The sequence below is a fragment of the Klebsiella sp. I138 genome, from assembly GCF_051131765.1.
Lineage (GTDB): Bacteria > Pseudomonadota > Gammaproteobacteria > Enterobacterales > Enterobacteriaceae > Klebsiella.
The window spans coordinates 4,425,709-4,482,591 of sequence record NZ_CP180447.1; the positions used below are offsets into that span (position 1 = coordinate 4,425,709).

52 protein-coding genes and 1 riboswitch (2 of these 53 cut by a window edge) are annotated in these 56,883 nt (G+C 56.5%); of the genes, 22 read left to right on the forward strand and 30 right to left on the reverse strand.

Annotated features, from left to right (window positions below):
• Positions 1–648, forward strand: the 3' end of a protein-coding gene (locus tag ACMYSK_RS20620) for a M16 family metallopeptidase (protein WP_434638266.1). 849 nt of this gene lie to the left of the window's left edge; 648 of the gene's 1,497 nt are visible here — the last part of the coding sequence; its start codon lies off the left edge, out of view; it ends in the stop codon at positions 646–648.
• Between the two features lie 54 nt (positions 649–702).
• Here ACMYSK_RS20620 and ACMYSK_RS20625 read toward each other — a convergent pair whose 3' ends face one another.
• On the reverse strand, positions 703–1,632 hold the full coding sequence (locus tag ACMYSK_RS20625) for a sugar kinase (RefSeq protein ID WP_434638268.1): 930 nt from the start codon (positions 1,630–1,632) through the stop codon (positions 703–705).
• A 193-nt stretch (positions 1,633–1,825) separates the two neighbouring features.
• On the opposite strand from ACMYSK_RS20625, the gene ACMYSK_RS20630 reads away from it, so the two are divergent.
• On the forward strand, positions 1,826–3,877 hold the full coding sequence (locus ACMYSK_RS20630) for an AsmA family protein (RefSeq protein ID WP_434638270.1): 2,052 nt from the start codon (positions 1,826–1,828) through the stop codon (positions 3,875–3,877).
• 47 nt (positions 3,878–3,924) lie between these two features.
• Here the strand turns inward: ACMYSK_RS20630 and ACMYSK_RS20635 are convergent, their stop codons facing one another.
• The 3 genes from ACMYSK_RS20635 to ACMYSK_RS20645 all read right to left on the reverse strand — a co-directional run bounded on the left by ACMYSK_RS20635 (position 3,925) and on the right by ACMYSK_RS20645 (position 7,569).
• Entirely contained in the window at positions 3,925–5,247 is a 1,323-nt protein-coding gene (locus tag ACMYSK_RS20635) for an MFS transporter (protein ID WP_434638272.1), read from the reverse strand.
• 270 nt (positions 5,248–5,517) lie between these two features.
• Positions 5,518–6,549, reverse strand: coding sequence for an inner membrane protein YhjD (yhjD, locus tag ACMYSK_RS20640; protein WP_434638274.1), 1,032 nt, complete (start codon positions 6,547–6,549; stop codon positions 5,518–5,520).
• 120 nt (positions 6,550–6,669) lie between these two features.
• Positions 6,670–7,569: a LysR family transcriptional regulator gene (locus tag ACMYSK_RS20645; RefSeq protein WP_434638276.1), complete on the reverse strand. Its 900-nt coding sequence runs from the start codon at positions 7,567–7,569 to the stop codon at positions 6,670–6,672.
• A gap of 119 nt (positions 7,570–7,688) precedes the next feature.
• On the opposite strand from ACMYSK_RS20645, the gene ACMYSK_RS20650 reads away from it, so the two are divergent.
• The gene (locus tag ACMYSK_RS20650) at positions 7,689–8,447 is read left to right on the forward strand and encodes an SDR family NAD(P)-dependent oxidoreductase (protein ID WP_434638278.1); all 759 of its coding nucleotides are present in this window, start codon (positions 7,689–7,691) and stop codon (positions 8,445–8,447) included.
• Between the two features lie 42 nt (positions 8,448–8,489).
• On the opposite strand, the gene ACMYSK_RS20655 is transcribed toward ACMYSK_RS20650, so the two are convergent.
• A complete protein-coding gene (locus ACMYSK_RS20655) occupies positions 8,490–9,029 on the reverse strand; it encodes a GNAT family N-acetyltransferase (protein ID WP_434638279.1) in 540 nt (179 codons plus the stop codon).
• A 68-nt stretch (positions 9,030–9,097) separates the two neighbouring features.
• Positions 9,098–10,750 carry an alpha,alpha-trehalase gene (locus tag ACMYSK_RS20660; RefSeq protein WP_434638281.1) on the reverse strand — a complete coding sequence of 551 codons (1,653 nt, stop codon included), beginning with the start codon at positions 10,748–10,750 and terminating at the stop codon, positions 9,098–9,100.
• Positions 10,751–11,252: 502 nt separating this feature from the next.
• Between ACMYSK_RS20660 and ACMYSK_RS20665 the strand changes: the two genes are divergently transcribed.
• Together ACMYSK_RS20665 and ACMYSK_RS20670 are read left to right on the forward strand one after the other, a co-directional pair.
• Complete coding sequence (locus tag ACMYSK_RS20665) at positions 11,253–12,650, forward strand: NAD(P)/FAD-dependent oxidoreductase (RefSeq protein ID WP_434638283.1); 1,398 nt, start codon at positions 11,253–11,255, stop codon at positions 12,648–12,650.
• A complete protein-coding gene (locus ACMYSK_RS20670; RefSeq protein WP_434638285.1) occupies positions 12,647–13,894 on the forward strand; it encodes an NAD(P)/FAD-dependent oxidoreductase in 1,248 nt (415 codons plus the stop codon). The genes ACMYSK_RS20665 and ACMYSK_RS20670 overlap by 4 nt, the downstream gene beginning before the upstream one ends.
• Positions 13,895–14,191: 297 nt before the next feature.
• Here the strand turns inward: ACMYSK_RS20670 and ACMYSK_RS20675 are convergent, their stop codons facing one another.
• Genes ACMYSK_RS20675 through ACMYSK_RS20685 form a run of 3 tightly spaced genes read right to left on the reverse strand, consistent with a single transcriptional unit; the run spans position 14,192 to position 17,322 of the window.
• Complete coding sequence (locus ACMYSK_RS20675) at positions 14,192–14,572, reverse strand: DUF1937 family protein (RefSeq protein WP_434638287.1); 381 nt, start codon at positions 14,570–14,572, stop codon at positions 14,192–14,194.
• A 45-nt stretch (positions 14,573–14,617) separates the two neighbouring features.
• Positions 14,618–15,868, reverse strand: coding sequence for an ethanolamine utilization protein EutH (eutH, locus tag ACMYSK_RS20680; RefSeq protein ID WP_434638289.1), 1,251 nt, complete (start codon positions 15,866–15,868; stop codon positions 14,618–14,620).
• A gap of 11 nt (positions 15,869–15,879) precedes the next feature.
• On the reverse strand, positions 15,880–17,322 hold the full coding sequence (locus ACMYSK_RS20685) for an FGGY family carbohydrate kinase (RefSeq protein ID WP_434638291.1): 1,443 nt from the start codon (positions 17,320–17,322) through the stop codon (positions 15,880–15,882).
• Between the two features lie 291 nt (positions 17,323–17,613).
• On the opposite strand from ACMYSK_RS20685, the gene ACMYSK_RS20690 reads away from it, so the two are divergent.
• A complete protein-coding gene (locus ACMYSK_RS20690) occupies positions 17,614–18,381 on the forward strand; it encodes a DeoR/GlpR family DNA-binding transcription regulator (RefSeq protein ID WP_434638293.1) in 768 nt (255 codons plus the stop codon).
• Positions 18,382–18,424: 43 nt separating this feature from the next.
• On the opposite strand, the gene ACMYSK_RS20695 is transcribed toward ACMYSK_RS20690, so the two are convergent.
• Positions 18,425–19,573 carry an iron-containing alcohol dehydrogenase gene (locus ACMYSK_RS20695; RefSeq protein WP_434638295.1) on the reverse strand — a complete coding sequence of 383 codons (1,149 nt, stop codon included), beginning with the start codon at positions 19,571–19,573 and terminating at the stop codon, positions 18,425–18,427.
• A 120-nt stretch (positions 19,574–19,693) separates the two neighbouring features.
• Between ACMYSK_RS20695 and ACMYSK_RS20700 the strand changes: the two genes are divergently transcribed.
• Entirely contained in the window at positions 19,694–20,317 is a 624-nt protein-coding gene (locus tag ACMYSK_RS20700; protein ID WP_434638297.1) for a glutathione S-transferase family protein, read from the forward strand.
• Between the two features lie 216 nt (positions 20,318–20,533).
• Positions 20,534–21,667 (forward strand): serine hydrolase domain-containing protein, encoded by a 1,134-nt coding sequence (locus tag ACMYSK_RS20705; RefSeq protein WP_434638299.1) that lies wholly within the window; start codon positions 20,534–20,536, stop codon positions 21,665–21,667.
• A gap of 19 nt (positions 21,668–21,686) precedes the next feature.
• On the opposite strand, the gene gorA is transcribed toward ACMYSK_RS20705, so the two are convergent.
• Together gorA and ACMYSK_RS20715 are read right to left on the reverse strand one after the other, a co-directional pair.
• Positions 21,687–23,039: a glutathione-disulfide reductase gene (gorA, locus tag ACMYSK_RS20710; protein ID WP_434638301.1), complete on the reverse strand. Its 1,353-nt coding sequence runs from the start codon at positions 23,037–23,039 to the stop codon at positions 21,687–21,689.
• Between the two features lie 96 nt (positions 23,040–23,135).
• Positions 23,136–23,978 carry a 23S rRNA (adenine(2030)-N(6))-methyltransferase RlmJ gene (locus tag ACMYSK_RS20715; RefSeq protein ID WP_434638302.1) on the reverse strand — a complete coding sequence of 281 codons (843 nt, stop codon included), beginning with the start codon at positions 23,976–23,978 and terminating at the stop codon, positions 23,136–23,138.
• A 193-nt stretch (positions 23,979–24,171) separates the two neighbouring features.
• On the opposite strand from ACMYSK_RS20715, the gene ACMYSK_RS20720 reads away from it, so the two are divergent.
• The 3 genes from ACMYSK_RS20720 to rsmJ all read left to right on the forward strand — a co-directional run bounded on the left by ACMYSK_RS20720 (position 24,172) and on the right by rsmJ (position 28,454).
• On the forward strand, positions 24,172–25,443 hold the full coding sequence (locus tag ACMYSK_RS20720; protein ID WP_434638304.1) for an acid phosphatase: 1,272 nt from the start codon (positions 24,172–24,174) through the stop codon (positions 25,441–25,443).
• Positions 25,444–25,651: 208 nt separating this feature from the next.
• A complete protein-coding gene (gene prlC, locus ACMYSK_RS20725) occupies positions 25,652–27,694 on the forward strand; it encodes an oligopeptidase A (RefSeq protein WP_434638306.1) in 2,043 nt (680 codons plus the stop codon).
• 7 nt (positions 27,695–27,701) lie between these two features.
• Positions 27,702–28,454, forward strand: coding sequence for a 16S rRNA (guanine(1516)-N(2))-methyltransferase RsmJ (rsmJ, locus tag ACMYSK_RS20730; RefSeq protein WP_434638308.1), 753 nt, complete (start codon positions 27,702–27,704; stop codon positions 28,452–28,454).
• Between the two features lie 115 nt (positions 28,455–28,569).
• Here the strand turns inward: rsmJ and ACMYSK_RS20735 are convergent, their stop codons facing one another.
• On the reverse strand, positions 28,570–29,772 hold the full coding sequence (locus ACMYSK_RS20735; RefSeq protein ID WP_434638310.1) for an NAD(P)/FAD-dependent oxidoreductase: 1,203 nt from the start codon (positions 29,770–29,772) through the stop codon (positions 28,570–28,572).
• Between the two features lie 232 nt (positions 29,773–30,004).
• On the opposite strand from ACMYSK_RS20735, the gene ACMYSK_RS20740 reads away from it, so the two are divergent.
• On the forward strand, positions 30,005–30,508 hold the full coding sequence (locus tag ACMYSK_RS20740; protein WP_434638312.1) for an RrF2 family transcriptional regulator: 504 nt from the start codon (positions 30,005–30,007) through the stop codon (positions 30,506–30,508).
• Between the two features lie 37 nt (positions 30,509–30,545).
• Here ACMYSK_RS20740 and dtpB read toward each other — a convergent pair whose 3' ends face one another.
• Positions 30,546–31,994: a dipeptide/tripeptide permease DtpB gene (dtpB, locus tag ACMYSK_RS20745; protein WP_434644261.1), complete on the reverse strand. Its 1,449-nt coding sequence runs from the start codon at positions 31,992–31,994 to the stop codon at positions 30,546–30,548.
• Positions 31,995–32,315: 321 nt separating this feature from the next.
• Positions 32,316–32,753: a universal stress protein UspA gene (gene uspA, locus ACMYSK_RS20750; RefSeq protein ID WP_004126268.1), complete on the reverse strand. Its 438-nt coding sequence runs from the start codon at positions 32,751–32,753 to the stop codon at positions 32,316–32,318.
• A 379-nt stretch (positions 32,754–33,132) separates the two neighbouring features.
• Here uspA and uspB point away from each other — a divergent pair, with 379 nt between their 5' ends.
• Positions 33,133–33,468, forward strand: a complete 336-nt coding sequence (gene uspB / locus ACMYSK_RS20755) for a universal stress protein UspB (protein ID WP_434638314.1) — start codon at positions 33,133–33,135, stop codon at positions 33,466–33,468.
• Between the two features lie 73 nt (positions 33,469–33,541).
• On the opposite strand, the gene pitA is transcribed toward uspB, so the two are convergent.
• Positions 33,542–35,041: an inorganic phosphate transporter PitA gene (gene pitA / locus ACMYSK_RS20760; RefSeq protein ID WP_434638316.1), complete on the reverse strand. Its 1,500-nt coding sequence runs from the start codon at positions 35,039–35,041 to the stop codon at positions 33,542–33,544.
• A gap of 230 nt (positions 35,042–35,271) precedes the next feature.
• Here pitA and ACMYSK_RS20765 point away from each other — a divergent pair, with 230 nt between their 5' ends.
• A complete protein-coding gene (locus ACMYSK_RS20765; RefSeq protein ID WP_434638318.1) occupies positions 35,272–36,465 on the forward strand; it encodes an NAD(P)/FAD-dependent oxidoreductase in 1,194 nt (397 codons plus the stop codon).
• Positions 36,466–36,511: 46 nt separating this feature from the next.
• Here the strand turns inward: ACMYSK_RS20765 and ACMYSK_RS20770 are convergent, their stop codons facing one another.
• From ACMYSK_RS20770 to ACMYSK_RS20805, 8 genes are all read right to left on the reverse strand, one after another.
• Positions 36,512–37,528, reverse strand: coding sequence for a magnesium transporter (locus tag ACMYSK_RS20770; RefSeq protein ID WP_434638320.1), 1,017 nt, complete (start codon positions 37,526–37,528; stop codon positions 36,512–36,514).
• Positions 37,529–37,584: 56 nt separating this feature from the next.
• Positions 37,585–37,766, reverse strand: a riboswitch (M-box (ykoK) riboswitch).
• A gap of 103 nt (positions 37,767–37,869) precedes the next feature.
• Positions 37,870–38,286 (reverse strand): nickel-responsive transcriptional regulator NikR, encoded by a 417-nt coding sequence (nikR, locus tag ACMYSK_RS20775; RefSeq protein ID WP_434638322.1) that lies wholly within the window; start codon positions 38,284–38,286, stop codon positions 37,870–37,872.
• Complete coding sequence (gene nikE, locus ACMYSK_RS20780) at positions 38,274–39,065, reverse strand: nickel import ATP-binding protein NikE (RefSeq protein WP_434638324.1); 792 nt, start codon at positions 39,063–39,065, stop codon at positions 38,274–38,276. The genes nikR and nikE overlap by 13 nt, the downstream gene beginning before the upstream one ends.
• A complete protein-coding gene (nikD, locus tag ACMYSK_RS20785; RefSeq protein WP_434638325.1) occupies positions 39,062–39,826 on the reverse strand; it encodes a nickel import ATP-binding protein NikD in 765 nt (254 codons plus the stop codon). Before nikD ends, nikE begins: the two co-directional genes overlap by 4 nt.
• A complete protein-coding gene (nikC, locus tag ACMYSK_RS20790) occupies positions 39,826–40,659 on the reverse strand; it encodes a nickel ABC transporter permease subunit NikC (protein ID WP_434638327.1) in 834 nt (277 codons plus the stop codon). The genes nikD and nikC overlap by 1 nt, the downstream gene beginning before the upstream one ends.
• A complete protein-coding gene (gene nikB, locus ACMYSK_RS20795) occupies positions 40,656–41,600 on the reverse strand; it encodes a nickel ABC transporter permease subunit NikB (RefSeq protein ID WP_434638329.1) in 945 nt (314 codons plus the stop codon). Before nikB ends, nikC begins: the two co-directional genes overlap by 4 nt.
• Positions 41,600–43,162, reverse strand: a complete 1,563-nt coding sequence (nikA, locus tag ACMYSK_RS20800) for a nickel ABC transporter substrate-binding protein (RefSeq protein ID WP_434638331.1) — start codon at positions 43,160–43,162, stop codon at positions 41,600–41,602. Before nikA ends, nikB begins: the two co-directional genes overlap by 1 nt.
• 207 nt (positions 43,163–43,369) lie before the next feature.
• Entirely contained in the window at positions 43,370–44,230 is an 861-nt protein-coding gene (locus ACMYSK_RS20805) for a LysR family transcriptional regulator (protein WP_434638332.1), read from the reverse strand.
• Between the two features lie 99 nt (positions 44,231–44,329).
• Here ACMYSK_RS20805 and ACMYSK_RS20810 point away from each other — a divergent pair, with 99 nt between their 5' ends.
• The 8 genes from ACMYSK_RS20810 (at position 44,330) to arnF (ending at position 52,603) form a co-directional block, all read left to right on the forward strand.
• Positions 44,330–44,860, forward strand: a complete 531-nt coding sequence (locus tag ACMYSK_RS20810) for a phenolic acid decarboxylase (RefSeq protein WP_434638333.1) — start codon at positions 44,330–44,332, stop codon at positions 44,858–44,860.
• A gap of 367 nt (positions 44,861–45,227) precedes the next feature.
• Positions 45,228–46,367: a UDP-4-amino-4-deoxy-L-arabinose aminotransferase gene (arnB, locus tag ACMYSK_RS20815; RefSeq protein WP_434644264.1), complete on the forward strand. Its 1,140-nt coding sequence runs from the start codon at positions 45,228–45,230 to the stop codon at positions 46,365–46,367.
• Position 46,368: 1 nt separating this feature from the next.
• On the forward strand, positions 46,369–47,352 hold the full coding sequence (gene arnC / locus ACMYSK_RS20820; protein ID WP_434638334.1) for an undecaprenyl-phosphate 4-deoxy-4-formamido-L-arabinose transferase: 984 nt from the start codon (positions 46,369–46,371) through the stop codon (positions 47,350–47,352).
• On the forward strand, positions 47,349–49,334 hold the full coding sequence (gene arnA / locus ACMYSK_RS20825; protein WP_434638335.1) for a bifunctional UDP-4-amino-4-deoxy-L-arabinose formyltransferase/UDP-glucuronic acid oxidase ArnA: 1,986 nt from the start codon (positions 47,349–47,351) through the stop codon (positions 49,332–49,334). The genes arnC and arnA overlap by 4 nt, the downstream gene beginning before the upstream one ends.
• Positions 49,331–50,233: a 4-deoxy-4-formamido-L-arabinose-phosphoundecaprenol deformylase gene (gene arnD / locus ACMYSK_RS20830; RefSeq protein WP_434638336.1), complete on the forward strand. Its 903-nt coding sequence runs from the start codon at positions 49,331–49,333 to the stop codon at positions 50,231–50,233. The genes arnA and arnD overlap by 4 nt, the downstream gene beginning before the upstream one ends.
• Entirely contained in the window at positions 50,230–51,885 is a 1,656-nt protein-coding gene (arnT, locus tag ACMYSK_RS20835) for a lipid IV(A) 4-amino-4-deoxy-L-arabinosyltransferase (protein WP_434638337.1), read from the forward strand. The genes arnD and arnT overlap by 4 nt, the downstream gene beginning before the upstream one ends.
• Complete coding sequence (arnE, locus tag ACMYSK_RS20840) at positions 51,882–52,220, forward strand: 4-amino-4-deoxy-L-arabinose-phosphoundecaprenol flippase subunit ArnE (RefSeq protein WP_434638338.1); 339 nt, start codon at positions 51,882–51,884, stop codon at positions 52,218–52,220. Before arnT ends, arnE begins: the two co-directional genes overlap by 4 nt.
• Complete coding sequence (gene arnF, locus ACMYSK_RS20845; RefSeq protein WP_434638339.1) at positions 52,220–52,603, forward strand: 4-amino-4-deoxy-L-arabinose-phosphoundecaprenol flippase subunit ArnF; 384 nt, start codon at positions 52,220–52,222, stop codon at positions 52,601–52,603. Before arnE ends, arnF begins: the two co-directional genes overlap by 1 nt.
• 1 nt (position 52,604) lies before the next feature.
• Here the strand turns inward: arnF and acpT are convergent, their stop codons facing one another.
• The 6 genes in view from acpT to ACMYSK_RS20875 are tightly spaced (at most 1 nt apart) and all read right to left on the reverse strand, a layout consistent with a single transcriptional unit that may run on beyond the window.
• Complete coding sequence (gene acpT / locus ACMYSK_RS20850; RefSeq protein ID WP_434638340.1) at positions 52,605–53,174, reverse strand: 4'-phosphopantetheinyl transferase AcpT; 570 nt, start codon at positions 53,172–53,174, stop codon at positions 52,605–52,607.
• Position 53,175: 1 nt separating this feature from the next.
• Positions 53,176–54,405, reverse strand: a complete 1,230-nt coding sequence (locus ACMYSK_RS20855; RefSeq protein WP_434638341.1) for a beta-ketoacyl-ACP synthase — start codon at positions 54,403–54,405, stop codon at positions 53,176–53,178.
• Entirely contained in the window at positions 54,402–55,133 is a 732-nt protein-coding gene (locus tag ACMYSK_RS20860) for a 3-ketoacyl-ACP reductase FabG2 (protein WP_434638342.1), read from the reverse strand. The genes ACMYSK_RS20855 and ACMYSK_RS20860 overlap by 4 nt, the downstream gene beginning before the upstream one ends.
• The gene (locus ACMYSK_RS20865) at positions 55,130–55,606 is read right to left on the reverse strand and encodes an ApeP family dehydratase (protein ID WP_434638343.1); all 477 of its coding nucleotides are present in this window, start codon (positions 55,604–55,606) and stop codon (positions 55,130–55,132) included. Before ACMYSK_RS20865 ends, ACMYSK_RS20860 begins: the two co-directional genes overlap by 4 nt.
• Positions 55,603–56,772: a beta-ketoacyl-[acyl-carrier-protein] synthase family protein gene (locus ACMYSK_RS20870; RefSeq protein ID WP_434638344.1), complete on the reverse strand. Its 1,170-nt coding sequence runs from the start codon at positions 56,770–56,772 to the stop codon at positions 55,603–55,605. Before ACMYSK_RS20870 ends, ACMYSK_RS20865 begins: the two co-directional genes overlap by 4 nt.
• Before the next feature lies 1 nt (position 56,773).
• Positions 56,774–56,883: the 3' end of a DUF3261 domain-containing protein gene (locus ACMYSK_RS20875; protein WP_434638345.1), read on the reverse strand. It continues 475 nt past the right edge of the window; the window shows 110 of its 585 coding nt (coding positions 476–585); its start codon lies beyond the right edge, outside the window; its stop codon occupies positions 56,774–56,776.

Consider the following 56,883-nt stretch of genomic DNA (forward strand, 5'->3'; position numbering starts at 1 on the left):
CAGCCGATTCGTGACTCGGTGGCACTGCAACGTTACTGGCGTGACGATCTGGCGCGCGAAGCGCTGTTCTGGCACGTTCAGCAGAGCCTGAGCAGAAACAATGCCAAAGACGTGAACCTCGGCTTCGATTGCCGGGTACTGTATCAGCGTGCCCAGTGCGCCATTAATATTGAATCACCGGGCAATAAGCTCAATGCAAACCTGACAGCCGTCTCTCGTGAACTGGCGAAGGTGCGCGATAACGGCTTGCCGGAAGAAGAGTTTGATGCCCTGATTGCGCAGAAAAACCTGGAACTGCAAAAGCTGTTTGCGACCTACGCGCGCACCGATACCGACATCCTGATTAGCCAGCGCATTCGTTCGTTGCAAAACCAGGTGGTGGATATCGCGCCGGAGCAGTATCAGAAGCTGCGTCAGGAGTTTCTGGATTCTCTGACCGTAGATATGCTGAACCAGTATCTGCGCCAGCAGCTGTCGCAGGATATGGCGCTGGTGCTGCAACAACCGCAGGGCGAGCCGGAATACAACATGAAGGATCTGAAGGCGACATGGGAAAGGCTGATGATGCCTGCCCCGGCAGCCGCAGCCAGCGGCAGCAGCACTGCGGAAGTGCATGGCGACGCCTCGGATATTCCCCCCGCACAGTAATCCAACCGCGGCCCGGGAGCTTTCCTGGGCTGCGGCGCGAACGTGTTGTCCGGGTTACTGCGGCATCGCTTCGCGCGGGATAATGGCCCCACGATACTGAATGACCGTGCTGGCCGTCAGATGGCCTCGTCTGGCGGCAGACTCAGCATCGCCGCCGGTCAGGCGTACCGCCAGATAACCGGCGCTAAACGAGTCACCTGCCGCAGTGGTATCTACCACGCGCTCTTTTGGCAGCTTCACGGCCGGTACATCCAGCAGCGGTTGGCCGGCGATGGCCACCAGGCATGAATCCGCGCCGCGCTTCACCACCACTTCTTGTACGCCTGCGGCATGAGTGCGGGCGATGACCTCATCGACCGGCTTTTCACCCCACAGCGCATCTTCGTCATCCAGCGTCAGGAAAGCGATATCCGTGCAGGCCAGCATGTGCTGATAGACCTGCCGGGTCTCTTCCTGGCTGGCCCACAGACGTGGCCGATAGTTATTATCAAAAATGACCTTCCCACCGTTCGCACGGCATTCGCACAGCAGCGTCAGCAGTTTTTCGCGGCTGGACGGGCTGAGGATGGCCAGGCTTATCCCGCTGAGATAGAGGTAATCAAAGGTTGCCAGCTCTTCACAGATGGTGGCGGCCTGCTCGCTCTCCAGCCAGAATTTTGCCGCCGCCTCATTGCGCCAGTAGTAAAACGTGCGTTCGCCGGTATCGTCGGTTTCGATGTAGTACAGCCCCGGTAAACGGTCGGCCATACGCTGAATCAGATCCGTGTGGACGTTTTCCTGCTGCCAGGCATCCAGCATCTGCTGGCTGAATGCATCCGTACCTAGCGCGGTAACGTAGTGCACGGCGAGCGCGCTGGCATCGGTCTGACGCGCAATATAGACGGAAGTGTTTAAAGTATCGCCGCCAAATCCGCGGTTTACCGCCGCGTTTTTCTCTGACAGCTCAATCATACATTCGCCAATGACGGCAATTTTTTTAGACATAATCATGACCTGAGATGGAATCGAATGAGCGCTAGTGTGCGCCGCGCTGTTTTTATGGTCAATTATATTAAAACAATGTTCCATTATTTTTTTGACCTGACGCGCGTAATGTGACGAAAAGCGCATTTGTCAGAGCAAGATGTGCTTTTCAACTATATTCAGGACTGACGAGACGCAAAGGAGCGGAGAGGGGATGACCAGAACCCGTAAAACGATTGCCATTATCTCGGGAGCGATACTTGTATCGATCGTTCTGTTTTTCATCGTGCTGGCGACCTTTGACTGGAACCGGCTGAAGCCCACGATTAACCAAAAGGTGTCTGCCGAGCTGAATCGCCCATTTGCGATTCGCGGTGACCTGGGCGTGGTCTGGGAGCGCCAACCTGGCGAGCGCGGCTGGCGGAGCTGGATCCCCTGGCCGCACGTTCATGCCGAAGATATTGTTCTCGGCAACCCGCCGGACATCCCTCAGGTCACCATGGTGCATCTGCCGCGGGTTGAAGCCACTCTGGCACCGCTGGCGCTGCTCACCAGAACCGTTTATCTGCCGTGGATTAAGCTGGAACAGCCCGATGCCCGGCTGATTAGGCTGACGGAAAAAAATAATAACTGGACCTTTACGCTGGCCTCCGGCGCCGCTTCCACCGATCAATCCACCCCTTCCAGCTGGTCTTTCCGGCTGGATAATATTCTGTTCGATCGCGGGCGGATCGTCATTGATGACAAGGTGACGCGCGCGGATATCACGATCCTGGTCGATCCCCTCGGCAAGCCGTTGCCTTTCAGTGAAGTGAGCGGTGAGAAAGACAAGGAGGGGGCAGAAAAAGCCGGAGACTACGTTTTTGGCCTGCAGGCGAAAGGGACCTACCACGGACAGCCGTTGCAGGGTAGCGGAAAAATCGGCGGCATGCTGGCGCTGCGCAGCGAGGGCGCGCCCTTTCCGCTGCAGGGGGACTTTCGCTGCGGCAATACCCGGGTTGCCTTTACCGGTACGGTCAGCGATCCCCTCAATCTCGGGGGCGTGGATCTACGCCTGAAGTTCTCCGGCGATTCGCTGCGGGATCTGTACGACCTGACCGGCGTAGTGCTCCCGGATACGCCCGCTTTCTCAACCGATGGACATCTACGAGCCACCTTTGACCAACGCAAAGGAGCGCAATTCGCCTATCGTGATTTTAACGGGCGTATTGGCGAGAGTGATATCCACGGCTCCTTAACCTATACCACCGGTAAACCGCGGCCGAAGCTGGAAGGCGATGTTGCTTCGCGCCAGCTGCGGCTGGTGGATCTCGGGCCGCTCATTGGTGTGAATGCAGCTACAAAAGCCCGCGGGGGTGAACAACGTAAAGGCGCGGCCTCAGCGCAGCCCGCGGGGAAAGTGCTGCCCTACGATCGTTTTGATACCGATAAATGGCAGCTGATGGATGCCGATGTGCGCTTTAAGGGCGGGCGAATTGAGCACGGAGGTACGCTGCCGGTAAGCGATCTTAGCACTCATGTGCTCCTTGAACAGGGAGACCTGCGCCTGCAGCCGCTGCGCTTTGGTCTGGCGAACGGTACGATAGCCGGCAGCCTTCATCTTCAGGGCAATAAGAAACCGCTGCAGGGAGAAGCTAACCTGCAGGCGCGGCGCCTGAAGCTCAAGGCCCTGATGCCGAAGGTCGAGATGATGCAGAAGACGCTCGGAGAGATGAATGGCGACGTGCAGCTGCGCGGGAGCGGCAATTCGGTGGCGGCGCTGTTAGGCAACAGCAACGGCAATCTGAAGTTGCTGATGAACGATGGCCTGATTAGCCGCAACCTGATGGAAATCCTCGGCCTGAACGTCGGTAACTATGTTATCGGGCAGATTTTTGGCGATGATGAGGTGCGGGTGAACTGTGCGGCGGCAAACATCAATGTGGTAAACGGCGTGGCGCGACCGCAGATTTTTGCCTTTGATACCGAAAATGCGCTGATTAACGTCACCGGTACCGCCAGCTTTGCGTCAGAACAGCTCGACCTGACTATCGACCCGGAAAGTAAGGGGCTGCGTATCATTACCCTGCGTTCCCCGCTGTATGTGCGCGGAACCTTTCAATCGCCGGATGCCGGGGTGAAGGCTGGCCCGTTGATAGCCCGTGGCGCGGTAGCGGCGGCGCTGGCGACATTAGTCACGCCCGCCGCAGCGCTACTGGCGCTGGTGTCGCCTGCGCAAGGGGATGCGAACCAGTGTCGGGTCATTTTATCGCAGATGAAAAAATAAACCGGTGGGAGAAAGAAGCCCGACGCAGAGCGTCGGGCTGGGAGGCATTACAGCGACTGATGGCGCGTTTCGTGGGTCAACAGCAGCGCGATAAGCGTCAGTCCGGCCATCGCCGCCAGGTAGAGCCCGACCGCCGTCAGGCCGTAGTTACCCTGTAGCCAGGCGGCAATATACGGTGCAACAGAGGCGCCGAGGATCGACGACACGTTATATGAGAACGATGCACCGGTATAGCGGACTTCCGTCGGAAACAGCTCCGGCAGCAGCGCGCCCATCGGGCCGAAGGTCAGCCCCATCAGGCTCAGGCCCAGCAGCAGGAAGGTGAACACGAGAACCGGCTGGCCGGAGCCCAGCAGCGGTTTAAAGGCAAACAGGGCGAAGAGAATAATCATCGAGGTAATCACGATCATGCTCTTACGGCGACCAAATGCATCCGCCAGCAGGCCCGCCACCGGCACCATCACGCCGAAGCCAATCACCGCCATCATCAGCATCCACAGCACTTCATTACGCGGCAGGCCAAGGCCAACCGGCGCCGCGCCGGTGCTGAACGTCATGGAATAGACGGTCATGATGTAGAACAGGGTGTAAGTGGCCAGCATGATAAAGGTGCCGAGAACGGTCACGCGCACATGCTTTGTCAGCAGCGTCCCCAGCGGGATTTTTACCTGTTTCTTCGCCGCGGCAATTTTGGCGAAGACCGGGGTTTCGTGCAGCGAAACGCGCACGTACAGCCCGATAATGACCAGTACGGCAGAGAAGATAAACGGTACGCGCCAGCCCCATTCCATAAACTGTTGGTCGGTCAGCAGCCAGGAGAGCAGCAGGAAGGTGCCGTTGGCGAAGAAGAAGCCAATAGGCGCGCCGAGCTGCGGGAAAGAGCCGTACAGCGCCCGTTTGCGCGGCGGCGCGTTTTCAGTTGCCAGCAGCGCCGCACCACCCCATTCACCGCCCAGTCCAAGACCCTGGCCAAAGCGCGCCAGCGCCAGCAGCATTGGCGCGAGAATGCCGATGCTCTCGTAGCCGGGCAGCAGGCCGATAATGACGGTAGAAATCCCCATGGTCAGCAGCGAGGCGACCAGCGTGACCTTACGACCGACGCGATCGCCAAAGTGGCCAAATAGCGCCGAGCCAATCGGGCGGGCAACGAAGGCAATCGCGAACGTCGCCAGCGACTGTAGCGTGGCAGCGGCCGGGTCACCCTGTGGGAAGAAAATATGCGGGAATACGATTACCGCGGCAGTGGCATAAATGTAAAAGTCGAAGAACTCAATGGCGGTGCCGATGAGAGAGGCGACGACGACTTTATTGCGCGAGTTAACCGGGGCGGTTTCCTGCGGATTGTCGAGTGTGGTGGCTGTGGCTTGCATAAATCTTTCTTATTTTTTAGCGAACGAAAGGTCATATAGCCACAGCAAAAGGGACATTTCAATCTGTAACAGAGTGCGCGGGAGGCGAAAAAATGAGCAAAAAGCGGATAATTTGCGTGCCACAAAAATAGCTTCTATGAAATGCTTCACACAAATAAAATAATGGCAGATAAAACCAGGTTTAAGTTAAATAAAAGTTACACGTTGGATTTATCTGCTGAAATGATGATGAGGGCTGAATATTGTGCCTTTATTCAGCCCCCCAGGGCCTCAGTCGTGGGCTTTGCCCGGCATGCGGCGGTCATCCTTGTATTCTGCCGTGGCTATCCACGCCGCGCAGAAGAGCGTCAGGCGGGCGAAGAAATAGAAGAATGCCATCAGGCCTAATACGGAGCCAAAGGCGGCGCCGGAAGGTGATTTCACCAGCGCAGGCAGCGTCCAGGTCATGATCATTTTGATGATTTCAAAACCGATAGCCGCAATCAGGGTGCCGCGAATTAGCGCTTTGCGCCGCGGACGGTGGCGCGGCAGACGCCAGAAGATCCAGAAAAACAGCAGGTAGTTGGCGAAGATGGAGATGGCGAGGCCAATCAGGCGCCAGGCCGGTTTCAGCCACTCAATATTATCGAGATAGAGCGCGGAGATGATCATCTGCTGTGCGGAGCCGGAGACGGAAGTTATCGATAAGGTCACCACCAGCGCCACCAGCAAACCAATCAGCGAGATAAAATCACGGAAGTATTTTATCCAGATTTTTTCCTGATCCTGCGGCGTCCGTTCCCAGACGTCGCGCGACTGGGCGCGAATCGCTTCTCGCAGGTTGCCCATCCAGTTAATACCGGAATACAGCGCCACCAGCAGACCAACCAGGCCAACGGCGGTGCGCTGCTGGACGGCGGTATTAATGGTGTTTTTTAGCGTAGCGGCCAGCGTCGGGTCGCTGACGTTAAGCAGGATTTTATCGAAAATGTCCTGGAGCAACGTCGGGTGCCAGGCCAGAACAAAACCGGCGGCGGCGAAGGAGACCATCAGAATGGGGATCATCGACAGGAACGAGAAGTAGGTGATGGCCGCGCCGAACTGGTTGCCCATCCTGTCGTTAAAACGTTCGGCTGCGCGCAGCAGGTGCGCAATGATCGGGTTACGCTGCACTTTCTCTGCCGTCCCGGTGACGGTCTTCAGCGCCTGATTTGCCTTCTGCGCCACGGCAGAGTCGTTGATGGCGGCCAGAGGACTTTTGCTTTTAACCGGCGGCTGGCCCGGATCCTGGGTCGGGCGTTTCGCATCATTTTCCGATGTCATCAGTTATTTCTTCCTTTCTTTACAGCGAGATTCTTCAAAATTATATACGTAAAATCCGTCACGGACCTGCGAAGTGCCCAATTGATAACGCATGGCCGGCCGGAAAAAGGGCGGGATGGTTTAATCGACGTACACTTTCATCACGCTACCCAGCCACTCCATGAACAGATGTACCCGCCGGGAAAGATTGCGTCGGTGCGGATAGATTAACGATACCGGCAGCGGTTCTGCGCGGTACTGCGGCAGGATGTCAATCAGCTCGCCGGTGCGCAGCGCTTCGCGCACCCCGGTGCGCGGAACCTGGATAATCCCCAGCCCGGCCAGGCAGGCAGCCTGATAGGTTTCCGTACTGTTAACGGTGAGCGTACCGCCGGTTTTCACCCACCGGACCACCCCATCGCTCACCACTTCAAACCCCAGCGGGCGTGCGCCTGGCGTGCTGGAATAGTGGATCAGGGCGTGATCGGCCAGATCGTCGAGAGAGGTCGGGTAGCCAAACCGCGATAAATACTGCGGACTGGCACAGTTAATTTGCGTCAGTTTGCCCAGCGGGCGGGCGATCAGGCCGGAATCTTTCAGCGTACCGACGCGCACCACGCAGTCAAATCCCTCACGAATGACGTCGACCAGCCGATCGCTGCTGCTTAGCTCCAGCTCAATTCCCGGGTACTGCTGGAGAAAAGCCGGCAGACGCGGAATGATCAGCTTCCTCGCCAGCCCGACCGGCATATCCACCCGCAGACGGCCGCTGATGCTGGACGGATCGTGCTGAAACATGCCGTCCAGCTCATCAAGATTGCTCAGCAGGTCCCTGGCGCGCTCGTAATAGACCATCCCGTCCTGGGTAAGCTGCACCCGGCGGGTGGTGCGGTGCAGCAGGCGTACGCCAAGATGATTTTCCAGCGCCTGAATCTGGCGCGAGACGCTACCTTTAGGAAGACTCAGCGTCTCGGCGGCGCGGGAAAAGCTCTCCAGTTCTGCGACGCGGATGAACAACTGCATTGCGTGAATTTTATCCATACTGAAACTCTATTGTTGTTTTCAGTGGAACAGTAAAACGTAATTTAGCGTATTTATTGTTTTACTGTCAGCCAATAAGCTCTTTAACCAGACAAACACAACTGAGAAGGGGTTTTCTGATGACACAACGTATCGCTTTAGTGACCGGCGGCAGCCGTGGACTGGGAAAAAATGCGGCGCTTAAGCTGGCGGAGAAGGGAACCGATATTATTCTTACCTGGCATAGCAACCGGCAGGCGGCCCAGGAAGTTGTGGATGAAATTGAACAAAAAGGGGTTAAAGCAGCGGCATTGGCGCTTAACGTCGGCGATACTGCAAGTTTTGAGGTTTTCGCGCAGAATGTGGCTCAGCTGCTGCAACAGCACTGGCAGCGCGACACCTTTGATTATTTATTAAACAACGCCGGAATCGGCTTAAACGTCCCTTTTGCCGAGACCAGCGAAGCGCAATTTGATGAACTGATGAACATCCAGTTTAAAGGCCCGTTCTTCCTGACCCAGCGCCTCCTGCCCCTGCTGGCGGATAAGGGACGTATCCTGAATGTTTCGAGCGGGCTGGCCCGCTTCGCGCTACCGGGCTATTCCGCTTATGCGGCAATGAAAGGGGCCATGGAGGTGCTGACCCGCTACCAGGCGAAGGAGCTGGGCGCGCGCGGGATTTCCGTCAATATTATCGCGCCCGGCGCAATAGAAACGGATTTCGGCGGCGGAATGGTACGGGATAATGCACAGGTTAATCAGCATATTGCTGCGCAGACGGCGCTGGGGCGGGTTGGCCTGCCGGACGATATCGGTGATGCGATTGCGGCGTTGCTGAGCGATGATCTGAGATGGATGAACGCCCAGCGCGTTGAAGTCTCCGGCGGCATGTTCCTGTAATTGCGACAGCCTCTTCGGTAACGGGGAGGCGTATCGTTTAGCCTATATCTCCAGCGTATGATAATCACGGCGTAGCAGGCCAAACAGCCAGTCGTTGTGCCAGCGACCGTTCAGCCAGTAGCATTCACGCAGCTCTCCCTCCTGCAGGAAACCCGTTTTCTGTAGCAGATTTCGCGACGCCATATTTCCGGCGGTGACGGTGGCGGTGAGCCGACGCACGCCGCCGGCGTTAAAGGCAAAATCACACAGCGCACGCAGCGATTCATAGCCATAGCCGCGCCCCTGAGCATCCGGTGTAAACAAAAAACCCACTTCGGCGCAGTCGCCTTCATGGTGCCGGTAACCGGTCATACCCAGCGGTATGCGGGTTTCCCGGTCTCGCACAATCAGGCACAACCACTGCTTTGACCCCGGCGACCATGGCGGAATGCGCGAATCGAAGGCCTCGCGGATTTCAGACAACGGACGCGCGTCGGCAATATAAAGCATCACCTGCGGATCCCTCTGCAGAGCGAGAAAAAAAGACCAGTCCTCCAGCTTCAGCTGTGTGCAGTGCAGCCGTGGCGTAAGCAATTCGGTCATGAAAACGATTCCTGCGAGGTGTGATGGTATGACCATAGCAGGACATTAATTTTCGGAATAGCACCTGGTTATAAGGGTTCGCCGTACAGCCCTATCAGCCGACGCACCACGCCGTTCGTCCAGCCGAAGCCATCCTGTAGCGGATATTCACCGCCGCCGCCTTCGTGCGGGGTACCGCTGGCGATATGGTACTTCTCAATCAGCTTGTGGTGCTGCTTGTAAAAATGGTTCACCGTTTGCAGCCAGCTGTGGGCAATTTCGTCGCCGAGCGGGTCCTGGCCGTACAGCTTAAACCCCTGCACGGCCATCCACTGCAGCGGCGCCCAGCCGTTGGGTTTGTCCCATTGCTCTCCGCTGTCATATTCCGTTGCCATGATACCGCCGGGGGTCAGCAGACGAGCGCGTACCGCATCGGCAAGGCGCTCGGCCTGTTTGTGCGTGGCCATGCCGACATACAGCGCCACGATGCTGGCGGCGGAAAAGAGCGCCAGCTGTTCGCGTCGCCAGTCGTAATCACGAAAACAGCCGCTCTCTTCATCCCATAAATAGCGGTTCACCGCAGCCCGGCGCTCACTGGCCTTCTGGCGAAACGCCGCTTCCGTTTCCCGGTCGCCTTTCAGGCCGGAAAGATTGGCAATGGTATTTTCCAGTTTGAACAAAAAGGCGTTTAAATCGATGGGAATAAACTGGGTCGTGCGGATGCTCGCCAGGCGGGTGATATCCCGCAGCCAGCGGCTGGAATAGTCCCAACCGGAGGCCGCGCCGGCGCGCAGATCCCGGTATACCTCATTGGCCGGGCGACCCGAGTGTCTTGCCGTGTCCACATCTTCCCGCCAGGACTCATCCCGTGGCGTATCGCGGTCGTCCCAGTAGCGGTTTAACAGCGACCCGTCCGGCATGCGTACCGTGTGGCGATAGGCCTGATTGGGGATTAATGATTCGGCGCCGTCCATCCAGAACTGGTATTCCAGCTTCAGATGATCCAGATAGCGCCGCGCACCGCGTACCCCGTCTTCCTCAAACAGTTCAACCATCAGGGCAAACACCGGTGGCTGCGAGCGGCTGAGATAGTAGGTGCGGTTGCCGTTGGGGATATGGCCGTAGGTCTCAATCAGCCACGCAAAGTTGTCCGCCATGCATTTCAGCAGGTCTTCGCGGCCGCTTTCCGCCAGCCCCAGCATGGTGAAGTAGGAGTCCCAGTAGTAGGTTTCGCTAAAGCGACCTCCGGGCACGATATAAGACTGCGGCAGCGCCAGCAGCGATGACCAGGGAATGTGATCCTGCGGCTCGCGGGTGAGAACGGGCCAGAGGTTATCGATATGTTCTTTCAGGGATCGTTGCGGATCGGATTCGTAATCATCAGCCCGGTTGTCCGGCATCCAGAAGTGTTCTTCAACAAACTGGCGCAGGTCGAATCCGGGCTGGTGCTTCATCCGCCGGTAGTGGATCAAAATATCCAGCGGGTCCTGCTTTGGTGCGCAGTCTGGGAAGGTTTTACTGTCGGCAAAGATGCGTGATTTCTGCACATGCGCAAACAGTTCCAGATAGCGGTCAGCAGGTGTCAGAGCATCAGAAGCCGGGAAACCTTCGATAATCTCCGGCTCGGGCTCGGCGTCAAACATTTCATCCAGTTTTAACTCATACGGATCGGCTTCATAGCGCAGATCGTTCTCGATCTTCGGTTTCTCGCCATTATCGTTGCGTAATGTCTGGCTGGACATAGTGATACGGACCTCCGGATCGCGTCAGTTCAGGGCGCCGGGCTTCACCCGGCCTGACTCTTAAGCGTAGTCATTCGCTTCGGTGTCCGGGAGAAAACTGTGCGTCGCATCACGCTTCTTAGCGATGAGCCAGGAAAATGGATTTTATTAATTAATTGATAATATTAGATAAATTTAAAAATATTGTCGCCAGTGGCGAACGGAAATTTACCTCGATCGTTTTGCAACAAAATTTGAGTATATGAACGGTCGCCTACCGCTTTTTGCCTGATTCCGGTAAAAGCCACATTATTCCCCACTTTTTGACTTATGGCGATGTTCTGAAAATTAGGGCCAAAGTCACATGGTTAACCATTTGGTATTTATGGCTAAACTTAAATAAAACATGTTTATTCTCCATGATTTTAAAATTGTTAAATGTGGTTTGATGGTTGTTTTAATGTTGTGATTGTGTGGTTTTTGTGGTTTTATCTGCATATACCCTGCTGTAGAGATAACGCAAATGGCACATTTCGATGAACAAGTGGATGTAGTAGTCATTGGTGGCGGTGTCGTCGGCTGTGCGGTGTTTCGCCGCTTTACGCTGATGGGCGCGAAGACGCTGTTGCTGGAAAAAGGAGGCGATATTCTTTCTGGCGCCAGTAAAGCGAACAGCGCAATTTTACATACCGGTTTTGATGCACCTCCCGGAAGCCTTGAGCTTGAATGTATGCAGGCAGGGTATAAAGAGTACCTGTCCATTCGGGAAAAAATGAATCTGCCGCTGTTGAAAACGACGGCTATCGTGGTGGCATGGAATGAAGAACAGCTCTCCATGCTGCCGGCGATTGTGCAACAGGCGCATCAGAACGCGGTTTTCGACGTCGAGCAAATCTCGGCAGAGGACGTTTATCAACGTGAGCCTAACCTGGCTCCCGGTGCGTTAGGTGGCGTTTATGTCCCGGGCGAGTATGTCATTGACCCGTGGAGTTCGCCGCTGGCGTACGTTACTCAGGCGGTCAAACACGGTGGCCAGTATCGTTTCAATTGCGCAGTGACCAGCGTAACGCGCGATTCCGATGGCTGGTGGCTACAGACTCAACAAGGGAAAGTCAAAACCCGGCTGGTCATCAACTGTGCCGGAAATCACGGTGACCTTATTGACGGGATGTGGCGCCAGCCGGAGTTTACTATCCATCCCCGTAAAGGGCAGTTTCTGGTTTATGACAAGGCTTCGGCGGCGGAGATCAACGCCATTATTCTGCCGGTTCCTACCCCCACCACCAAAGGTGTCCTGCTATGTCGGACGATATTTGGCAACATCATTCTCGGACCGACCGCGGAAGAACAGGACGATCGTGAACGGGCGGAAGTGGATGAACACGTGATGAAGGAACTGATTGAAAAAGGTTCGCGCATGTTGCCCAGCCTGACGCAATACACGGTGACGGCGACCTATGCCGGGCTCAGGCCTGCTACAGAGAAAAAAGAGTACCGTATTTATGATTATCCGCAGGACAGCTGGATAAGCGTGGGCGGTATTCGTTCGACCGGGTTGACGGCGGCTCTGGGTATCGCCAGCCACGTAGCCGGGCTGTATTGCGCAAACTTTTCACCACTTTTTCCACTGAATCCGCCCGCTGAGCTGCAGTGGCCGCGTATGCCCATGCTTTCCGAGTATGAATCTCGCGATTATACCTGTGCGGGCAATGGCGGCATCGTTTGTCACTGTGAACTGGTGACGCGCCGTGAGCTGGAGGCGACATTTGATTCCGCCGTTCCTCCGGAATGTATCGGCGGGCTGCGTCGTCGGACTCGGGTGATGATGGGGCGCTGTAACGGCTTTTTCTGTAGCAACCATGTAGCCGAAATTGTTGGCGATCGTCTGGCGAACTCTCTTGTTGTCGGGAAGGTAGAATGAGTCATCAATACGAAGTGATTATTATCGGCGCCGGGCCTTCCGGGCTGGCGGCAGCACGCTCGTTGCTGGAAGAAGGGGTAAAAGATGTTCTGCTACTGGAACGTGAGCAGGAGGCGGGCGGCGTTCCGCGCCACTGCCGTCATCCCACCTTCGGGATACAGACGTTTCATCGACCTATGCAGGGGCATCGCTGGGCGCAGCGTATTCTGGCCATGGTCCAGGGTCAATATGAGATTCGCACCGGAACGACGGTGATTCAGATTCACCCCGGTGGTGAAATTGATGTCTCTTCTGACCGCGGTCTGGAAACCTTGTCTGCCAGACGCGTGATTATTGCGACCGGCGTGCGTGAAACGCCGCGTCATCCGCGCCTGGTGAGCGGGTTACGGCCGCAGGGGATCCTCACCGCGGGAGCATTGCAGCAGTTTATCTATTTACGCAAACTTAAGCCTGGTCTGCATCCGGTGATTATTGGCTCTGAACTGGTTAGCTTTTCCGCCATCTGGACGCTACGCAATGCCGGTATCAAAACGCTGGCGCTGATTGATGAACACTCCCGGCCGCTGGCTTTCCGTCTGAGTACTCTTTATGCAAAGCTGCTCGGGGTTAAGGTGTATCTCGGCGCGCATATCACCCGAATTAATGGCGCAGAACGGGTCGAAAGTATCGAATTCCGCGAAGCGAATGGGCAGACCCGACAGCTTGCCTGCGACAGCGTGATTTTTACGGGGCGCTTTACCGGTGAATATACGCTGATCAGAAAAAGCCACCTGACGTTCGAACCAGACTCAGGCAGGCCGTTATTTGATCAGTACGGCCGCTGTTCCGATCCCGCCTATTATGTTGTGGGTAACATGACGCACCCTGCGGATATGGGCGATCAATGCTATCAGGAAGGACTGCGTATCGGACGTTACGTAGCGGGTTCGCTACGTCAGCGGCAGCAGAACCAGCATGAGGTCGGGGTGACACTGGAAGAGACCTTCCGCCTGGCTGCACCGAATGTGCTGACGCTGACGGAACATATGCAGAGCGTGACGTTGAACGTACGTGTTAACCATTTCTATCATGGTGAGATAGTCGTTCGTTGCGGTGAGAGCATCATTTACCAGGGCAAGCATCGTTGCCTGCCTGAACGTCGTATTCTGCTGAAAGATATCCCATTATCACGGATTAAGGCAGGCGAAACGCTCACCGTTGCGACGCAACAGGGCAGGACAGACCCGTGTACAATGTCTCGATAAAACAAAAACCTTGAGTACCTGAAATCGTACCTCCCTGTTGGCCGAAGGCCACAACAATCGGCCCGTTAAGCGGGCCGATTGACGTTCTCCTCTCCGCTAAAAACACCTTCTCCGGCTGACCTGCCGCTATACCGACAGATTCATCTTTGATCATTGCGGCAAACGCCAACGGGCGAGGGAGGATATTGCTGGCAGGGACGATGAGCGGAGGCTTTGGTGATGATGAGAAGTGAGCGATTTGACTTTCCGCCTCTGGCAGTCGCCCGACGTGGCGACTGCCAGATAGGGAAAACCGGCTCAGGTAAGAAGTGGGGCAGGTACTGACGTAAATTCATCCTGAACCTGGGACCACAGGCTGACACGCTGGCCCCGGGATTCATAAAACTCAATTTCTCGCTTAATACCGGCACTCCGATCCCAACCGTCGAGATCAAGAATAATGAGCTCCGCCATAAGGTCGAGATATAAAGCATCAACCGGAGCCCACATTTTACCAATATTTTCTTTTGCTGTTTTAGTTAGCATCAGATTAATAGGGTGGGACATTGTTACCTGGCTAAATACCGCATGGCCAGACTCCATGATTTGTGCTGCCACTTTATTACAGGCCAGAAATCGCTGCTCAACAATATGATTATCTGCATGGCTATAGGGGCAGGCCAGAAAAATTTTGCGCATAGTTATCTCCTGATAACTCAGTATAAATAAAAATTAATTGAAGAATTACTGGGCGGTTTGAGCAGCTAACGGACTCTCCTGGTTATTGAGAGATATCGTTGCTTCATCAATTTTCTCCAGACGCTGGGCTTCTGGTACCGAGATAAATATGGCAATGGTAATGGCAATAACACCGGCGAGGAATTTACCTAACATGATTGGGATCACCAGCGTGGGCTGGAAATTAGCAGTAAATGCCAGATGGTCGCCGAGCGTGGCCTGTGCGCAGATGCCGAAAGCGACGCAAATAACCTTATCCCGGGCTTTCATATCTTTGAACAGGTGATAGACCGCGATGATATTGGCCAGTACCATAACGACGCCGATGGCCCCGCTGTCCGTTAGCTGGAGTTTTCGACCAATAAAGTGCATTGGGCGTCGACAGTATTTCTGGAACAGATAGCACACCGGGAATGTCCCCGCCAGCATAATGCCGATATAACCGGCAATCTCAATGGCGCGATATAACTCTTTTTCGTCCGCAAATAATGGATCGAAAACCCATCCGCCGAAGACTTTACTGAATATGCCGGTAAAATGCTGGATAATACAGGCGGCAAGAACCAGCTTAATAAACGCATCTGAGATGCGGCCAAACGCCAAAAAGCCTTTGACCATCATCATGGTTCGATATTTAAGGCCCAGTGCGAGCAAAAAGCAGAAAACAAATAAAGGCGCGAGCATCTGCAGGGCGTGAAGAAAATCAATCGTCAGATAGTGGTTGGCCGGCGAAGAGGTGGAAATAATATCTCTAACCGGGATGTTGCCAAGCGTGATACACATCAGCGATATCAACACACCAAAGGGGATGCTGATTAACCCGGCCATTGCGCCGAGCGCCAGATATTTATGGTCTTTTTGCGTCAGCATAACCAGGCCTACGGGGATCAAATAGACGATGCTCGCCCCGGAGGTATAGCCAATTAACATGGCGGTGATCCATTGGTCGCGGTTCGCGGCAATGGCATCCGCCAGCTGATAGCCGCCCATATCGACGGCAATAATAGACAATGCGGCGATGGAAACGTCAGAGCCCATCGATTGGAAAAGCGGGCCAATGGTATGCAGAATGGCATAAGAGATGATGGGAATTGCCGCCATAATCCCGGCCTGGGCAAGAAATACCGGGCCGATAGAATGAATGCCATTCACAAATTCTTTGCCTAAACCGCTTTCGGGTTTTATAACGGAGGCAGCAGCACCGATCAGGGTGCCCGCCATAATAATGTAGATAATAATATTACCGATCTCAGACATAGTGGCCTCTGTTATTCAGTGCGCAGATTGCGGGACCGAGAAATAATGTCCTGGTATTTTTCGAAATACGGAGCAAAATTTCGTTGTTCAGGCTCAGTAATTGACACCTGGGTTCTGACTTTCATTGGGTGGGTAATTCCCAGTCCTTTACGCGCAAGCAACGCCACTCCCTGAGCGGTAATTTCCCTGTTGGCAGGAGAAATAATGCGTTTCTGGATCAAGTTGGCTAAAAACTGCTTAAAATAATGATTTGAAGATAAACCTCCATCTACGGAAATGGTTTCACCAATCGGCTGCACTTTATCCATCGCGAAAATAACCTCGGCTGAACGTACCGCAATTCCCTCGAGGATCGATTGCAGTAGATCTTTGCGTTCGGTATCCAGCGAGAGCCCGGCCCATAATCCGGCCGCGGAGCGATCCCAGTACGGACAACCGAGGCCGGAAAGTGCCGGAATAAAGGCCAGGCCGCGAGCAATCGCTGGCTCATCAGGAAAGTCACCGAACTCTTCCAGATCGCTGAATAAGCCAATTTTTCCGGCCCAGTTAATTGCGGATGCCGCGTTGTAGACGCCACCGTCCAGGCCATAGACCGGTTTTTCTCCCGGCATTTTCCAGCACAGTGCGGGAAGCAGCCCCGATCCTCTGGCATCGGGCACTTCAGTGCCGGTAATGGATTGCAGAAACGCTCCGGTACCAAACGTAATTTTCATTTGACCGGGGGTCAGGCACCCGTGACCGTATGTGCCGGCAAACTGATCGACAATACAGGCCGTCAGCGGCGTTGTACTGCCCTCGTAGCGAACGTCGCCGAAGTGGCCGATGTTATCGCGTACTTCGGGAAGGGCGTTCATCGGGACATCAAATAATCGGCAGAGCTCTTCATCCCATTGCAGGGTGTGAATATTAAATAAAGAAGTGCGGGAGGCCGAGTTGTAGTCGGTGATATGGGTACCGCACAGATGAAACATAAAAAATGCATCCATGGTGCCAAGACGGAGCAGACCACGTCGCGACAGCTCAAGCGCACCGGGAACATGGCGCATCACCCAGCCCATTTTGCTGGCGGAAAAATAGGTATCCAGCGGTAGGCCGGTTTTGCTCCTTACCAGCTCCTCAACCCCTTCCTCCTGAAGGCGGCGAATGACGGCCGCCGTACGTTGATCTTGCCAGATAATGGCGTTATACAGCGGCACCCCGGTCCGCGCATCCCAGGCGACGATACTCTCTCCCTGATGAGCAAGGCCAATAGCATCCACAACCCCACACTGACCCAGGCAGGCGCGTATATTGCGCAGAATTTCGAGAGGGTCATGCTCAACCCAACCCGGGTTTGGCGTCAGTTGTTTATGCGCGATTGCCGCTGGTGAGAAGTGCTTTCCATCCTCGCTGAACACGACAACACGTGTTCCTGTCGTCCCCTGGTCAATGGCCGCATAGCGTTGGTTAAGCATAGAACCCTCAGTGCATCGTTGTGGTTTGTATGTTGTCATATTGCCTGCATTCACAATTTAGCATTACATACACACATCAAATCAACATAATTGTCACATTAAACGATCTAACTGTGACTGGTCTCATATTTTTTTCTTATTCTGATGTGGGTATGTTGTGGTTTTTGTGGTTTAGTCGGGGGATTCCCACAACAAAGATAGGCATGCGTCGGTGATTGACATCTTCTGGGGCGTCGCCGATAGTGCCCACAGATTGTGCCGCGTAGTAAGGCTATCAGGTAAGGAAAATCAATGGACTATTCAAATGCAGGTGAACGGCGAAGCATTATTCTGGAAAAGTTAAAGAATAATGGTCAGGTATTTGTGAACGAGCTGGCGGATGACTTCGGCGTGTCACAGGAAACCATTCGTCGGGATCTGAATAAGCTGGAAGAGCTTCGGCATATCAAGAAGATTCACGGCGGTGCCGTTAGCGCTCAGTTTGGCTTTGAACTTGAGTTTAATCAGCGGGCGAAACTCGCGGAAGATGAAAAGAAAAATATTGCCCGGAAGGCGGCTGAATTAATTAAGCCCGGCGACTCTCTGTTTATCGATTTTGGTACCACCACGCTCGAGTTTGCCAGACAAATTGCGGATATTCCGCAGCTGACGGTCATCACTAACTCCCCGGTCATTGCGAATCTATTCCATGATAATTCAAGCACTAATCTTATCCTGATTGGTGGTCAATTCGGCGTATCTAAAATGGAATGCATCGGGCCGATAGCATTGCAGGGAATCAGCGGTTTTTATGCAGATTATGCGGTGATAGGTGCCGGTGCCGTCAGCCCGCAGGCCGGAATTATGGATCAGGATTTAAACGAGGCGGCCATCGCGAAGCAAATGATTAAGCAGAGCCATAAGGCTATCGTGCTGGCCGATGGCCATAAGCTGGATAACCGTGCAACCGCACATGTTGCTGACTGGAAAGAGATCGCCTGGCTGGTGACCTCAGACCGAGAAAATAAGCTTAAAAAGCTCCATTTTCCGGCTTCATTAGCGATTCTTGTCGCGGATTAAATACTGCATTACATCGGGGTCATGGCTGACCCCTGTCAGTTTTTTATTCCCACGCCGCTTCCAGCATCTCCAGCAGCTGCTCGCTATCCAGCTGTACCGGATTCGCTTTCATCGATGAGGAGCTGCTGGCCGCCAGTGCCGCAGGCTCCAGGGCCTCGTGCGGAACGCCCAGCTCGCGCAGATTTCCCAGCCCGGCGCTGCGGCTCCAGTCGCGCAGACTCTCCCAGGCCGTATCCGGCTCGATGTTCATCCCGGCGGCCAGCCACTGACGAACGTCATCAAAACGTCCGCGAATAGCCTTATTGCTTATCTGCGACTCATTGAGCGCCAGGCCGTAAGGCAGCAGGCTTCCGCAAAGCGCACCGTGGGAAGCATTGCTCAGCCCTCCCAGCGGGCCGGCCAGACCGTGAATGACGCCGAGACCGGCATTGGCCAACGCCAGGCCGCCGCACAGGCTGACCCAGGCCATTTCATCGCGGCTGTCAGGACACTCTTTTTCCATCAGCGTGTTGAGTGCTTTGATCCCACGCGGAATGGCGGCCTGGCAGAGCGCATCGGTAAAAGGATTTGCACGGGTGCAGAGCCAGGGTTCGATGAGCTGGGTAATCGCATCCAGACCGGAGCCGAGCGTTACCGCACGCGGGGCATTGTCGGTTAAGGCCGGGTCGACGATAGCCAGATCGGGCAGCATACGATCGTCGCGCAGGCTGACTTTTCGCTGCTGCTGTATGACGTTAATTACCGCGTTTTTCGTCACTTCCGCCCCGGTGCCGGCGGTGGTCGGGATCGCGACAAACGGCAGCGGATGCGCTTCTAATACCCGGCCATTGCCCACCACTTCCAGATAGTCAACGATCGGCCCCGATGCCGGCACCAGTGCGGCGATGGCTTTTCCGGCGTCGATTACGGCACCGCCGCCCAGACTCACCACCGCGCCGATGTCATGCTCACGGGCCAGGGACACGCCACGCTCGATATCTTCCAGCGTCGGCTCACGGGCAATGGAAAGCGTGTGCACCTCCAGAGAGTGGGCATGCAGTTCGGCCAGTAAAAACGTGGCCCGATGCTGGCTGGTACCGTGGACCAGAAGCACCTTTGCAGTACGCTGTGCCAGCCAGGGCGCAGCGCTCCCGGCAAGACCACGACCAAAACGGATGTTGCCCGGAGTTAAAACAGTAAACGGAGTCAGCATGGCGGGTTCCTGTGTCAGCAAAAAAGCTGAAATCAACTATACACATTATCCGGCAAGCTGCCTCTTTGCCGTCGGATGGAGTAGGGTGGAAGCAACGACTTTTTGCTTAAGGATGTCACGATGCTAAAAATATTGGGTAAACGCTCGTCAATTAACGTGCGTAAAGTGTTATGGACCTGCGATGAGGTCGGACTGACTTATCAGCAGGAAGATTACGGCAGCGGTTTTTTGCCTGTCGATACGGCAGAGTTTCGCGCCCTTAACCCAAACGGGCTGGTGCCGGTGCTGCTGGATGATGATTTTGTTCTGTGGGAGTCCAACAGCATCTGTCGTTATTTGACGCGTAAAACCGGGCGCGAAGATCTGCTCCCCGTGACGCCACAGGGCGCGGCGGAAGTGGAACGCTGGATGGACTGGCAGGCTACCGAGTTTAACAATGCCTGGCGTTATGCATTTATGGGCCTGGTGCGTAAAGACCCGCGTTTTCAGGACCCGGTGGCGATGAAGGAAAGTATTGCGACGTGGACCCGCTGCGTGCAGATCGTGGAGTCTCAGCTGCAACGCACCGGTGCATGGGTCACCGGGCCTCAGTTTACGCTGGCGGACATCGTTCTGGGCCTGTCGGTTCACCGCTGGAAAATGACGCCGTTTGCCCACTCGGAGCTGCCGGCGGTTGAGCGCTGGTATATGACGCTTAATCAGCGACCGGCATTTATGCGCCATGGGAATAACGGTACGGCCTGAGGGCAGGAGAAAAACATCCAAATTTGAATCATGCGAAGCGCTAATTTCAGCCTGTTCGCTTTGCAATGATCGTTGACAGCCGTTACGATTCCGGCGTCTTGAATTTTCCCCCCCATTGGTTTCAGTACGGCAGGAAGGTATGGTTTGAACAGGCAGTTGTGCCCTGTGCTGTTGGCGTCACTGCTGCTTGTAGGATGCTCCGGAACGCTCTCGCAAATGAGTACGCCCTCAGAAGCAACCCCTCTGGTCGGGCAGAACGGGCATGCGCTGCCGGTCGATGCTTTTGTCGGCCGCTATATGCAGCAAAAGCAGGTCAGCGGCATGGTGGTGGCGATCATCCATCACAATGGCCCGGCGGAGTTTCACTGTTATGGCGTGACCGATGCCAAAAACCGTTATCCCATCACCCCGGATACGCTCTTTGCGCTGGGATCATTAAGTAAAGGGACCACCGCCGAAACGATCGCCTTACTGGTGAATTCGGGGCGCCTGCGCTGGGACGACACCTTACTGACGCTGCTTCCGCCGGGGACGCCGCTCAGTGACGATGCTAAAAAAATCACCCTGTTACAGCTGGTGACCCACACTTCCGGCCTGCCGCGTCAGCCAATGAACCTGCTATCGCTGGAACATCTGCTGGTCTATCTGAGCGACGGCGAAAACTTCTACCATGAACTGGATAGCAACAAGGTGCTGAGCTACCTGAGCACTTTTGATGCGCCGCGCACCCGCGAACCGGAATACTCTAATCTTGGCTACGCGATTCTGGGTTACATCCTCGCTTATCAAACCGGGGAGTCAGTAGAAACTCTGGCGTCACGGATGATTTTTCTGCCGCTGGGGATGCAAAGCACCAGCTATCTGCCGCAAACGTTGCGCGGATTTCCCTACCGGGCGCTCGGGCATGCGGGGGACCAGCCCAAGTTTAAACCGCGCGGTGCACTGACGCCCGACTGGCAGTTCAGCAACAATATGGTGGGAGCGGCAAGCCTGTACAGCAACGCGCGCGACCTGATTGAGTACGCCCGCGCCCATATGACGTCAACTCAGAACGCTGCGCTGGATAAGGCCTTTGCCGACGTTAGCGTCGATTACTATCCGCGAGAAAAAGAGGCGGCCAATATCGCCTGGGTGACCGATACGCTCGGCGGGCAAAAAATGACTTATCAGGTGGGCTATATCGGCGGCTATTCCAGCTATATCGGTTTTGATAAAGCGAATCAGAATGCGGTGGTGGTGCTGCAAAACAGCTTTAACTGGAGTAACTATATCGGCCACGCCATATTGCAACATCAGGGCGAGGAGCCGGCTGACTCGGTGCGCGATGGGCGCATAAAAAAAGCCCCGTGAGAACACGGGGCTGAAGAGATTACCGCATGGTGACGAACTCTTCCGCTGCGGTCGGGTGAATCGCCACGGTGTTGTCGAAGTCCTTCTTGGTGGCGCCCATTTTCAGCGCTACCGCAAAGCCCTGCAGCATTTCATCCATCCCGAAGCCGATGCCGTGAATACCGACAATCTTCTCTTCCGGGCCGACGCACACCAGCTTCATGCGGCACGGCTGGCGGTGCGAGGTCACGGCGGTATACATGGCGGTGAACGCGGATTTATACACCTTCACCGCGTCATCGCCGTACTGCTCGCGCGCCTGCGGCTCGGTTAAACCGACGGTACCGATAGGCGGATGGCTGAAGACCACGGTCGGAATATTACTGTAATCCAGATGCTCTTCCGGCTTGTTGTTGAACAGGCGTTCGGACAGGCGGCGACCCGCGGCCACCGCGACCGGCGTCAGTTCGACCGCGCCGGTGTTATCGCCTACGGCATAGATCCCCGGCACGTTGGTGTTCTGGAATTTATCTACGACGATATAGCCTTTGTCGTTAGTTTTTACACCCGCGGCCGCGAGGTTGAAATTATCCGTCTCCGGCTCACGACCAATTGCCCAGATCAGGCAATCCACGGTCTGACTGCGGCCATCTTCCAGCTGAAGCGTCAGGCTGCCGTCGGCGTTTTTCACTACCGCTTTCGGGATTGCGGTTGTGTGCAGCTGCGGCCCTTCGGCGTTCATGACTTCGACCAGGGTGTCGACGATCAGCGGATCGAAGCTGCGCAGCGGCGCATGTTTACGTACGAACAGATGCGTTTCGGCGCCGAGACCGTTAATGACGCCAGCCAGTTCTACGGCGATATAGCCCGCACCGACCACGGCAACGCGCTTTGGCAGCGCCGGCAGCTCGAAGAAGCCGTTGGAGTCAATGCCATACTCGACGCCCGGGATCGACGGGTGGCTCGGACGGCCGCCGGTGGCGATCAGGATATGATCGGCGGTGATCGTCTCACCGTTCACTTCCACGGTTTTCGCATCCACAAAGCGGGCGAAGCCTTTGATGACGTCAACTTTGTTTTTACCTAATACGTTGTCGTAGGAGGTGTGAATGCGGTCGATATACGCGCTGCGGCTGGCAACCAGCTTATCCCAGTCGAAGTGGTTGATGGTGGTATCGAAACCGTAATCCGGGCCATACAGATGAATCGCTTCGCGAATCTGCGCCGCATGCCACATGATTTTCTTCGGGACGCAGCCGACGTTTACGCAGGTGCCGCCCAGATCTTTAGCTTCAATCAGCGCGCATTTCTGGCCATACATTGCCGCACGGTTGATGGAGGCGATACCGCCGCTACCGCCGCCGATAGCGATGTAATCATAATGTTTGCTCATAGCCTTTATCCTTAGAGGCCTATCCTGGTAGGCCCTTAATCGTTGAATGACCGCGATTGTAGCGCGAGGCGTAAAAGGTTCCACCGATGGCTGTGATTACTCCGGTACGATCCAGCTGACGGTGGCGTGTCCGATGCCGGTCGGCGAGAGCTTTTTATGCAGCCACGGCAGGACGTTGTTCATCTGCTGTTCCAGCTTCCACGGTGGATTGATGACGATCATCCCGGAAGCGGTCATGCCGCGCTGGTCGCTATCCGGACGCACGGCCAGTTCAATCTGCATGATTTTGCGAATGCCGGTGGCTTCCAGTTCTTTGATCATGCGCTTAATTTGCGCACGCAGCACGACCGGGTACCACAGGGCATAGGTGCCGGTGGCAAAGCGTTTGTAGCCTTCGTGAATACCGGCCACGACGGCCTGGTAATCGCTTTTAATTTCGTATGGCGGGTCGATAAGAATCAGACCACGACGGGAAGCCGGCGGCAGTTTAGCCTTCAGCTGCTGGTAGCCATCGGCTTTTTCCACGCGGGCGCGGTCATCTTTCTGAAATTCCGAACGCAGCAGCGGGAAATCGCTCGGGTGCAGTTCGGTCATCTGCAGGCTGTCCTGCTCGCGCAGCAGCTGGCGGGCAATCAGTGGAGACCCCGGGTAGTAGCGCAGCTGGCCGCTGCGGTTGAAATGCTGGACGACGGAGATATAGGCTTCCATCTCGGCCGGCAGATCGTCCTGTTGCCAGATGCGGGAAATGCCTTCCAGGTATTCACCTGTACGCTCGGCGTGCTCGCCGCTCAGCTGATAGCGGCCCGCGCCAGCGTGGGTGTCCAGATAGAGAAACGGTTTTTCTTTCTCTTTCAGCGATTCAATGATCAGACTCTGAACGGTGTGTTTAAGGACGTCGGCGTGGTTGCCTGCGTGAAAGCTGTGGCGATAACTGAGCATGGATGCAGAGATTCCGGGAATTAAACAAGATGACCGATAGTTTACCGCAGATCTGCTTAGATTACCGCTGTAGCACCGTGCTGTTTCAATGAGGTCAAAAGCGTTGCAAAACATGACCACGTCATAAAAATGTCAAATACCCGCGCTAGCGTCGCGTTCAGGCAAGGTAATTGTTTGAATAAAAGGAAAAATAATGAAACTGCAAATCACACTTCTGACATCGGCGCTGATCCTGGCGCTGCCGGCACTGGCAAAAGAGGTTCCGTTGAACCAGGCAGCGGCGATCGCCGGTAGCGTCACGCCAGCAGCAGCCAGCCCGGCCTTTGACAGCCTTGAAAGCCAGGCCCTGGCACAGTTGCGCAATGCCCTGAAAGGCGATGCCGCCACGCTCACCCGCGGCCAACTCGAACACGCAAAGCAGAGTAAAACTCAGGCCGACAAGGCCTGGCTGAAGGCCAGCGGCTATGACTTCCAGGCGAAAGAGAATCAACAGGCGGGCATCGCACTGCTCGCCGCCTTCAGTAAACTTCCGCAATCGGTGGTAAAAGACAACCTGGCCACGGTGACCGATATTAACCGCGATGCAACCCAGGCCACTCGTCACCAGGCGCTGGCGGATGCGGAAGGGATTAGCTATCTCTATTTCCTCAGCGATGCGCTGGGCCCTCGGTTGGGGAAAGCCTTCCTCACGGCCTACGATAAAGGCGAACTTGGCAAGGCGGCTGCGCTGATTAAGGCCAGTGAAGTCAGCACCGGGGCGGCGAAAAAGCATTTTAACAACCCGCGCCCGTTCCTGATTCAGGGGAATACCATTCATCTGGTGCCGGACGATGTGGTGGTGAAGGATAACCAGCCCTATACCGCCGACGGTGGCTCCTTCCCCAGCGGACATACCAATACCGGCTATACCGATGCGCTGCTGATGGCCGAAATGATCCCGGAACGTTTTGACGCGCTGGTGACCCGCGGTGCGCGCTACGGCTATTCCCGCATCGTGCTTGGCGTACATTACCCGCTGGACGTGATGGGGTCGCGGATGGTGGCGCAGCGTAACGTTGCGCATTACCTCAACGACGCGAAGTATCGCGTGCTGTTCAATGAGGCACGCGATCAGCTCCGGGCAGCCCTGGAAAAAGAGTGCGGCACGTCGCTGGCCGAGTGCGCGAAATCTGCCGGGAAAGACGATCCGTATCGCGACCCGGCGATGAACGCATTTTACCCGTTCACCATGACCTACGACCTGCCGCAGCAGAAGGGCGAAAAGCCGGGGCTGACGGTGCCGGAAGGCGCAGAAGTCCTGCTGGAGACCGCGCTACCCCATGCGTCAGCGGCACAGCGCCGGGCGCTGATGGTGAAAACCGCACTGCCGGCAGGTTATCCGCTGTCGGGCGAGACCGCGGACCAGCAGTTCTGGCAGCGCGTGAATCTGCCGGCGGCATATCAGATGGCGCAGAAAGCGCATTAATCCTGGCCGATATGTTTGCAGGATGACGATGACCCCGGCCCACACTGCCGGGGAAAATTCGCGATAGTGAGACAGGGACTTATTGCAGCAATACCCGGCACCTGGCACGGTGTGACATTGAAATTCCCGTCACGATCCCCCATTCTAGATCTCATGCTAAAGCGCCGGAACGCGCGCTTCATTCTCCCTTTTCAACAGGACTGCGCATATGACCAATCCATTACTGACGCCTTTTTCCTTGCCGCCTTTTTCTGCGATCAAGCCGGAACACGTTGTCCCTGCGGTGACCAAAGCGCTGGATGACTGCCGGACTGCGGTAGAAAGCGTGGTGGCGCAAGGCGCGCCGTACAGCTGGGAAACACTGTGCCAGCCGCTGGCCGAAGTGGATGATGTGCTGGGCCGAATCTTCTCGCCGGTAAGCCACCTGAACTCGGTCAAGAACAGCCCTGAACTGCGGGAAGCCTACGAGCAAACGCTGCCGCTGCTGTCGGAGTACAGCACCTGGGTCGGCCAACACGAAGGTTTGTATCAGGCCTATCGCGATCTGCGCGATGGTGACCATTACGCCACGCTGAATACCGCGCAGAAAAAAGCGGTGGATAACGCGCTGCGTGATTTTGAACTGTCGGGGATTGGCCTCGCCAAAGATCAGCAGAAACGCTACGGCGAGATTGCCGCGCGCCTGTCCGAGCTTGGCAACCAGTACAGCAACAACGTACTCGACGCTACCATGGGCTGGAGCAAGCTGGTGACCGACGTCGCCGAGCTGTCCGGGATGCCGGAAAGCGCGCTGGCAGCGGCTCAGGCTCAGGCCCAGGCGAAAGAGCAGGAAGGCTACCTGCTGACGCTGGATATTCCGAGCTACCTGCCGGTGATGACCTACTGCGACAATCAGGCGCTGCGTGAAGAGCTGTATCGCGCTTATTCCACCCGCGCGTCAGACCAGGGGCCAAATGCCGGCAAATGGGACAACAGCCCGGTAATGGCGGAAATCCTCGCGCTGCGCCACGAGCTGGCTCAGCTGCTGGGCTTTGACAACTATGCCTCCAAATCGCTGTCGACCAAAATGGCAGAGAACCCGCAGCAGGTGCTCGACTTCCTGACCGACCTGGCAAAACGCGCCCGTCCTCAGGGAGAAAAAGAGCTGGCTCAGCTGCGCGCCTTCGCGAAAGCAGAATTCGGCGTCGATGAACTGCAACCGTGGGATATCGCTTACTACAGTGAAAAACAGAAGCAGCATCTCTACAGCATCAGCGATGAGCAGCTGCGCCCGTACTTCCCGGAAAACAAAGCCGTTAACGGCCTGTTCGAAGTGGTAAAACGCATCTACGGGATTACTGCCAAAGAGCGCACCGATGTCGACGTCTGGCATCCGGAAGTGCGTTTCTTCGAGCTGTATGATGAGAACAATGAACTGCGCGGCAGCTTCTATCTCGATCTGTACGCACGTGAACACAAACGCGGCGGAGCGTGGATGGATGACTGTGTCGGGCAGATGCGCAAGCTCGACGGCTCTCTGCAAAAACCGGTTGCCTACCTGACCTGTAACTTCAACCGCCCGGTGAACGGCAAACCGGCGCTGTTTACGCATGATGAAGTGATCACCCTGTTCCACGAATTCGGTCACGGTCTGCACCATATGCTGACCCGTATCGATACCGCCGGCGTCTCTGGCATCAGCGGGGTTCCGTGGGATGCGGTCGAGCTGCCGAGCCAGTTTATGGAAAACTGGTGCTGGGAGCCGGAAGCACTGGCGTTTATTTCCGGCCATTATGAAACCGGTGAACCGCTGCCGCAGGCGCTGCTGGAGAAAATGCTGGCGGCGAAAAATTACCAGGCTGCGCTGTTCATTCTGCGCCAGCTGGAATTCGGCCTGTTCGACTTCCGTCTGCATGCGGAGTACCAGCCAGAGCAGGGTGCCAAAATTCTTGAGACCCTCGCGGAAATCAAAAAGCAGGTCGCCGTGGTACCGGGCCCATCGTGGGGACGTTTCCCGCATGCCTTCAGCCATATCTTTGCCGGGGGCTATGCGGCAGGTTACTACAGCTATCTGTGGGCCGATGTTCTGGCGGCGGACGCCTTCTCACGCTTTGAAGAAGAGGGGATTTTCAACCGCGAAACCGGTCAGTCTTTCCTCGATAACATCCTGAGCCGCGGCGGTTCCGAAGAGCCAATGGTGCTGTTCAAACGCTTCCGCGGGCGCGAACCGCAGCTCGACGCGATGCTGGAGCATTACGGTATTAAGGATTGAGTCTGCTGTGAAGATTTGCTTAATAGATGAAACGGGCGCCGGAGACGGCGCCTTATCTGTTCTTGCCGCTCGCTGGAGCCTGACGCAGGACGATGACAACCCGATGGCGCTGGTGATGACCCGCGAGCATCTGGAACTGCGTAAACGCGATGAGCCGAAGCTCGGCGGAATTTTCGTTGATTTCGTCGGCGGAGCGATGGCCCACCGACGTAAATTTGGCGGCGGCCGCGGCGAGGCGGTTGCGAAAGCGGTGGGCGTCAAAGGCGACTACCTGCCGGATGTGGTGGATGCGACGGCAGGACTGGGGCGCGATGCCTTCGTGCTGGCCGCAGTAGGCTGCCGTGTGCGTATGCTGGAGCGTAACCCGGTGGTGGCGGCCCTGCTCGATGATGGCCTGGCGCGAGGTTACGCAGACACCGAAATTGGCCCGTGGCTACGGGAGCGTTTGCAGCTGATCCACGCCTCCAGCCTGACGGCGCTGACGGATATTACGCCGCGTCCGCAGGTGGTCTATCTTGATCCGATGTTCCCGCACAAGCAGAAAAGTGCGCTGGTAAAAAAAGAGATGCGTGTGTTTCAGTCGCTGGTGGGGCCAGACCTGGATGCCGACGGATTGCTGGCGCCGGCACGTCAGCTGGCGACCAAACGCGTGGTGGTGAAACGCCCGGATTATGCACCGCCGCTGGCGGATGTCGCGACGCCGAACGCGGTTGTCACCAAAGGCCACCGGTTCGATATTTATGCCGGAACGGCGCTGTAAATAACCTGACCGGGCTACAGTCCTGCGCGGTTTTGGGGATGTCACCCGGACGGGGGCGTAGCACCGCCTCCGGGGAAATCTCCTGAGGCGGTGCTACGCAATCCGGGAATACGGATTAAACAAACGGCGCCAGCGGATCCGCAATCTCAAATGCTACCGCTTTCTCGGCCTTCGGCGGATAGATAAGCTCGCTGACGATAGACACCTTCAGCTTTTTCGCTTCCTCACGGGTCAGCTTCACCTGCTGATCCCAGCCTTCGGTATAGACCGCACCCCAGGCGCCGAGATCGAGGCAGGTAACGTAGTTTTCCTGACGATACGGCAGCGGTGCCACATCCAGCAGGCTTGCCGCCGCGTTGTTACCGGCAAATTTACCCAGCAAAATAGCGTGCTGGCAGGTCATGAGCGCATGGTTGCCCTGGTCATCTGTCGCCGCGTAGGCCACGTCGCCGGTGGCATAGATATCGTCATACCCGACGACCTGAAGCGCCGTATTGACATGCAGACGACCCAGACGGTCGCGCGGGGCCTCAATCTGCTCCGTAAGGCCACTCGCCTGAACGCCTACCGTCCAGATAACGGTGCGGGCGTTAATTTTCTGCCCGTCTTTAAGCATGACGCCATCGGCATCAATACGCTCAACTTCGGTATTGACCTGCCATTCTACGCCGAGCTCAGCGGAGGCCTGGACGATAACGTCGCGCAGCGCCTCGCTGTAGCGCGATCCCGGCTGCGGACCGCGTTCAACTACGACAACTCTGGTCTTAGCATTCTCTCCCAGGATCTCGCGCAACCGGCCTGGCAGCTCCATTGCCATCTCAATGCCGGTAAAACCGCCGCCGCAGACAACGACGGTATTACGTGATTCGCTATCGGCTTCGTGAGCCAGAGATTGCAGGTGCTTTTCCAGAGTGCTGGCGCTTTCGAGCTGGTCGAGATCGAAAGCATGCGCTTCGGCACCGGGCACCAGCGAACGGTTTACGTGGCTGCCGCTGGCCAGAACTAAACGGTCGTAGTGTCTTTGCTGTATTTCACCGCTGGCATCCGTCCAGACGACGGCTTTGCTGGCGGGAAGAATTCGTGAAACCGTACCGCGCAGGAAGCTGACGCCGGTGGCATCAAACAACGGTTGCAGTGGCGCAACCAGCGTCGGTACCGCTTTCTCATAGAAGCGTGGACGTACGCGCAGCTCAGGCTGCGGTGCAATAACGGTGATATCCACGGCCTGATGTTGATATTGATCGGCCAGACGAGCGGCGCTAAGCGCGGCCCACATCCCTGAAAAGCCGGCACCGACAACCAGAATTTGTTTACGCATGATGGTTTCACTCATTGTTAACGACAAAATATTTACTCGGATTTTATTTGTCGTAGTATGAGATTGCAATGTGATTTGTGCGATCGGTCGGTAACTTGTTGCTAAATTACATTTATCATATTGATAAAAAACAAATTTAAATTTCACATGCTCACTTCTTCTTTTATCCATCTGGCATGGAAGGGGCGAAAAAGCTACAATAACTCAGATTCGTTTTGGCTGAGATAAGAGCATGGCATTTTACAGTTCCGGAGTTGAGTACGGTATCCATAGCCTGATGTGTATGGTGGATAGCAAAGGTGATGCCCGCGATATGAGCGTGCGGGAAATCGCCGAGCTGCAAAGCGTGCCTTACGATTACCTGGCCAAAATCTTTACCCGCCTGTCTAAAGCTGGCCTGGTGCGCAGCATTGAAGGTAAAGGCGGTGGATTCCAGCTGGCAAAACCTGCCGAGCACATCACGGTGCTGGATGTGGTCAACGCCATCGATGGCGATAAGCGGATTTTTGAATGTCGTGAAATTCGCCAGCGGCTGGCGGTATTTGACGAACGACCACCGGAGTGGGCCTGCGAAGGGATCTGCGGCGTGCGTTCGGTGATGGATATGGCGCAGCAGCGCATGGAAGAGGCCTTAGGGCAACATACTATTCTGGATCTGGCGCGTAAGATGTACCGCAAGGCGCCGGACGAGTTTGTTATTGAAGTGCAGGACTGGATTGCTGCCCGGAAGGGCTAACCTCAGCCGATGTGACCCGCCGAGGTTAACCTTGCGGTTATTTATCGCTCTGCGGCGTGTTCACCATCCGGTTGAGCCACGGTACCAGAATGGCCATCACAATAGTCACACCCAGCGTCACCAGGCCAATCTTGCTAAACACGCTGGTATAAATCGGTAAGGTTTGCAGCGGGTCGGTGATATTTTCCGGGACGGCGGTGAAGGTAGCGACATATCCACCCATCAGGAAGGCGGCCGCCTGGGTCAGGAACCACATCCCAAGAATAAAGCCCATCAGATGCTGCGGTACCAGCGCGGCGACCATTGCCAGTCCCAGCGCGCTAATCAGCAGTTCCCCCAGACTCTGGAACAGATAAACCAGCACGATAAACCACGGTGAGGTCAGGCCCTGGGCATCGGCAAACCATATTCCCGCTGCGGCGGCGGTGAGGAAACCCAGTGAGCATAAAAACATGCCGAGGGTAAATTTCATCGGCATGGACAGATCTTTGCCTTTGTTGCCAAGGCGGGTGTAAATCGCCGCCAGCACCGGACTGGCCACCACCACCCAGAACGGATTCAGCGCCTGGAAGCTGACGGGGTTAATGGTCATGCCGAGGATGTCGTGGTGGACGTTATTGATGGCGAAGAAGTTGAGTGAGGTTGGCATCTGCGCGTACAGAATGTAGAACAGCACCGCTTCCAGCATCAGGATAAAGGCGACAAACATTTTGTTGCGCCCGGTCTTATCAAGCTTGAAGGCTTCGCGAAAGAAGAAAATCATCACGATGATGGAGAGTACAATCAGCACCAGATTGGCAATTTTGACGTTATGCATCAGCCAGGCGCAAAGGAATACCATCACCACCGTACCGGCCAGCACATACAGCAGGTTGCGGAAAATAAGCGGCTGATGGTCCGGCTCCGAACCGATATCTTTGACCATCCCCCGGCAGGCTAAATAGACCAACAGGGCGATAATCAGCCCCGCGCCGCACAGGTTATAGGTGACGGCATAGCCATATTTTTCGGCAATCACCGGCGCGAGGGACAGCGACAGCAGCGAGCCGATATTAATCGACATGTAAAACAGGGTGAATGCCCCATCGAGACGGGCGTCTTTGGGCGGGTAGCACTTTGACAGCAGGCTGGCGGGATTGGCCTTAAACAGCCCGTTGCCGACGGCAATCGTCCCCAGCGCAATAAAAATCAGATCGGGTTTCAGTAGCGACAGCCCGGTCATGAAGTAGCCCAGTGCCAGCACCACCGCCCCGAGCACCAGCGTGCGTTTGGTACCAAGCAGATGGTCTCCCACATAGCCGCCGATGGAGATCAGACCGTAAACCAGCGCGGCAAAGGCGCCAAAGGTAATAAACGCTTGTTCCTGAGAAAATCCGAGCTGCTTAACAAAAAAGACCGCCAGGATCCCCTGGACGCCGTAATAGCCAAATCGCTCCCATAATTCCACAAAAAAAATCATGAAGAACGGACGAGGTTGCTGCAACAACCCCGTAGGTGCAGTAGTTTTCATATTCCTTCGCCTTGTAGTGCTATCCCAAAAAAGTATGAACGCGTATGCCAGAACGCGCTGAAAAAGTATGGTGAAGCGCAATGATGCGGCCATTGGCTTTGCGTGTAGATTATTATATAGATTATTTTTCTTATAATTGGTTGATCACACTAACCGTTAATAATTATCTGGCTTTATATCCTGGTATTAAATTCGGGTGGACGATGTGTGGGGGAAATGAGGGGATGCTCTTTTTGTAAAAACAACAACGCCCGCAGTAGCGGGCGTTGGCATTCTGGCTGTTAACCGCGCGAACGGTTATTCGTCTTCTTCATCGCGCAGCGGAACAATCAGCATATCAACGTGAACGGTGTTGATCAGCTGACGTGCGGAAGACATCAGCTTGCTCCAGAAGTCCTGATGGTGACCGCAGACCACCAGATCCATGTCGTACTTTTTAATCGCATCAACCAGCACCTGGCCGAGATCGCCGCTGCCGCTCAGGGTTTCGGTAATCGGATAGCCCGCGTTAGTGGACAGCTCGCTCAGCGCGTGGTGCGTCTCTTCGGAAATGCGTTTCTGCATGTCGCCCAGATTGACATCGATCAGACCGGTGTACAGGTCGGAGTAATTAACATCCACGTGAATCAGAGAGACTTTGGCATTATAAGGACGCGCCATAGAAACGGCTTTCTCTACCAGAACTTTGCTTTCCGGGGAGAGGTCTACTGCAATAAGAATATGTTTGTAAGCCATAGTGTTACTCCTTCCATAAGTTGTCGATGACCATTGGACCAGACAGCTGGTGCTGCCGCTTCGCCCGCGTCCTGCGTGCTAATCCGCGGGGGTTCAGCCCTTTAAGGACTTAATTGTAGAAGATATTTCTACCTTATAGCGCCCCTCGCGCTCCGTCAATGCACCTGGTTCACCAAAAGTTAAACAAATATATTCATCTTACGTATTGATAACGATTAACCTTGTGGTAAAAAAATTGACTGATCTCCTACACTATTTAATGAGCCGGTCGGATAAATAAACGTGATCGGAATCGCACTCTTGTCTTGTATGTTGGGTTGGGTATTGGGGAGCGCTAGCCCCGGAGACATCTCCGAGGGTGGGTCGCCGGGGAGGACGTATGATCAGCACTATTGCGCTGTTTTGGGCCCTGTGTATCGTTTGTGTGGTGAATATGGCACGCTACTTCTCATCATTGCGTGCATTATTGGTTGTGCTACGTGGTTGCGATCCCTTGCTTTATCAATATGTTGATGGCGGAGGCTTTTTCACCTCGCATGGGCAACCGAGTAAACAGATGCGTCTGGTCTGGTATATCTATGCCCAGCGTTACCGCGATCATCACGATGATGAGTTTATTCGTCGCTGCGAGCGGGTAAGGCGGCAATTTATTCTGACCAGCGCACTGTGTGGTCTGGTAGTGGTGAGCCTGATAGCGTTACTGATTTGGCACTAGCCGGATGTCAGGCAAAAAAAACGGGCCAGTTTCCTGACCCGTTTTATATTTGCTCAGCGGTAATCACCCGGACTTAGATAAGCTTGAGGGCTATCCAGTACAGTCCGCCGGACAGCAGTATCGCCGCGGGTAAGGTAAGTACCCACGCCATCAGAATGCTGGTGACGGTCTTTCTTTGCAGGCCGCCGCCATCAACGAGCATCGTCCCCGCGACAGAGGAGGAGAGCACGTGGGTGGTGGAAACCGGCATGCCGGTATAGCTCGCCAGACCAATCGATACGGCCGCGGTCATCTGGGCTGACATACCTTGTGCGTAGGTCATCCCTTTCTTACCAATCTTCTCGCCGATAGTCGTCGCGACGCGACGCCAGCCGATCATGGTGCCGATACCCAGCGCCAGCGCCACCGCCATAATGATCCAGATTGGCGCGTACTCAATGGTGCTCAGCATATCGGTTTTCAGTTTCTTCAGCAGGCGCTGATCGTCTGCATTCACTTCCGGTAGCTTCGCGACTTTGTCAGTCGTGTCGGAAATACACAGCATAATACGACGCAGCTGACCACGCTGATCAACGGAGAGTGAGTCATAGCTTTCAATGCCGGTCAGCGCCGTCTTCACGCGATTCAGCGCGTTGATGGTATTCGCCGGGTGGCAATGGAATTCGCCGCCGGTGGTTGCGGCGCCGGCTTCCGGAGTCGGAATCAGCTGATCAACGCCGGTCGCCTTTTTCAACAGCTCAGGGCGCTGCTGGAAGAACGTTTCCACGTTGTTAACCGCATCGCGGGTCCGGGTTATCTCATAGCCGGAGGCATTCATGTTAACCACGAAGCCTGCCGGCGCCACGCCGATAAGGACCAGCATGACCAGACCAATGCCTTTCTGACCGTCGTTGGCACCGTGTGAGAACGACACGCCAATGGCTGACAAAATCAGAGCAATACGGGTCCAGAATGGCGGTTTTTTCTTACCGTCTCTCTTTTCACGTTCTGCAGGCGTCAGGTGGATACGGGCGCGTTTTTTGGTATTGCTCCAGTAGCGGCGCAGAATGAAAATCAGGCCACCTGCTACCACCAGACCTACGATAGGCGAGATGATAAGCGAAGCGAAAATACCGATGACTTTCGGGATATTCAGCGCGTCGACCACTGAAGTGCCGGTCATCAGCGCATTGGTTAAACCAATACCGATGATGGCGCCAATCAGCGTATGCGAACTGGAGGCCGGGAGGCCAAAATACCAGGTTCCGAGGTTCCAGATAATCGCTGCCAGCAGCATAGAGAACACCATGGCGAGGCCATGTGCGGAACCCATGTTAAGCAGCAGGTCGGTCGGCAGCATATGCACGATGGCATAAGCAACGCTAAGACCACCCAACAGAACGCCGAAGAAGTTAAAGAGGGCCGCCATCGCAACAGCAAGTTGTGACCGCATTGCGCGTGTGTAAATCACAGTTGCAACAGCGTTTGCGGTATCATGAAAACCGTTAATCGCTTCGTAAAACAGCACGAAAGCTAAAGCAAGCAATAGTAATAGCCCGGTATGTAAATCCAGACCGGCAAATAAATGTAGCATAGGACGTTACGCCATTTTGAGGACATGAACGCGGCGCATTATCAGTGACTTTAGCGGCGCGGGCAAAGTGAAATATAGACTTTTTTTGATTTTCTTCCTGTCTGGATTTTACCGGCTTGAGAGTAATCCTATATCTTTCAATGATGTACCTAAATACATGGATTTTCGTGCTGGTGCGACCAGAGTGAAAAATTTACAATTCCCGACAATCGGGACATGAGGAAAGTTGTGTGGAAAGGTTTGATGCCATTGTGATCGGCGCCGGGGCGGCGGGAATGTTTTGTGCAGCGCAGGCGGGTCAGGCAGGGCTGCGCGTGCTGTTGCTGGATAATGGCAAAAAGCCAGGACGTAAAATCCTGATGTCCGGCGGCGGTCGCTGTAACTTTACCAATATGTATATTGAGCCTGCGGCCTACCTCAGCCTGAACCCACATTTTTGCAAATCTGCACTGGCGCGCTATACCCAGTGGGATTTTATTGAGCTGGTTGGTAAACATGGTATTGCCTGGCACGAGAAGACTCTCGGCCAGCTGTTTTGCGATGATTCCGCTGAGCAAATCGTCAGCCTGCTGCTGGCCGAATGTGAAAAAGGCGGCGTACAAATTCGTCTGCGTAGCGAAATTCTCAGCGTAGAACGTGACGACGAAGGCTACAGATTAGCGCTTAATGGCGATGAAGTGGCGGCGAAAAAGCTGGTCGTGGCCTCCGGCGGCCTGTCGATGCCCGGGCTGGGCGCATCGCCGTTTGGCTATAAGCTTGCCGAGCAGTTTGGCCTCAAGGTGCTGCCGACCCGTGCGGGCCTGGTCCCCTTTACCCTGCACAAACCGCTGCTTGAGCAGCTGCAGGTTCTCTCGGGCGTTTCGGTGCCATCAACCATTACTGCCCAGGACGGTACGCTGTTCCGCGAAAATCTGCTGTTTACCCACCGCGGGCTCTCCGGGCCGGCGGTACTGCAAATTTCCAGCTACTGGCAGGCGGGTGAGTTTGTCACGATCAACCTGCTGCCGGATTGCCATCTTGAGGATTTCCTCAACGACCAGCGCAGTGAACATCCGAATCAAAGTCTGAAAAACACCCTGGCCATGCAGCTACCGAAGCGGCTGGTGGAGTGCCTGCAGCAGCTGGGACAAATTCCGGACGTCACGCTAAAGCAGCTGAACCCGCGCGAGCAGGAAGCGCTGGTGGAGACGCTGACCGCCTGGCGGGTGCAGCCCAACGGCACCGAGGGCTACCGCACGGCGGAAGTGACTCTCGGCGGCGTCGATACTCACGAGCTGTCGTCGCGTACTATGGAAGCCCGCAAGGTGCCGGGGCTGTACTTTATCGGTGAAGTCATGGATGTCACCGGCTGGCTGGGTGGCTATAACTTTCAGTGGGCGTGGTCTTCCGCCTGGGCCTGCGCTCAGGCGCTGGCAGAAGCGTAAGCCGTGATGGTGAGGTCGGCCCCGTGAACGGAGGCCGACCCTCAGGTTAGCCGTTCAGACCAAGAAAGTGCTGGGCTATTTTGAAGTAGATAATCAGCCCGGTACCATCGATCAGCGTGGCGATAAACGGAGCGGAGACCACCGCCGGATCGATACCCACGCGCTTGAGCAGCATCGGAATCACCGATGAGACCACCGCGCTCCACAGCGTAATGCACACCAGCGTCAGGCTGACGATCAGGGTAATTTCCATGCCAATACCCATCATCCAGGCTCGTAAGCAGCCCGCCAGCCCCAGGGTAAGGGCAATCAGCAGCGACGTCGTCATCTCTTTACGAATCACCCGGCCCATATCGCGCAACCGGACTTCCCCGAGCGCCATGGAACGGACCAGCGTCGAGGTGATCTGCGTCCCGCTGTTGCCGCCGGTGCCGATCAGCAACGGAATGAAGAAGGCCAGCGCGATCGCGGACTCCAGCGCCTCTTCAAAATGTTGAATCACGCTGCTGGTATAGGCTTCCGCCACGAACAGCAGTAATAACCACACCGACCGTTTTTTCCACAGCGTCCACGGGCTGATCTCCAGATAGGGCTTCTCCAGCGGGAGCGTCGCGCCCTGGCGATGAACATCTTCGGTGACGTCATCTTCCAGCAGATGGGCAATCTCCTTTTCCATCAGGCAGCCGACCAGTTCGCCTTTTTCAACCACCGGCACCAGGTCCAGCCCGCGTTCGCTCAGCTCGGCAACCACCTGCTGGCGCTCATCATCGGGCTTTACGCGGAACAGGCAGCTGTCCATCAAATAGCGGATAGATTGTGCGGCATCGCTCTCCTGGAGCAGTTTTTTAATGGATAAGCTACCGCGCAGCCTCTTTCCGGCCACCACAAAAACCTGGCCGGGAATATCATCGCTGGTGAGCTGTGAGACAAACAATTCCCGCGCCTCATAGACGCTGAGGTGCTCGGGTAAGGTAATAAAATCAGTACGCATGTACTGCGCGATCGCATCGCCGTCGAAGGCTGAAGTGGCCAGGTGCGCGGCACAGTGCTGAAGAGATGACATGGTGTAATTCCCTATAAAAAATCACTCATAGGGGCGAACAAGACAGGATGAGCACAGGCAGATCCCTACGTCCTGGTTTTAGCACTGCACAACGTATCTGAACGGAAAATACCGCCAGAAGTTACCTTGGCAACACCTTGATTCGATGGATGCCTGTATTTCCCTGAGTGGTCTCTCTCGATACCAGCAGGGCGGTAACTTGTATTTGTGCAGGAGCCTCGCCATAACGAGATCGTTAAATGAGCGGCCATTATAGGGACGCAGGGTTGCTGTGAAAGCGTATCATTTACGTGGTTTATCAACTGTTGATAAACCACGGTAATTCAGGGCGGCGTGGCGATTCAGCCGGCGGGGTGCTCATTTGCCGCCGTTAAGCAGTGCAAATGGCCATGGCGAACGCCGCGCTGGGCAATCACCTCGTCGGCAAAATGCTGAACTTCGCCCATTTCGCCTTTAAGCACAGCGATTTCCAGGCAGTCGTCATGGCTGATATGCACGTGTAACGTCGCAACCGACAGGTCGTGATGGTGATGCTGGGTGGCAATAAGCCGACTGGCCAGTTCGCGCTTTTCATGCTCATAGACATAGGAGAGTACCGCGTAGCCGCGCTGCTCGGGCTGTTGTGCATGCTCATGCATCAACGTATTGCGCAAAATATCGCGAACCGCCTCTGAGCGGTTGTGATAGCCGCGCTGGGCGCTCAGCGCATCAAGGGTCGCCAGAAGATCGTCGTCAAGGGTCAGGGTTACGCGCTGCATGGTTGTTTCTCTCTGGCAAGGGAAGCGGGAAAAGCGGGAAGGACCGCACGCTGAAGTGCCCGGCCCGCCGTTGACTGAAGACGTAGCGGCGCATTGACCGCCGTGGTTTCAATAATCTGCCCGCTCTCCATCACCATCACCCGCTGACAAAAACGCTCTACCAGCCGCAGGTCGTGCGTGATAAACAAGCAGGCGGTGGAAAACTGTACCTGCAGACGCTTCAGTAAAGCAACGATCTCCGCCTGCAAAACGAGGTCAAGATTCGAGACGGCTTCATCGAGGATCAGCAGAGGGGGTTGCACAATCAGCGCGCGGGCCAGGCAAACGCGCTGTAGCTGTCCGCCGCTGAGCTGGAGTGGCCGTTTGTCGAGCAGGCCAGGAGAAAGATCCACCGCCTGCATCATCGTTTCGACCCGCGACTGGCGTTCATCGCGGGGGTAGCGAAACAGATGCCGCAGCGGCTCGCTGACTATCTCATTCACCGTTTTACGCGGGTTCACCGCGCTTTGTGCATCCTGGAAAACCAGCTGGATGTCGCGGCGAAACGCCCTCAGCGCTTCGCCTTTTAGCGTGTTAAGCGGGGTCCCACGCCAGGTTATCTCACCGCGTTCCGGCATCTCAAGGCCGACCAGCATCCGTGCCAGTGTGCTTTTACCGCAGCCGCTGCGTCCGAGCAGCGCCACCGTTTCACCGGCCTGGATGCTGAGGCTGACGTCGCGCAGCACGCCCGGGTGGTGCGGGTAATCGTGGCTGACGCCGCTGACATTAAGTAGATTCATCCTGCAAGCTCCATTCCGTACAGCGCCAGGTGTGCCGCCAGCAGCCGCTGACTGACCGGATGCTGTGGCGCGCTGAACAAGGTGTTGACGTCGCAACGCTCGACGATACGCCCGTGGGCCATTACCGCCACCTCGTGTGCCAGCCGGGCCACTACGCCCATATCATGAGTGACCAGCAGTAAGCCCTGTCCACGGCTGGAGACAATCTCTGCCAGCAGATCCAGAATGCGGCCCTGTGCTACGGCGTCGAGGTCGGTGGTGGGCTCATCGGCGAAGATAAAGGGCGCTTTGCTCAGCAGGGCGAGGGCGATCATCATTCGCTGCAACATCCCGCCGCTCATCTCGAAGGGATAGCGTTTCAGGAGCCGAGACGGATGTTCCAGCCCTACGGCAGCCATAACGGCGATAAGTGTCGCATCATCGGCGGGCTGACCGGAGGCGCGGCAGGTTTCCCGGGCGTGAGTGGCCATCGTATACAGCGGATTAAAGGCGCTGCGCGGGTTCTGCATAATGGTTGCAATGGTCGTGCCGCGTAGCTGCTCGCCGTGCACCGGAATACCGTCCAGCAGCAGACGACCGGCGGTTTGCCGCACGCCGGGGGGCAGCACGCCAAGGGCGGCAGCGCAGGTCAGCGATTTCCCGCAGCCGCTGCTGCCCAGCAGGGCCAGCACCTGCCCGCGACGTAAGGTCAGCGACAGGTCCGTCACCAGCGGATTCCCGGCGCAGAGGGAAAAGTGTTCTAACTGGATCTTCTGTGGCATCAGTGGCTGTGCTCCGCGATCAGGTGAGGATCGAGACGATCGCGCAGCGCGTCGCCCACCAGGTTAAAGGCCATCACGCTGATAAACAGCGCCAGGCCGGGCCACAGCATCTGTAGCGGCTGGGTCCAGATATATTGACGCGCATCGTTAATCATCACTCCCCACTCTGCCGTCGGCGCACTGACGCCGAGGCCCAGGAACGACATCCCAGCGACGTGCAGCATCATATGGCCGATATCAAGGGTGGCGAGGACCAGCAGCGAAGGAACCACCGCACCGGCCAGGTGGTCAAGGAAGAGCCGCCAGCGGTTCGCGCCGCTTAACCGTGCGGCAAGAATAAACTCGCGCTGACGCAGAGACACCACCAGGCTGCGGACCATTCGCGCGTACCAGGCCCAGTGGGACAAGGCGATGGCGATGATGACGTTCGTCAGCCCGGTCCCCAGCACCCCCACCATAAAAAATGACAGAATGGAGGTGGGGAAGGTCATAAACATATCGGCCACCCGCATGGTGAGCTGATCGATGCGTCCGCCCATAAGCCCCGCGCAGCCGCCAACGATGAGTCCCAGCGCCAGTACCAGGGCTAAGCAGGCCATCACCGCCCCCAGCGACACCCGCGTTGCCGCCAGCAGGCGGGAGAAAATATCGCGGCCCAGGTGGTCGGTGCCCAGCCAGTGCTGCGCGTCCGGCGACAGCAGACGGGAAGGTAAATCAATGGCCTGCGGATCATACGGCAGCCACCACTGGCTGGTGAGTGCGACCAGCGTCAACAGGGCGATAATGACCAGCGCCGCGCGTACCGAGGCGCGGGCAGAAGAGAAAAATCTCATGAGTGCGCTCCTTCGTGACGACGGATGCGCGGGTCCAGCGCGGCGTTTAGCAGATCGACCGCCAGATTACACAGGGCGAACACCACCACCATGATAAGCGTAAAGCATTGAATCACTGGGTAATCACGGTTAAAAATGGCCGAAACGGCATAGCGTCCTATCCCGGGCCAGGCAAAGATATTTTCGATGATCATCGTCCCGCCGATCAGTTCGCCGATGTGCATGCCAACGGCGGTAATCATCGGCAGCGAGGCGTTACGCAAAATATGGCGACGTTCGATTTGCGTCGCATTCAGGCCGCGCAGACGCGCCCAGGTGACATGACGCTGCCCGGCGACATCCAGCATGCTGGCACGCAGGAGGCGGGCGTTAATCGCCAGCGACATAAACGCAATCGACACGGCCGGCAGGACGATATGCTGCCAGCCGCCGTAGCCCATGGCAGGCAGCCACTGTAAATAGACCGAGAAGAACAGCACCAGTAAAAAGGCGAGCCAGAAGTTTGGCATCGACACGCCGAGAAAGGCGATGAGCCGCACGATAAAATCCGGCAGCTGTTCGCGGTGGCGCGCGGCCCAGATACCCAGCGGTACTGAGGTCAGGAGGATCAGCACCAGCGCCGCGCCCGCCAGCTGAAGCGTGGCGGGCAGGAAGTGCAGCACATCGTCAAGCACCGGGCGCTGAGTGGCGAATGAAAGACCAAAATCCAGATGCAGCGCTCGCCATAGCCAGCGACCGTATTGCACAAACAGCGGCTGATCCAGCCCCAGCATCGTTCGCGTCGAGGCCACCATTTCCGGCGTAGGCGGCAGGTTCGACAGCCGCAGGTAGTCAAGCGCCGGGTCGCCGGTGCCGAGGCGAAGCAGCAGGAAGATAATCACCGAGGCGGCAAAAATCATCGGAATCAGCAGCAGAATGCGTCGGAGGAGATAGCGGCGCATCAGGGTTTCACCGGCTGGATCTGTTCGAAGGGTATTTCTGCGACGATCGGCGCGTAAGGTATCGTCCCCAGTTCGGGTTTCGCCACCACCATCATCGAGATATAGCTGATGGGCAGATAGACCGCATCGTTGTGCAGGCGGGTCAGAATATCGCGGTACAGCGCCCGGCGGCTGGCGTCGTCACTGGTCGTCAGAACCTGGCTAATCTCTTTATCAATGACTGCTTTGTCTGCAAGCCCCTGCTGTGCCTGGTAATCGGCGTGCGAGGGAACGCGCATGGAACTCATAAACGCATGCGGGTCGTACGGCGCCCCCCAGGTACGGTTAAAGATCATGCCGAAGCGCCCGTCGCGCTGGCGGGCGTAAATGCTGCTCTCTTCTTCACCGACCAGCGCCACATCCACGCCGATCTGACGCATATCCGCCTGGATTATCTCCGCCATCGATTTACTCAGCGCATCGGTGCCGATAAACGACAGTTCGATGCGCAGTGGCTGGCCATTTTTCTCACGGATCTCTTTGCCCGCCGGCCTGATCCAGCCGGCTGTTTCCAGTCGCGCGTTGGCCTGTTGCGGGTCGTACTGGCGCGGTTTCAGGCCAATATCGGCGTATGGGACGGAGGGGGAAAACAGCGTATCGGCAACCTGCTGCGTACCGTACAGCGCGTTGTCGATCAGCGATTTTTTGTTCACCGCATAATTTAGCGCTTCACGCACCGCCAGTTCGTTGGTGGGGGCTTTGGCGGAGTTAAGGGCCAGCATTACCGTTTCGATTGGCTGAGAGAGCTGGGTGCGGTAAGCCGGGTTTTGGCTGAAACGAGCGAAGGTATCCAGCGGCAGCAGGCCTTCGTTACCGTAGAGCAGATCGATATCGCCGGTTTCAAAGGCGATGGCGCGGGTCATCGGGTCCGGAATGACTTTCACCGTCACCTGTTGGATTGCCGGTTTTTCGCCCCAGTAGCGATCGTTACGAACCAGGACATCATACTGATTGAGCTTCGACGTTTTTAGCACCCAGGGGCCAGTGCCGACTGGTGCCTTGATGCCGTGCCGTGTTCCCCCATCAACAAACTGTGAAGGGGCGATAAAACGAAACGGGCGCGGCAGAGCCAGCTCTTGCAGGAAAGGGTAGTAGGCGCTTTTGAGCGTCATTTGCAGCTGCGTATCGCTAAGCGCCCGGACGTCGGTAATCTGGTTGGTCAGCTCCAGCCAGGCGTGGCGCTGCTTGTTAGCCAGCACCGCCTGAAAGTTGGCTACCGCGGCCTGCGCATTGAACGGTTCGCCGTTGGAGAACTGCACATCGTTGCGCAGAGTAAAGAGCCATACTTTTCCGTCTGCGGAGTGGCTCCAGTGGGTTGCCAGCCACGGTTTTACCGAACCGTCAGCCTGATATTTTACCAGCGGCTCATACACCATACTTTGGGCAAACATCTGGTTGGGGGTATACAGATGCGGATTCAGCGGGCCAACGTTCACCGGCCAGGCGGTGGTGATAGTTGAGGCGGCGGTCAGCAGAGGAGTGCAGGCGAGGAGCGCCAGCAGCGTGGTGCGGAAAATAGACAAGGTCTTTATCTCATTGGGCAGGAAAGTATGATGATTTTAATAATTCATCATACTTCAGGCGTAACCTGGATCAATGTCAGGCCGAAAAGTATAAGAATTTCATATATAGACTGCGTGCTTCCCGTTGTCTCTTTGCTGGCTGCGGTCGATACAACGTGAAGGATGGACCCAGCTCGTGGCCGCGTTAGCGGAGCGCCGTCGGGCGATTCAGGGGGCTCTGAACAGCGCCAGCAGCGTGGCGAGCTGCTCATCAATGGGGGCCAGATCGCGTTTGACGATCAGGTGCAGCGGCGTGGCGCGGCGGGCGCCGTGGCTAAGCGGTAATATCTTCAGCACGCCCTGATCCAGCCGGGAGCGGATGCGTTCTTCGGGAAGCCAGCCGAATCCGACCTGGTACAGTACGGCATCGATAGCGGCATCAATGGTGGAAAACGTCCACGCATCGCGGTCCGCCTGCGGGTTGTCGCTGCGATCGGCGATCCGCACCAGCGGCCAGGGGGCCAGGGCACCGTCGTCGAGGGGGCCGCTCAGCATAGCAAGCGGGTGGTCTCGATGGGCAACGGCAACAAAATCAATGTTCATCAGCCATTCGCCGCGCCCGGTAATATCCTGGCGGCGGGTGAGCACCATCACGTCGGCTTCGCTATGGGCATCCTGCTCATCTTTCCTGTTCTCAAGAACTTCCGTCAGCCGCACCTGGGTCTGCGGGTGGCGCTGTTGAAACTGGCGCAGAATGGCAAACAGCCGTTCGCGGGGAAAGATGCTGTCTACGACCAGGTCAAGACGCGTTCGCGCACCGTTGTGCAGAGTCGCCGCGCGGGTTTCTACGTATGAAAATGCCTGCAGCAGTGGTTTCACCTGGCTTAGCAGCAGCTCTCCGGCCGGGGTGAGTATCGCCCGGCGGCCTGAGGCTTGCAGTAGTGCGACGCCGAGCCTTTCCTGCAGCAGGGCGAGGTTATAGCTCACCGAGGACTGGCTGCGATGGGTCTCCTCCGCGGCTTTGGCGAAGCTGCCCAGTGCGATAACTTTCTCCAGCAAGGCCCATTGTTCCAGCGTCGTTTTGTGCATGATTTATCGAAAAAGTGGATGTATTTCATCAAAATATAGCGTTATTCATTCATTTTTTAAAGCCGTATGCTGAGTCTCAACAGCAAAGGAGAAACGAAAATGAGCACTTTTGATAAACATGATTTGAGCGGTTTTATCGGCAAACATCTGGTTTATACCTACGATAACGGCTGGAATTACGAAATTTACGTTAAAAACGGCAATACCCTGGACTACCGTATTCATAGCGGTATCGTCGGGAATCGCTGGGTGAAAGATCAGCAGGCTTATATTGTGCGGGTGGGGGCAAGCATTTATAAAATTTCGTGGACGGAACCGACCGGGACCGATGTGAGCCTGATTGTGAACCTGGGCGATAAGCTGTTCCACGGCACCATCTTTTTCCCACGCTGGGTGATCAATAACCCGGAAAAAACCGTTTGCTTCCAGAACGAACACATCCCGCTGATGGAGTCATATCGCGCCGCCGGGCCGGCTTACCCGACCGAAGTGATTGATGAGTTCGCCACCATTACCTTTGTACGCGACTGTGGGGCAGATAATAACAGCGTCATTAATTGCCCTGCTAATCAATTACCCGCTGATTTTCCTGCAAACTTGTCATCTTCTAAAAATAATTTTGTGATCTAAGTTAGATTTTTATAATGCATATTGCAGAATAAAATTCTATTTATTGTTTAACTGTTTAATGTTTGTTTACTTTACTACACCGTGCTCCTGTTTTGCCCATAAACGGGAGCCAGATCCCGCCCTTTTCGCCTCTTTATTATTTGTAAATTCCATTTAAAAACAATTGATTATTGCCTGTCCGGCAAATTATATTAATTTCTTAATATTATCCTAAGCAACCCCGTCTAAATTTAATAGCGTCAAATACCCTGGGATGAAATGTGGCATTGAAGAGATTCCATTTTCATTTTGTTTAAGTCCGCTGGCGCAGGATATTTTTTCTATCGACCCGTGATTCTCAAAGGGTCATATACAGAACAGGAAAATGATGAGCGAATTTTTGCCGTTTTCGCGCCCGTCGATGGGCGACGCAGAGCTGGCTGCGCTGCGTGAAGTTTTGCAATCGGGCTGGATCACCACTGGACCGAAAAACCAGGCGTTGGAAGAGGCATTCTGCACGCTGACCGGCAACCGCCACGCCGTGGCAGTGAGTTCGGCAACCGGCGGCATGCACGTCACGCTGATGGCATTGGGCATTGGCCCGGGTGATGAAGTTATCACGCCGTCCCAGACCTGGGTTTCCACGCTGAACATGATTTGTCTGCTGGGCGCGACGCCGGTGATGATCGACGTCGATCGCGACAACCTGATGATTTCCGCAGACGCGGTTGAAGCGGCGATTACCCCGCTCACCAAAGCGATTATTCCCGTGCACTACGCGGGCGCACCTGCTGACATCGACGCGATTCGCGCCGTGGCAGAACGTCACGGTATCCCGGTGATTGAAGATGCCGCGCACGCGGCGGGCACCTACTACAAAGGTCATCACGTGGGCGGGCGCGGCTGCGCGATCTTCTCCTTCCACGCCATCAAAAATATGACCTGCGCCGAAGGCGGGCTGATCGTGACCGATGACGATGAGCTGGCGTCGCGCATTCGTAGCCTGAAATTCCACGGCCTTGGTGTCGATGCCTATGACCGCCAGACTCATGGCCGGGCGCCGCAGGCTGAGGTGATTTCTCCAGGCTTCAAATACAATCTGGCCGATATCAACGCCGCGCTGGCGCTGGTGCAGCTGGATAAACTGGCCCATGCCAACCAGCGTCGCACCGAGATTGCCCAACGCTATCTGCGCGAACTGGCGGACACGCCATTTAAGCCGCTGACGGTACCGGAGTGGGAACACCAGCACGCCTGGCACCTGTTTATTATTCGTGTGGATGAAGCCACCTGCGGGATCAGCCGCGATGCGTTAATGGAAAAGCTGAAGGCCATGGGCATCGGTACCGGGTTGCACTTCCGTGCCGCTCACACGCAAAAATACTACCGCGAGCGTTTCCCGACGCTTTCCTTACCGAATACGGAATGGAACAGCGCGCGCATCTGTTCACTCCCTTTGTTCCCGGATATGACCGACGATGACGTTACTCGGGTCATTTCCGCGCTGCACCAGCTGTCAGGATGTTGATATGTTTACTTACCCTCCCGTAAAAAAGGTCTCGGTCGTTATCCCTGTTTATAACGAACAGGAGAGTCTGCCCGAGCTCATTCGCCGTACGGATACCGCCTGTGCGACGCTGGGTCGCCAGTATGAAATCCTGCTGGTCGATGATGGCAGCAGCGATGATTCTGCGCGCATGCTGACCGAGGCTGCAGAAGCCGAAGGTAGCCACGTAGTGGCGGTGTTGCTTAACCGCAACTACGGCCAGCACTCGGCAATTATGGCGGGCTTCAGCCATGTGACCGGCGATCTGATTATTACCCTCGATGCCGATCTGCAAAACCCGCCGGAAGAGATCCCGCGGCTGGTGGAAAAAGCAGATGAAGGCTACGACGTCGTCGGTACCGTTCGGCAGAACCGCCAGGACACCTTCTTCCGCAAAAGCGCGTCGAAGATGATCAATCGCCTGATTCAGCGCACTACCGGTAAAGCGATGGGCGACTACGGCTGCATGCTGCGCGCCTATCGCCGCCACATTATCGACGCGATGCTCAATTGCCATGAGCGCAGTACGTTTATCCCGATTCTCGCGAACACCTTCGCGCGCCGGGCGGTCGAAATCCCGGTGATGCACGCAGAGCGCGAATTTGGTGACTCCAAATACAGCTTTATGCGTCTGATTAATCTGATGTACGACCTGGTGACCTGCCTGACCACCACGCCGCTGCGTCTGCTCAGCGTCTTTGGCAGCGTGATTGCCCTGCTGGGCTTTGCTTTTGCCTTCCTGCTGGTGTTCCTGCGTCTGGTGTTCGGCCCGCAGTGGGCAGCGGAAGGGGTGTTCATGCTGTTTGCCGTGCTGTTTATGTTTATTGGCGCGCAGTTTGTCGGCATGGGCCTGCTCGGGGAGTATATCGGACGCATCTATAACGATGTCCGCGCCCGTCCCCGCTATTTTATTCAACGTGTTGTTCGTCAGCCGGAAACGGCATCTCAAGAGGAAGATCGTTCATGAAAGCTGTAGTCTTCGCTTATCACGATATGGGTTGTGCAGGCATTCAGTCGCTGCTGGACTCCGGGTATGAAATCACCGCTATTTTCACCCATCCGGATAACCCTGGCGAAAACCATTTCTTTGGCTCGGTTGCGCGTATTGCTGCTGAACAAGGCATCCCGGTGTGGGCACCTGAAGATGTTAACCACCCCCTGTGGATTGAACGCATTCGCGACATGAAGCCGGACGTGCTGTTCTCTTTCTACTATCGCAACATGCTGGGCGACGAAATCCTCAGCCTGGCACCGAAAGGCGGCTTTAACCTGCACGGTTCTCTGCTGCCGAAATACCGCGGTCGCGCACCACTGAACTGGGTGCTGGTGAACGGTGAAACGGAAACTGGCGTGACGCTGCACCGCATGGTCAGTCGTGCGGATGCTGGCGATATCGTGGCGCAGCAGACGGTTGCCATCGGCGCCGATGACGTTGCGCTGACCCTGCACCGCAAACTGTGCACCGCCGCATCAGAACTGCTGCGCCAGGCTCTGCCGGCGATTCGTGATGATAAAACGCAGGACCGCGCGCAGGACGAGAGCGAGGCCACCTATGTTGGTCGCCGCACGCCGGAAGATGGCCGTCTCGACTGGGATAAACCCGCGCTGACGCTGCATAACCTGGTGCGTGCGGTCTCCGATCCGTGGCCGGGTGCGTTTGGCTACGTGGGTGCGAATAAATTTATCGTCTGGAAATCCCGCGTGCGCCAGGATCTGGCGGCGGCGAAGCCGGGTACGGTGATTTCCACCTCTCCGCTGGTGGTTGCTTGTCAGGATGGCGCGCTGGAGATCGTCACCGGTCAAACCGAGCGCGGCGTGTACATTCAGGGTACGCAGCTGGCGCAGGCGCTGGGCCTGGTATCCGGTGCGGTGCTGAGCAGCAAACCGGTTGTGGCGATTAAACGCCGTACCCGCGTGCTGATCCTCGGCGTGAACGGGTTTATCGGTAACCACCTGACCGAGCGCCTGCTCGCCGACGACAACTACGAAATCTACGGCCTGGATATCGGGTCTGACGCCATCAGCCGCTTCCTCGGCAACCCGCGTTTCCACTTCGTGGAAGGCGATATCAGCATTCACTCCGAGTGGATCGAATATCACATTAAGAAATGCGACGTGGTACTGCCGCTGGTGGCCATCGCGACGCCAATCGAATACACCCGTAACCCGCTGCGCGTGTTCGAGCTGGACTTCGAAGAGAACCTGAAGATCATTCGTGACTGCGTGAAATACGATAAGCGCATCATCTTCCCGTCGACTTCCGAAGTGTACGGCATGTGCACCGACAAAAACTTCGACGAAGACACCTCCAATCTGGTGGTGGGCCCGATCAGCAAACAGCGCTGGATTTACTCGGTATCGAAGCAGCTGCTCGACCGCGTTATCTGGGCTTACGGTGACAAGTCCGGTCTGCGCTTTACTCTGTTCCGTCCGTTCAACTGGATGGGACCGCGTCTGGATAACCTGAATGCCGCACGTATCGGCAGCTCTCGTGCGATTACTCAGCTGATTCTGAACCTGGTTGAAGGCTCGCCGATTAAGCTGATTGAAGGCGGTAAACAGAAACGCTGCTTCACCGACATTAGCGACGGTATCGAAGCGCTGTTCCGTATTATCGAGAACAAAGACGGCCGCTGCGACGGGCAGATTATCAACATTGGTAACCCGGACAACGAAGCCAGCATCAAAGAACTGGCTGAGATGCTGCTGGACTGCTTCGAGCGCCATCCGTTGCGCAGCAACTTCCCGCCGTTCGCCGGCTTCCGCGACGTTGAGAGCAGCGATTACTACGGTAAAGGCTATCAGGATGTGGAACATCGTAAGCCAAGCATTCGCAACGCGAAGCGCTGCCTGAACTGGGCGCCGACGGTTCCAATGGAAGAAACCGTAGAACATACGCTCGACTTCTTCCTGCGCACGGTTGAGCTGGTGGACGACAAGACATCATGAAACAGGTCGGCTTACGCATAGATGTCGATACCTTTCGCGGTACCCGGGACGGGGTGCCGCGCCTGCTGAGCCTGCTGGGCCAGCACGGGGTTCAGGCAAGCTTCTTTTTCAGCGTTGGGCCGGACAATATGGGGCGCCATTTATGGCGCCTGATAAAACCGAAGTTTCTGTGGAAGATGCTGCGTTCAAACGCGGCTTCGCTATACGGCTGGGATATCTTGCTGGCCGGTACTGCCTGGCCTGGGCGTCGGATTGGCGCGGGTAATGAAGAGGTTATCCGGGCGACGGCGCAGACGCATGAAGTGGGTCTGCACGCCTGGGATCATTACAGCTGGCAGGCATGGAGCGGCGTCTGGCCACAGGAACGACTGGCGCTGGAGGTCGAACGTGGCCTGCTGGAGCTGGAACGGATCATCGGTCGTTCGGTCACCTGTTCCGCCGTGGCGGGCTGGCGTGCGGACCAGCGGGTGATTAAAGCCAAAGAGTCTTTCAATTTCCTCTACAACAGCGACTGCCGGGGCACGCGTCCCTTCCTGCCGCTGTTAGGCGACAAGGCGCCGGGTACCGTGCAGATCCCTGTGACGCTGCCTACCTGGGATGAAGTGGTCGGCAGTAGCGTCGATGCCGGTGGCTTCAATCGCTACCTGCTGGATTGTATTCACCGGGATACCGGTACGCCGGTCTACACCATTCATGCCGAAGTGGAAGGCATTGCCTTCGCACAGCAGTTTGATGAACTGCTGACGATGGCCGCGCAAGAGGAAATCCAGTTTTGCCCGCTGAGCCAACTGCTGCCCGCTGACTTTAGCGAGCTGCCGTTGGGCAAAGTGGTTCGCGGTGAATTGGCTGGCCGGGAAGGCTGGCTTGGGCGTGAACAATTATTGAGTCAGGACGTATGAAAAGCATTCGTTATAGCATCTCTTTAGTGGTGTTATTTGCGCTGTATTATTTACTTCCGTTGAATTTCCGGCTGCTCTGGCAGCCTGATGAAACGCGCTACGCGGAGATCAGCCGCGAGATGCTGGCGTCCGGTGACTGGGTAGTGCCGCATTTTCTCGGGCTGCGCTATTTTGAAAAACCGATTGCCGGATACTGGATTAACAGCATCGGGCAGTGGCTGTTTGGTCACAATAACTTTGCTGTACGCTTTGGGTCGGTATTCTCCATAAGTGTCACCGCGTTACTGGTTGCGTGGCTGGCCTGGCGAATCTGGCGGGACAAACGGGTGGCGATTCTGTCCGCCGTTATCTTCCTGACCGCGCTGCTGGTCTACGGTATTGGTACCTATGCGGTGCTGGATCCAATGATCACTTTGTGGATGGCGCTGGCGATGTGCAGCTTCTGGGGCGCGACTCAGGCGCAGACCCAAAGCGGTAAAATCTTCGGCTACGTGCTGCTGGGTGCGGCCTGCGGAATGGGGGTAATGACCAAAGGCTTCCTTGCGCTGGCGGTGCCGGTTATCGGGGTTCTGCCGTGGGTGATTGCCCAGAAACGCTGGCGTGAAGTGCTGATCTACGGCTGGCTGGCGGTGGGCGTGTGCATACTGATGGTGCTGCCATGGGGCCTGGCTATCGCCAAACGTGAACCGGACTTCTGGCGCTATTTCTTCTGGGTGGAGCATATTCAACGCTTTGCCGAGAAAGATGCCCAGCACAAGGCGCCGTTCTGGTATTACATTCCGTTCCTGATTGCCGGATGTCTGCCGTGGCTGGCGCTGCTCCCTGGGGCGCTGAAACGTGGCTGGACCGAGCGCGATGACGTGCGCGGGGCGCTGTATCTGCTTGGCTGGGTGGCGATGCCGTTCCTGTTTTTCAGCATTGCGAAAGGTAAACTGCCAACCTACATTCTGCCGTGCTTCGGGCCGCTGTCGATTCTGATGGCACGCTATGCGCTGGATGCCGCTAAAGCGGGCGCAAAAGCGCTGCGTATTAACGGGCTTATCAACCTGATCTTCGGGCTGGTTGGTCTGATAGCCGTGCTGGTGGTGTCGCCGTGGGGCGTGATGCATAAACCGGTCTGGACGCAGATTGAGCTGTATAAATGCCTGCTGGCGGCCATTGCGTTTGCCGTCTGGGCACTGATGGGCTGGCTGGCGATGAAAGATAACGGTCGTCGCTGGACATTGGCCGCCTGCTGTCCTGTAGGACTGGCGCTGCTGATTGGCTTTGCGATCCCTGACCGGGTGATCGACAGCAAACAGCCGCAGTTCATGGTGGATATTATTGGTGAATCGCTGGCGCCAAGCCGCTACGTGCTGAGTAATAATGTCGGCATTGCTGCCGGTCTGGCGTGGGAGCTCAAGCGTAGCGATATCATCATGTTTGATAAGCAGGGTGAGCTGAAATACGGCCTGAACTGGCCGGATGCAAAAAATGGTTTTGTGAGCCAGAGTGAGTTTGCCAGTTGGCTGGCGGTTCATCGTCAGGAAGGCCCGGTGTCTCTGGTGCTGCTGATGGACAAAGGAGAAAACATGGCTGATTTACCGCTACCGCAACCCGATAGCTCCTATGTGTTGGAACGGGTTGTGTTTCTCCAGTACCTGCCGCAATGAGTACCTGGATCTGCCTGGCGCTTGCGAGCTTGTTAAGCTGCGCCGGGCAACTGTGCCAGAAACAGGCGACGCGCCCGTCTAAGTCACGGCGGCGCGGTCGCCATATTCTCGTCTGGCTCGGCCTTGCGCTACTGGCGCTTGGTGGCGGTATGCTGCTGTGGCTGAGCGTGCTGCAATCCATCCCCGTGAGCGTGGCCTATCCTATGCTGAGCCTCAATTTTGTCTGGGTGACGTTAGCGGCGTGGGGGATCTGGCGAGAGCCGGTGGCCCGCCGCCACTGGGTAGGTGTGGGGCTGATTGTGGTGGGTATCGTGGTGCTAGGGAGTAGCGTCTGATGGGGTTAATCTGGGCGTTATTCAGTGTCGGGCTGGTCAGCGCCGCACAGCTTCTGCTGCGCGGGGCGATGGTTGAACTGCCGCCGCTGAGTGACCTGTTCGCGTTTCTCAATCATCTTTTGCATCTGCGTGCCGGGACCATCGGCCTGGTACTCGGGTTGAGCGGCTATCTGCTGTCGATGGTCTGCTGGTACTTTGCGCTGCACCAGCTGCCGCTCGCCAAAGCCTATGCGCTGCTCAGCCTCAGCTACATTCTGGTATGGGCCGCTGCCATCTGGTTGCCCGGCTGGCATGAACCTTTCCACTGGCGTTCGCTGCTGGGCGTGCTGATTATCATCGCCGGCGTGCTGACTATCTTCTGGCCGGTGAAGCGCAACGCCTGATTCAACAAAAGCTATCGGCCCTGAGCTCAAACGGCGTCGGCGTGCAGACCGCAAGGCTCAGGCCGGCCAGCTGGATTTGACTGACCGACAGCGTGGCGCTGCGCGTGCTATCGACGCTGGCAATCTGCCAGGCGCTGCCGCCGCGCTGCTTCACTATCGCTTCCTTGCGCGTCCAGATACGCCAGAAGGCGTCGAGCTGCCGGTCCGGGTGCTCCGCTTCCAGCTCCGCATGTTCCCCGAGACTGAAAACGGCATTAGCCAGCCTGCGCCAGTTCTGCCGCGGGCGAATGGTTTCGATATCGCAGCCTACCTCGCCTTCATCACTGAGCAGCAGGGCGATGTCATCCCCGCTGTGGCTGAGGTTAAACCACAGTCCCGTCTCGCCAGAGAATCCCGGCTTGCCGTGTTCCGCGTACATAATTTCAGGCAGCGGCGATACCGCCTGCGCCAGCAGGACTCGGCCGGCCAGCCAGCTGGCGCGACGCACGCCCTGTGGCGCCTGAGCCGCGAGGTTATGTGGCAGAAGCTGGGGGCTGAGGGTCGAGATTTTTCCCAGAAAAATTCGATACATATCAGGACCAGCGCCGGATGATGATGGACGTATTAATGCCGCCAAAAGCGAAGTTATTGCTCTGCAAAAATTCGCAGTCAACCCGGCGGGGCGCTCCCATGATGTAATCCAGCTCGCCGCACTGCGGGTCCGGCTGGCGCAGATTGAGCGTGGGGGCAAACCAGCCTTCCCGCATCATGTGCAGGCTCATCCACGCTTCCAGCGCTCCGCAGGCGCCAAGCGTATGGCCAAAATAACTTTTCAGCGAAGAGACAGGGACGCGGCTACCAAAGACGGCCGCGCTGGCCTGGCTCTCAGCAATATCTCCGCGATCGGTCGCCGTGCCGTGTGCCGAAATATAGCCTATATCCTCGGCGCTTAAACCGGCCATTCTGAGCGATTGCTCCATGCAGATTTGCATGGTTTCCCGCTGCGGCTGGGTGATATGTGCGGCATCGCAGTTGGTGGCGAAGCCGATAATCTCGCCGTAAATCGTCGCCCCCCGGGCTTTGGCATGCTCCAGCTCTTCCAGGATAAGCGTACCGGCACCTTCGCCTATCACCAGCCCGTCGCGTGCCTCATCGAACGGCGACGGCGTGGTTTTCGGCTCGTCATTACGCTGGCTGGTTGCAAATAAGGTATCGAAAATCGCCGCTTCCGACGGGCACAGTTCCTCCGCGCCGCCGGCCACCATGATCGTCTGATAGCCGTGGCGAATCGCCTCCCAGGCATAGCCAATTGCCTGGCTGCCGGAGGTACAGGCGCTGGAGGTAGGAATGACCCGTCCGCGCAGGCCGAAGAACAGGCCGGTATTGACCGCAGTGGTGTGCGGCATCATCTGGACGTAGGTGGTGCCGGTGATGTTATTGGTGTGCTTTTCCGTCAGCATGGTAGCGAATTCGCTGACCGGACCGGTGCTGCCGGTAGAAGAGCCGTAGGCAATACCGGTTTCACCATTGGTGAGCACCGCCTCGCCAGTCAACCCGGCCTGCTCCAACGCCAGTTCGCTGGCGCGGGTCGACAGCAGCGACACGCGGCCCATGGCGCGAATGCGCTTGCGGGTATAGTGTTCCGGCAGAGTGAAATCATCGATTGGCGCGCCGAGGAGCGTATGCAGACCGTCATAGATTTGCCATTCCGGCATTTTGCGCACGGCGTTCTCTCCGAGCAGCATTCTGGTAGATACCGCCTGCCAGCTTTCGCCGAAGGCGGTCACGCCGCCCATACCGGTAATGACGACGCGACGTGTCATAGCATGCCCCCGTTGACGGAAATGACCTGGCGCGTGACATAGCCTGCAATATCCGACATTAAATAGCTGGCCAGCCCGGCGACTTCTTCGGCCTGGCCCATGCGTTTCATCGGAATCATTGCCATCGCCTCGTTGAGCGCGGTCTCTTCCATCGCGATCATCCCGGTATCAATCAGGCCAGGGGCAATGCAGTTGACGGTAATTTTGCGTTTTGCCAGCTCAATCGCCAGCGCTTTGGTGGCACCGATAATCCCCGCTTTGGCGGCGCTATAGTTCACCTGGCCGCGGTTGCCCATAACGCCGGACACCGACGATAGGGTGATAATCCGCCCGCCCCGGCGGGCGCCGATCATCGGCATGATGCACGGCTGAATAACGTTATAAAAGCTGTCGAGATTGGTGTGGATCACCGCATCCCAGTCGTTGTCGCTGAGCGCCGGAAAGGCACCGTCGCGGGTAATACCGGCGTTGCTTACCACGCCATACCACGGGCCGTGGGCCGCGTTATCCTGCTCCAGCACCTTGCGACACTGCTCGCGGTTGGCGACGTCAAAACTCAACAGTCGGCCACTGCCGCCGGCGGCGAGGATCGTCGCCAGCGTTTCCTGGGCGCCCTCTGCGTCGCGATGAAAATGGACACCGACGGTAAAGCCGTCAGCCGCCAGCTGACGGGCGATAGCGCGGCCGATCCCCTTGCTGGCACCGGTCACTAATACGGAACGATTCATGGTTGCTCTTCCTGATTAAACATCGTCGTTAACTCTTCAGCAGTGGGCTGGAAGGTATTGACGCGGCCCGTCGCCAGCGTCTTTTCCCCGGCGTAGATGGCGCACTCGAAGCTGCCGAAACGGCTATCCTGCATCAATAAATTGACCGCGATGGTCAGCGTTTGCCCGGCGGGCAGAACGCCAGCGGTGCACACCAGTTCTCTGGCTCCCAGCACCATCCCGAGGGCGAGGCTGCTCTGCTTCTGCTGATGGCGATGCCAGCCGGACCAGACGCCGACGGTCTGGGCCATTAGCTCCAGCGCAAACCAGCCAGGCAGGTTGCCACCGGCGTCGAGAAACGGTGCCAGCACGCTTTTGGCGGTGACGGTCACGCGGCAGGCGGCCGTTTCGTCAGTCACCTCCAGCACTTCTTCAAGCAGTAGCATCGGAGCGTCATGCGGCAGATAGTCGCCGGGAGCCAGGTAGTGGTTCATAACAGTCTCCCGAGCAGAATGCTGGTGTTATTGCCGCCAAAGGCAAAGGAATTAGACAGAATTACCGGGCGTTCAAGGGGCTGTGCTGTCGCGATCACGCCGCACTCAGCCAGCGCCGGATCGCGCGGAGAAAGGCTGAAGTCCTGCGCCGGTAGCGCCAGGTGACGCTGCAAAATCAGCATCCCGATCGCCGCTTCGGTAATCCCGGCGGCGCCAAGAGTATGCCCGGTCAGATGCTTGGTTGAGCTACACGGCACGCTGCTGCCGAACAGCGCGTGGACCACCTGTGCTTCCACCTTATCGTTAAGCGGGGTGGCGGTGCCGTGCAGGTTGATATACCCCACGGCGTCTGCCGCGATACCGGCTTCGTCGAGCGCCTGGGCTATCGCCCGTAGCGCGCCTTCGCCCTGCGGGTGGGGAGCCGAAATATGGTGCGCGTCGCTGGATTCACCCACTCCCAGCAGCGCGATGGGCTGCGGCTCGCGGGTCAGCAGCATCAGCGCCGCGCCTTCGCCGATGGTTATCCCACTGCGGTCGCGGGCGAAGGGCTGACATTGCGTCACGGAGAGCGATTCCAGACTATGAAAACCGTTGACCGGCATTCGGCTCAGGGTATCGGCACCGCCGACTATTGCCACGTCGGCGAGGTCGGCCTCGATAAGCCGTCGTCCGCTGATAATGGCCCTGGCGCTGGAGGAGCAGGCGGTAGAAAGCGTAAACGCCGGGCCGTCCAGAGCCAGCCAGTGGCTGAGAAAACGCGACGAATCGCCCAGCTCCTGCTGCGGGTACTGCCAGTCAGCGCTGGCCCGGCCGTTAAGCATGGCATCAACGTGATTATCACCCTCGTCGAGGCCGGAGGTGCTGGTCCCGAGCACAACCGCGACTCTGTCACTCCCGTAACGGGCAATGGCCTCGTCGACCTGGAGGCGGATCTGCGCCAGTGCCGCCAGTAGCAGCTGGTTATTACGCGAGCGGTGGGCCGCAAAGTCATCAGGGATAGCGGGCAGGACGGCATCCACGCCGCCGAGTACCGTCTCCGGCCGCCCCTGTAGCCAACCGGCGCGCGGGCGCATTCCGGGCGCGACGCCGCGCGCCAGATTTGCCGCGATGTCGTCGGCGTTATCGCCTAGCGCATTGATCATGCCGACAGCAGAAATGTAGATCATCTCAGTCGCCCAGATATTGAATAGTGATGTGGTATTTAAAAGCCCGCTGCTCGATGCTGACCGGCACGCGTTTGCCCTGGCGGTTCAGGTAGACGATTATCGTCACCAGCT

Bases quoted from the DNA above. Each gene is read 5' to 3' on its own strand.
- ACMYSK_RS20735 (WP_434638310.1), bottom strand. From the start codon at position 29,772: ATGCGTAAACAAATTCTGGTTGTCGGTGCCGGCTTTTCAGGGATGTGG.
- uspA (WP_004126268.1), bottom strand. From the start codon at position 32,753: ATGGCTTACAAACATATTCTTATTGCAGTAGACCTCTCCCCGGAAAGC.
- arnE (WP_434638338.1), top strand. From the start codon at position 51,882: ATGAGTACCTGGATCTGCCTGGCGCTTGCGAGCTTGTTAAGCTGCGCC.
- ACMYSK_RS20700 (WP_434638297.1), top strand. From the start codon at position 19,694: ATGCTAAAAATATTGGGTAAACGCTCGTCAATTAACGTGCGTAAAGTG.
- ACMYSK_RS20715 (WP_434638302.1), bottom strand. From the start codon at position 23,978: ATGCTCAGTTATCGCCACAGCTTTCACGCAGGCAACCACGCCGACGTC.
- ACMYSK_RS20770 (WP_434638320.1), bottom strand. From the start codon at position 37,528: ATGTCATCTCTTCAGCACTGTGCCGCGCACCTGGCCACTTCAGCCTTC.
- yhjD (WP_434638274.1), bottom strand. From the start codon at position 6,549: ATGACATCGGAAAATGATGCGAAACGCCCGACCCAGGATCCGGGCCAG.
- nikC (WP_434638327.1), bottom strand. From the start codon at position 40,659: ATGAGATTTTTCTCTTCTGCCCGCGCCTCGGTACGCGCGGCGCTGGTC.
- ACMYSK_RS20645 (WP_434638276.1), bottom strand. From the start codon at position 7,569: ATGGATAAAATTCACGCAATGCAGTTGTTCATCCGCGTCGCAGAACTG.
- arnA (WP_434638335.1), top strand. From the start codon at position 47,349: ATGAAAGCTGTAGTCTTCGCTTATCACGATATGGGTTGTGCAGGCATT.
- ACMYSK_RS20665 (WP_434638283.1), top strand. From the start codon at position 11,253: ATGGCACATTTCGATGAACAAGTGGATGTAGTAGTCATTGGTGGCGGT.
- ACMYSK_RS20675 (WP_434638287.1), bottom strand. From the start codon at position 14,572: ATGCGCAAAATTTTTCTGGCCTGCCCCTATAGCCATGCAGATAATCAT.
- ACMYSK_RS20870 (WP_434638344.1), bottom strand. From the start codon at position 56,772: ATGATCTACATTTCTGCTGTCGGCATGATCAATGCGCTAGGCGATAAC.
- uspB (WP_434638314.1), top strand. From the start codon at position 33,133: ATGATCAGCACTATTGCGCTGTTTTGGGCCCTGTGTATCGTTTGTGTG.
- nikB (WP_434638329.1), bottom strand. From the start codon at position 41,600: ATGCGCCGCTATCTCCTCCGACGCATTCTGCTGCTGATTCCGATGATT.
- ACMYSK_RS20740 (WP_434638312.1), top strand. From the start codon at position 30,005: ATGGCATTTTACAGTTCCGGAGTTGAGTACGGTATCCATAGCCTGATG.
- ACMYSK_RS20860 (WP_434638342.1), bottom strand. From the start codon at position 55,133: ATGAATCGTTCCGTATTAGTGACCGGTGCCAGCAAGGGGATCGGCCGC.
- nikR (WP_434638322.1), bottom strand. From the start codon at position 38,286: ATGCAGCGCGTAACCCTGACCCTTGACGACGATCTTCTGGCGACCCTT.
- ACMYSK_RS20720 (WP_434638304.1), top strand. From the start codon at position 24,172: ATGAAACTGCAAATCACACTTCTGACATCGGCGCTGATCCTGGCGCTG.
- nikE (WP_434638324.1), bottom strand. From the start codon at position 39,065: ATGAATCTACTTAATGTCAGCGGCGTCAGCCACGATTACCCGCACCAC.
- ACMYSK_RS20670 (WP_434638285.1), top strand. From the start codon at position 12,647: ATGAGTCATCAATACGAAGTGATTATTATCGGCGCCGGGCCTTCCGGG.
- nikD (WP_434638325.1), bottom strand. From the start codon at position 39,826: ATGCCACAGAAGATCCAGTTAGAACACTTTTCCCTCTGCGCCGGGAAT.
- ACMYSK_RS20705 (WP_434638299.1), top strand. From the start codon at position 20,534: ATGAGTACGCCCTCAGAAGCAACCCCTCTGGTCGGGCAGAACGGGCAT.
- ACMYSK_RS20630 (WP_434638270.1), top strand. From the start codon at position 1,826: ATGACCAGAACCCGTAAAACGATTGCCATTATCTCGGGAGCGATACTT.
- ACMYSK_RS20865 (WP_434638343.1), bottom strand. From the start codon at position 55,606: ATGAACCACTACCTGGCTCCCGGCGACTATCTGCCGCATGACGCTCCG.
- arnT (WP_434638337.1), top strand. From the start codon at position 50,230: ATGAAAAGCATTCGTTATAGCATCTCTTTAGTGGTGTTATTTGCGCTG.
- ACMYSK_RS20625 (WP_434638268.1), bottom strand. From the start codon at position 1,632: ATGTCTAAAAAAATTGCCGTCATTGGCGAATGTATGATTGAGCTGTCA.
- pitA (WP_434638316.1), bottom strand. From the start codon at position 35,041: ATGCTACATTTATTTGCCGGTCTGGATTTACATACCGGGCTATTACTA.
- ACMYSK_RS20685 (WP_434638291.1), bottom strand. From the start codon at position 17,322: ATGCTTAACCAACGCTATGCGGCCATTGACCAGGGGACGACAGGAACA.
- arnB (WP_434644264.1), top strand. From the start codon at position 45,228: ATGAGCGAATTTTTGCCGTTTTCGCGCCCGTCGATGGGCGACGCAGAG.
- prlC (WP_434638306.1), top strand. From the start codon at position 25,652: ATGACCAATCCATTACTGACGCCTTTTTCCTTGCCGCCTTTTTCTGCG.
- arnD (WP_434638336.1), top strand. From the start codon at position 49,331: ATGAAACAGGTCGGCTTACGCATAGATGTCGATACCTTTCGCGGTACC.
- ACMYSK_RS20855 (WP_434638341.1), bottom strand. From the start codon at position 54,405: ATGACACGTCGCGTCGTCATTACCGGTATGGGCGGCGTGACCGCCTTC.
- arnF (WP_434638339.1), top strand. From the start codon at position 52,220: ATGGGGTTAATCTGGGCGTTATTCAGTGTCGGGCTGGTCAGCGCCGCA.
- ACMYSK_RS20690 (WP_434638293.1), top strand. From the start codon at position 17,614: ATGGACTATTCAAATGCAGGTGAACGGCGAAGCATTATTCTGGAAAAG.
- gorA (WP_434638301.1), bottom strand. From the start codon at position 23,039: ATGAGCAAACATTATGATTACATCGCTATCGGCGGCGGTAGCGGCGGT.
- ACMYSK_RS20660 (WP_434638281.1), bottom strand. From the start codon at position 10,750: ATGTCCAGCCAGACATTACGCAACGATAATGGCGAGAAACCGAAGATC.
- eutH (WP_434638289.1), bottom strand. From the start codon at position 15,868: ATGTCTGAGATCGGTAATATTATTATCTACATTATTATGGCGGGCACC.
- ACMYSK_RS20810 (WP_434638333.1), top strand. From the start codon at position 44,330: ATGAGCACTTTTGATAAACATGATTTGAGCGGTTTTATCGGCAAACAT.
- ACMYSK_RS20805 (WP_434638332.1), bottom strand. From the start codon at position 44,230: ATGCACAAAACGACGCTGGAACAATGGGCCTTGCTGGAGAAAGTTATC.
- acpT (WP_434638340.1), bottom strand. From the start codon at position 53,174: ATGTATCGAATTTTTCTGGGAAAAATCTCGACCCTCAGCCCCCAGCTT.
- ACMYSK_RS20650 (WP_434638278.1), top strand. From the start codon at position 7,689: ATGACACAACGTATCGCTTTAGTGACCGGCGGCAGCCGTGGACTGGGA.
- ACMYSK_RS20635 (WP_434638272.1), bottom strand. From the start codon at position 5,247: ATGCAAGCCACAGCCACCACACTCGACAATCCGCAGGAAACCGCCCCG.
- ACMYSK_RS20695 (WP_434638295.1), bottom strand. From the start codon at position 19,573: ATGCTGACTCCGTTTACTGTTTTAACTCCGGGCAACATCCGTTTTGGT.
- arnC (WP_434638334.1), top strand. From the start codon at position 46,369: ATGTTTACTTACCCTCCCGTAAAAAAGGTCTCGGTCGTTATCCCTGTT.
- ACMYSK_RS20655 (WP_434638279.1), bottom strand. From the start codon at position 9,029: ATGACCGAATTGCTTACGCCACGGCTGCACTGCACACAGCTGAAGCTG.